Consider the following 47,490-nt stretch of genomic DNA (forward strand, 5'->3'; position numbering starts at 1 on the left):
GACTACCTCGGGCAGCACAACACAAAACCAAAGCCGTTTACTTGGACCAAAACAGCCGAAGACATCCTCACCCGTGAACGACGCGCGCTGAACAAACTCGATGAAGTCAGAGGAAACAGGTAGCAAGCGTCAGACTCAGAACACTAGCATTCTCAAAGGGTTGCTAGGCTTCTTCTTCTTTCAAATTCCCCTTCTTTCCCCCTTGCGCAACGGTCGGAAGACGGCGCCGAGAGGCGCACCGTCACGGTCGCCGCAGTCTGCCTAGCGGCGCAGGCCCGCGCCGATGCGGCGGCGGATGTCTTCCGGCTCGGCGGCCAGCGCGCGGGTCAGCGCGGCAAGGTCGGCCTCGGCGCGGTGCAGGCGGTCGACCAGCGTCAGGACCAGCGCCAGCGCGTCGGCGGCCAGCTCGAATTCGTCGGCCAGTTCACAGGCCAGCGCGAGCCGCGCCACGTCAAGCTGGCGGAACGTCGGGCCGCGCGGGGTCGGCACCGGCAGCACCACCTCGGCCGCGATCCAGGCGGTCAGCCGGGTGCGCGTCAGGGGCGGCACGGCGGCGAGGGTTTCGTCTTCGCTCAGATGCTCGGTCATGCCTTCATCCCCTTGCGCGGGTCATGGGTCTGCGTCTTGCGCCACCCCTCCAGGAACTCGGTCAGCGCCGCATCGGGGTGCGGTGGCGAAACGATGCTGAGCGTCACCAACTGGTCGCCGCGCTCGGGGCTGCCGGGTCGGGCGGTTCCCCGCCCGCGCAGGCGCAAAACGCGGCCGCTGCTGGCCCCCTTCGGCACCGTCAGGCTGACCGGCCCGTCGATCGTCAGCGCCTCGACCTTGGCGCCCAGCACCGCCTCGTCGATGCTGATCGGCAGGGTGATCAGGATGTCGGCGCCTTCGCGCCGGAAGATCGGATGGGGCCGGACCACCAGCGTGATCAGGGCATCACCGGGGCCGCCGCCGCCCAGACCCGCGCCGCCCTTGCCGCGCAGCCGCAGCGTCTGCCCGTCGCTGGCGCCAGGGGGAACCTGCACCTCGAGGTGGCTGCCGTCGGGCAGGGTGATCGGCATCCGCCCGCCCCGCGCGGCATCGAGGAACGGCACGGTCAGGCTGAAATGTGCATCCAGTCCCGGCGCGCTGAAGCCCTGCCCGCCGCCGCCCATGTTGCCGCCGCCCATGTTGCCCCCGTGGTGGCGCAGGAATTCCGCGAAGATGTCGGCCGGATCGACCTCGCCCGAGAAGCCGCGGCCCTGCTGGTAGGCGTTGCCCTCGGCCCCGGCGAAGTCGCGGTAATACTGCCGCTGCGGGCGTTCCTGCCCGGTCGAGTCGATCTCGCCCGCGTCAAAGCGCGCCCGCGTCGCGGGGTCTTTCAGCAGGTCATTGGCCGCCGTCGCCGCCTTGAACCGCGCTTCGGCCTTGGCATCGCCGGGGTTCAGGTCGGGGTGGCTTTCACGCACGATCTTCTTGTAGGCGCGCTTGATCTCGGCCTCGGTCGCGGTCTTTTTCACGCCCAAGGCGGCATAGGGATCGCTGCTCATCGGCGTCTCCTTGTTCACGTCATCATCATCCGCGCTTGGCGCACTGAACGCCAGCCCCGGCGCCGCCGCGTTGATCTGGAGCAAGACCGGGGGCCGGGTTCCCGATCCTCAGACGGTATAAAGGTAAAGGTCGTAATCCACATCGGCGATGGTGCGGGCGACACGGGCGTATTCGGCGGATTTGATCGCGGTGAAGGTGCGGTGCAGGTCGGGGCCAAGCGCATCCCGAAGGAAGGCCGACGCTTTTGCCGCCTCGATCGCCGAGCGCCAGTCGACCGGCATCGGCGGGGCCTCGTCTGCGGCGGCATAGCCGTTGCCGGTGGTCTGGGGGCCGGGGTCGAGGTGGTGTTTCAGGCCGTGGCGAATCCCAGCCAGCACGGTCGTGGCGACAAGGTAGGGGTTGGCGTCCACACCGGCGGGGCGATGCTCGATCCGGCGGGCGGCCACCGACCCGGCCGGGATGCGCAAGGCGACCGAGCGGTTGTTGACGCCCCAGGTCGGCGACACGGGCGCATAGCTCTGGTTGGCGAAGCGGCGCCAGGAATTGGCGTGCGGGGCGAAGACCAGCATCGCCTCGCCCATCGTGGCGCGCAGGCCACCCAGCGCGTGGCGGATGGTCTCGGTCCACTGGCCCTCGACGGCCTCGGCAAAGACGTTCTTTCCTGCCGCATCGCGCAGCGAGACGTGGAAGTGCATCCCGGAACCGGCGGCGTTTTCCATCGGTTTTGCCATGAAGCAGGCGGTGACGCCGTGCCGGCGCGCCTGCAACCGCACGATCCGTTTCAGCCGCATCAGGTCGTCGGCGGCTTGCATCACGGTGTCGCGGTAATGCAGCGTCAGCTCATACTGGCCGGGCGCGTATTCCGAGATCAGGGTTTCCGCCCTGATGCCGGCCTGTTCCGCCGCCGCGTAGACATCGGCGAACAGCGGCACCATGCCGTGCAGGGCGTCAACGGAATAGACCTCGGTGCGGGTGACGGGGCGGCCGTCGAGCACGGCACGGGCGGGTTGAACCTTGCCGTCCGGGCCGCGGTCGTTGGCGAGCAGGAAGAATTCCAGCTCGAAGGCGGCAGAGGCGAAAAGCCCCTCGGCGGCCAGCGCATCGGCCTGGGCCTGCAACGCATGGCGGGGGTCGGAGGCCATCTTTTCGCCGTCGAGGTGATAGAGCGACATGAATACCTCGCCGCGCGGCGGCACGGTGCCATGCAGCGGCTTCAGCGTGCCGGGGATCGGCCAGGCGCGCAGGTCGCCATCGCCCTGATCCCAGATCAGGCCGGTCGCCTCGACATCCTCGCCGCAGATGTCGAGCCCGAGGATCGAGATCGGCAGGTGCCGCCCGCCGGTGTAGAACGGCAGCAGTTCATGGCGCCGGATGATCTTGCCGCGGCCGATGCCGTTGGCATCATGCAGCACGATGTCGAAGGCCTCGATCGCGGGATGGGCGGCGAGGAAGGCTTCGGCCTCGGCGGGGGTCGAACCGGAGGGGCTGGGGCGGGTCATGGCGATCTCAGGCGAAAAGTTCGGTCAGGATCTCGTCGAAGGCGAGGATCAGGCGGTCGATCTGCAGCGTCCTGGTGGCCGGGCTGACCAGCATCATGTTGTGGAACGGCGCGATCAGGCTGCCGCGGTTGACCAGCGCCATGTGGATCGCGGCCTCCAGCGCCGGGTGATGCGCGGCGGCGGCCTCGGTGCCGTTCTTCAGCGGCGCCGGGGCGCAGATGAATTCCACCCGCGCGCCGACCCGCACGATATGCCAGGGCGCGCCGTGGTCGCGGATCACGCGGTCAAGGCCACGGGCCAGACGCTCGGCGCCCTTGTCCATGTGGGCATAGGCCCTGGCGGTCATCACCTCGGCCAGTGTGGCGCGCAGGCAGACGAACTGCATCGGGTTGGCGGAAAGCGTGGTGCCCATGCCGGAATGGCCGGGGGGCCGCATCGCGTCATAGGCGGCGAGCCGGTCGGCGACCTCGGGGCGCAGGCCCCAGACCGCGGTGGGCATCCCCCCCGCCACGCATTTGCCGACCACGAAAATGTCGGGGTCGAGGCCGTGCACCGCCGTGTAGCCGCCGAGGCCGGAGGAAATCGTGTGGGTCTCGTCGATGATCAGCAGCGCGCCGTGGGCGCGGGTCAGGGCGCGCAGCCCGGCGAGGAAATCGCCGCGCGGCAGCACCATGCAGGAGTTGGTCATCACCGGCTCGGTCAGCACGGCGGCGACCTCGCCGGTCTTCAGCGCGGCCTCGACGGCGGCCAGATCGTTGAACTCCACCGCCACGGCGGTTTGCGTCAGGTCGGCGACCTGGCCGACGAGACCGGGGCGGGCGACGGTGCGGCCATCCACCAGCGCCACCATCGTGTCATCGACAGTGCCGTGGTAGCAGCCGTTGAACACCAGCACCTTCGGGCGCCCCGTCACGGCACGCGCGACGCGCAGGGCAAAGCGGTTGGCGTCGGTCGCGGTGGTGGCGATCTGCCAGCGAAAGCTGCCGAAGCGTTCGGTCAGCAGGCGACCTGCGTCCAGCGCGGCCTCGGTCGGCAGCATGTAGGTCAGGCCGTGGCGCGCCTGCTGACGGATCGCGCGGGCAACCGGCACCGGCGAGTGGCCGAACATCGAGCCGGTGTCGCCCAGACAGAAGTCGTCCAGCGCGAAGCCGTCGATGTCGGTGATCGTGGCGCCCTTCGCGTTGGCCACCAGCATCGGGAAGGGCATCGGCCAGTCCTTCATCCAGTGCATCGGCACGCCGTCGAGGAAGGCGCCCGCACCCGCCGCCAGCGCGGCGGCGGTGCGAGGCCGCGCGGTGCGGAACCGTTGCGCCTCGCGCCGGGCAAGTGCTGCGATGCGGTCGGCGGGCACGCCGGCAATCAGATCGGGGCCGTCATCCATATGTCACCGGGATGTGAAGGCAGGTTGCCGTCTTCTTAGGCGCGTGGCGGCAGAGCGTCCATCGGGATCGCGAGGCAGAGGCCGCCGGGGGCTTTCCGCCCCCGGACCCCCGGAGGATACTTGGGCCAATGTGAATGGGGAAGATCAGGGGACTTTGACCTCGATCATCCTCGGCCCGTGGCGCGGGGCGCGCAGGGCGGCGGCGAGCGCCTCGGGGGTGGAAGCGACGCTTTCGAACGGCATCCGGACGGCGGCGGCGAGCGGGGCGAAGAGCGGCGGCGTCGGGTCGCAGCCGATCACGTCGGTACCCGCCGCCATCATCGCCTCGGCAATCTCGCGGTAGCCGGCGTTGTTCCAGACCAGGAAGGTGACGTCGACGCCTTCATCCATCGCGGTCAGGAGTTCGGCGAGGCTGAACTGCAACCCGCCGTCGCCGGTGAGGCAGACCACCGGCGTGTCGGGCGCGGCGATCGCGGCGCCGATCGCGGCGGGGGCGCCGAAGCCGAGCGCGCCATAGCCGGTGGCGGCGTTGAACCAGCCGCCGGGGCGGTCGTGGTCGTAGTAGAGGTTGCCGGCGTAGACCGGCTGGGTGCTGTCGCCCGCGATGATGCTGCCCGGCAGGGCGGCGCGGATCGCCTCCAGCATCGACAACTGGTGCTGCATCTCGGGCGGCAGTTCGGCGCGCGCGGCGGTGCGGGCGGCTGCGGCGCGGGCGGCGCCATCGCCGGTGCGCGGCAGCAGGAGGGGCGCAAGGGCGGCGAGCGCCGCGCCCGCATCGGCGACGAACGTCAGGGCGGCGGGATGGCGCAGAAGCTGGGCCGGGTCGATGTCGATGCGGATCATGGCGGAGAGGTCGGGGAAGCCGCCGCGCTTGTACATGTCGTAGTCGGTCGGCCCGATCTCGGTGCCGATGGCGAAGATCGCGTCGGCGGCCGCGATCAGATCGCGCGTGGCCATCAGGCTGGGGCTGGCGGGCACGGTCAGGGCATGGGCGTGCATCAGGCCGCGGGCGTTCGAGGTCTGGATCACCGGTGCATCCAGCGCCTCGGCCACGGCGCGCAGCGCGGCATCGGCCCGTTTGGCGCCGCCGCCGACCAGGATCACCGGGCGGCGGGCGCGGTTCAGCCGTTCGGCTGCCGCCGCGAGGGCGGCTGGGTCGGGCCTTGGCGCGGTTGGCGCCGGGCCCGGCGCGGGCAGCACGGGGCAGGGGCGCGGCATCACATCGGTGGGCACCTGCAGCAGCACCGGGCCGCCGCGGCCCGCCGTCAGCGCGACGAAGGCGGCATCAAGCGCGGGGCCAAGGTCGGCGGCGGTGCCGATCTCCTCGGCCAGCAGCGCGACGGTGCTGGCCAGCGCCAACTGGTCGGGCAGTTCGTGCAGCAGCCCGAGGCCCCGCCCCTGCGTGGCGGCCTCGTTGACGCCCGAGATCACCAGAACGGGGACCGAATCGGCGCGCGACTGCGCCATCGGGGTCAGCGCGTTGGTGACGCCCGGCCCGGTGATGACGAAGGCCACGCCCGGTTTGCTTGAAATTCGGGCATAGCCGTCTGCCATGAAGGCAGCGGCGCCTTCGTGACGTGGCGTCACATGGCGCAGGCCGGAGTTCGGCAGGCCCCGGTAAAGCTCGATCGTGTGGACGCCGGGGATGCCGAAGATGACCTCGACCCCGCGCGCCTTCAGCCCCTGCACCAAAGCCTCGCCAATGCTGGTCATCCGTTCCCCTCCACTTGATCCATAAGCGGCAACCCGAGCAGGGCGCCGATCTTTTCCAACCCCAGCCGGGGCAATTCACCGGCTGCAAAATCCTCGGGCAGCACGGAGCCCTCCAGCCACAGCCCGTCGATCAGCGCGTTGCAGGCGATCGCCTCGGCGCGCAACTGCGTGGGCCCGGCCGGGCGGCCCGCCGCCGCCAGCGCATCGGCGATCAGCACCTGCAATTCGTCGCGGAAGGCATGGTAGCCGCGTTGATGGATCGCGCGCATGTGCGAATCGCGCTGCACCATATGGATGAACCCGGCCCAGATGCCGACCGTGCGCGCATCCGTCAGCGGCGGCGTCAGCGCATGGGACACGAACCGGGCCAGCCGGGCCATCGGGTCGGGGGCGGCGCCGTCCAGCGTGGCGCGGTGGTCGGCGGTCATGCGCTCGACAAAGCTGGCGTAGGCGGCGGCGATCAGGTCTTCCTTGGTGCGGAAATAATGGCGGATCAGCCCCGGCGTCACCCCGGCGCGTTCGGCGATGGCGCGCACCGTTGCCGCCTGCGGCCCGCCCGCGGCGATCAGGTCGAGCGCCGCGGCGATCAGGTCGCCCTGCCGCTGCGCCTCGCCCTCGCGCTTGAACCTGCGGCGTGTGCCCGACATCGCTTTCGCGCCCCTAGTTATACACCCGAAGAATTTCTCGGCGGCCATAATTATACGCTTGCAGAATTACCGGGACCGGGTGTTAATACAACCGAATTGTGACGGAGACGATGCCGGAATGCCAGCCGCCGTGACGCAGGGTGTCGCGCCCTCTCAACGCCCCGATGCCATCCGCATCGAGAACCTGCACAAGTCCTTTGGCCCGCTTGAAGTGCTCAAGGGCGTGTCGCTGACGGCGCGCGAAGGCGATGTGGTGGCGATCATCGGCGGCTCGGGGTCGGGCAAGTCGACGATGCTGCGCTGCATCAACTTTCTGGAGACCCCGACCAGCGGCAAGATCGTGATCGGCACCGAAGAGATCGCGCTGCGCCCCGATGGCACGCCCGCCAGCCGCAAGCAGATCGAACACGCCCGCCGCCGTCTGGGCATGGTGTTCCAGTCGTTCAACCTGTGGAGCCACCGCACCGTGATGGAGAACCTGATCGAGGTTCCCGTCCATGTTCTTGGCGTGCCCAGGGCCGAGGCGATCGAGCGGGCTGAAAAGCTGCTGGCGCGCGTCGGCCTGTCGGAAAAGGCCGGTGTCTACCCCGCCTTCATGTCCGGCGGCCAGCAGCAGCGCGCCGCCATTGCCCGCGCGCTGGCGATCGAGCCGCGCGCGATGCTGTTCGACGAACCGACCTCGGCGCTTGACCCCGAACTGGTGGGCGAGGTGCTGAACGTGATCCGCGGCCTGGCCGACGAGGGCCGCACCATGATCCTTGTGACGCACGAGATGAAGTTCGCGCGCGAGGTGTCGAGCCATGTGATCTACCTCCACAACGGCGTGATCGAGGAAGAGGGTCCGCCCGAGGCCATTTTCGGCGATCCGAAGTCGGAACGACTTAAACAGTTCATCAAATCCGTGGGCTAACCCGGAAAATCCAGCAGAGAGGACTACCTATGAACATGAAGCTTCTGGCACTGGCGGCTGTCGCCGCAATGGGCCTTGGCGCCGCCGCAATGGCCGCCCCCGTCAAGGTCGGCGTCGCCGCAGAGCCCTATCCGCCATTCTCGTCGCCGGACGCCGCCGGCAAGTGGTCGGGCTGGGAAATCGACATCATCGACGCGATCTGCAAGGACGCCAAGCTGGATTGCGTGATCACCCCGGTGGCGTGGGATGGCATCATCCCGTCGCTGACCTCGGGCCAGATCGACGTCATCATGTCATCGATGTCGATCACCGCCGATCGGTCGAAGACGATCGACTTCTCGGACAAGTACTACAACACGCCGACCTCGATCGTCGGCCCGAAAGACATCAAGGAAGATGCCACGCCCGAAGGTCTGGCCGGCAAGACCATCGGGGTGCAGGTCTCGACGATCCACCAGGACTACGCGCAGAAATACTTCACCAAGTCGACGATCAAGACCTACCAGACCCAGGACGAGGTCAACCAGGATCTGGTCGCGGGCCGGATCGACGCGACCCAGGCCGACAGCCTGACGCTCGACGCGTTCCTGACCTCCGACGCGGGCAAGTGCTGCGAACTGAAAGGCAACGTGAAGGACGATCCGGCGATCCTCGGGGCCGGCGTTGGCGCAGGCATCCGCAAGGGCGACACCGCCCTGAAGGACGCGATCAACAAGGCGATCAAGGACATCCGTGCCAACGGCACCTATGACGCGATCACCGCCAAATACTTCAAGTCGTCGATCTACGGCAACTAAGGCCCGACCCGTGCTCGAGTCCCTCACCGACCTCTTCGCGCCGGGGCAGGCGCTCGGGCTATTGGCGCTTTCCCCCCCCGGCTGGGGGGGGAACCTTCTTTACGGGCTGTCGCATTCGATCGAGGTTGCGGTCGGCGCCTATGCCGTCGGGCTGTCGATCGGCATCGTCGGCGCCTATGGCAAGCTGTACGGCGGCCCGATCACCCGTGACCTGTTCGCGATCTACACGACCATCGTGCGCGCGGTGCCGGAACTCGTGCTGATCCTGATCCTGTATTATGCGGTTCCCCAGATCATCAATGACGCGCTGATCGAGGCCGGATACGAGCGCATCAACATGCCGCCCTTGCTGGTCGGCACGCTGGTTCTGGGCGTCGTGATGGGCGCCTACATGACGGAAGTGCTGCGGGGCGCCATCCTGGCCGTGCCGCAGGGCCAGATCGAGGCGGCCCGCGCCTATGGCATGTCGCCCCTGCTGCTCGCGCGGCGCATCACCTTTCCGCAGATGATGTCGAACGCCATCCCCGGCATGGCCAACCTCTGGCTGAACGCCACCAAGGATACCGCGCTGCTGGCCGTCATCGGCTTCAACGAACTGACGCTGATCACCAAACAGGCGGCGGGCTCGACCAAGGCCTATTTCACCTTCTTTCTGGCCGCCGGTGCGCTTTACATGCTGATTTCCATCTTCTCGGGTCGGCTCTTCGCCCGGATCGAGCGTTGGGCGCGCAAGGGTCAGCCCGCCATCCGGGGGGGCGGGCTATGATCGCGATGCTGCGCCCGATGATGAAGCCGCACCGGCTGGTGATGCTCGCGGTTGCGCTGGCGCTGGTGGCCTGGTGCGTGATCTCGCTGCGCTGGGACTGGTTGCCAAAATACTGGAACCTTGGCCTGATCCAGCAGGGCATCTGGACCACGATCTGGATCCTCGCCGTCAGTTGGGGCGTGGGTCTGTTCTTGGCGGTCTGGCTTGGCCTCGCGCAGGCCTCGGGGCCGTGGTATGTGGCGCTGCCGGCCAAGGGGTTCTGCTCGGTGATCCGCGGCACGCCGCTTCTGCTGCAGCTCTGGATGTTCTACTACGGCTTCGGCTCGCTTTTCCCGCAGTTCCCCTGGATCCGGCAGACCGTGCTCTGGCCCTATCTGCGCGAGGCCTGGCCCTTTGCCGTGCTTTCGCTCACGCTCAGCTTCGCGGGCTACGAGGGCGAGGTGATGCGGGGTGCCTTCCTCGGCGTGCCCAAGGGCCAGCTCGAATCCGCCCGCGCCTTCGGCATGTCGCGCTTTACCATCCTGCGCCGGATCTGGCTACCGCAGGCGATCCAGCGCGCGCTGCCGACGCTGGGCGGCGAGACCGTGCTGCAACTCAAGGCCACGCCGCTGGTGGCGACGATCACCGTGATCGACACCTATTCGGTTGCCGACCGGGTGCGGCAGGACACCTTCATCGTCTATGAGCCGCTGCTGGCGCTGGCGGTGGTCTACATGGTGATCACCGGCATCATCGTGCTGATCTTCCGCTGGCTGGAACACCGCGTGCCGTCGAAGGTGGCCTGAGGCGGACGGCGCGGTGGGGGGTCGTCTGCCCCCCACACCCCCCGAGGATATTTTTGAACGGAAGATAAGGCTCAGGTCGTGCGCCGCAAACTCGAGGCGCTGACGCCGAACCGGTGTCGGAACGCCCGGCTGAAGGCGCCCTGCGAGGCGAAACCGCTGCGCAGCGCGACCTCGTTCAACGGGTGCCTGGTGTCGGTGACCATGCGGCGGGCGGCTTGCAGGCGCAGGTCGCGGCCGTAGGCGCCGGGGCCCATGCCAAGCTCGGCGCTGAACAGGGTTTCAAGGCGGCGGGCCGTCAGGCCAACGGCTTGGGCGGTGGCGGCGGTCGGTTCGGGCGCGTCGAGGCGCGCCTCCATCCGGGCGATGGCGGCGGCGACGCGCGGGTCGCGCCCGAGGGCCGGATCGCGCGCGGGGGCGGCGATCTGCGGCTCGGCGCCGTCGCGGGCGGCGGTGATGAAGCTGCCCGCCACCTGCAAGGCGGGCGCCGCGCCGTGGCGCGCCCGGATCAGGTGCAGCATCAGATCGAGCGCCGGGGCGGCGCCGCCCGCCGTGATGCGGGGCCCCGAGATCACGAAGCGGTCGGGCACGACCTCGACCGCCGGATGCGCGGCGGCAAAATCCTCCAGGTCTTCCCAGTGGACGGTGGCGCGGTGGCCATCCAGCAGCCCCGCGCGGGCCAGCACCCAGGCGCCGGCGTCGATGCCGCCCACCGTGCGGAACCGCGGGGCGAGCCGCCGCAGGTCGCGGATCAGCGCCCGCGTCGCCACCTCGGCCTGCCGGAACCCCGCGATCACGATCAGCGCGTCGGCCCCCTCGGCCTCGGCCAGGGTGCCCGCCGAAGGCAATTCCAGCCCGCAGGTCAGCGGCACCGCGCGCCCCTCGGGCGACACCACGCGCCAGCGGAACGCCTCGCGCCCCAGATGCCGGTTGGCGCTGCGCAAGGGATCGAGGGTGGAGGCGACCTCCAGGATTGACGCCTGCGGCAGCACCAGCAGCGCGATGGTCAGGGGCGCCCGCGCCAAGGCGAAAATTGTTTCGCTTTGAGCCATATCCCCTTCGTAAAGTGTGAAATGCTCCGGCGCAAGGCGGCTATAGTCACCGCCAAAGAGGAGAACACCATGCCGCTGTCCATGAATCGCGAGGTCTTCATCACCTGTGCCGTCACCGGGTCGGGCAGCACGCAGGACCGCAGCCCGCATGTGCCGCGCAGCCCCGCGCAGATCGCGGACAGCGCCATCGCCGCTGCCCGCGCCGGTGCCGCCGTGGTGCACTGCCATGTGCGCGACCCCGAAACCGGCAAGCCGTCGCGCGATCCGAAGCTCTACCGCGAAGTGACCGACCGCATCCGCGAGTCGGAGGTGGACGTGGTGCTGAACCTGACCGCCGGGATGGGCGGCGACATCGTGTTCGGCCCGACCGAACGCCCGTTGCCGGTGAACCCGGTCGGCACCGACATGGTCGGCGCGTCGGAGCGGATGGTGCATGTGGCCGAATGCCTGCCCGAGATCTGCACGCTCGACTGCGGCACGATGAACTTCAATGAAGCCGATTATGTGATGACCAACACGCCCGGCATGCTGCGCGCGATGGGCGCCATGATGACCGAACTTGGCGTGAAGCCGGAGATTGAGGCTTTCGACACCGGGCATCTGTGGTTTGCCAAGGAACTGGTGAAGGAAGGCGTGCTGAAGGGGCCGGCGCTGGTGCAGCTTTGCATGGGCGTGCCCTGGGGGGCGCCGGACGATCTGAACACCTATCTGGCGATGGTCAACAACGTGCCGGAAGACTGGTCCTGGTCGGCCTTCTCGATCGGGCGCAACGAAATGGCCTATGTCGCCGCCGCCGTGCTGGCGGGCGGCAACGTGCGCGTCGGCCTGGAGGATAACCTCTGGCTCGACAAGGGTGTGCTGGCGACCAACGCGCAATTGGTGGAGCGTGCGGTGGGTATCATCGAGCGCATGGGCGCGCGGGTGATCGGGCCCGCCGAAGTGCGCGCCAAGCTGGGGCTGGTGAAGCGCGCGCCGCGCGCCGCCTGAGCCGACCAGTGGTTTAATCGGCGGGCACAACGCCTTGCCACGCAAGGGATAATGACGGATGACCAAGACAGCGGCGATCATCGGCGGCGGCGTCATCGGCGGCGGCTGGGCCGCGCGCTTCCTGTTGAACGGGTGGAACGTGCGGGTCTTCGATCCCGACCCCGAGGCGCCCCGCAAGGTCGGCGAGGTGCTGGCCAATGCCCGCGCCGCGTTGCCCGCGCTGTCCGACGTGCCGCTGCCGCCGGAAGGCGCACTCAGCTTTGTCGACACGATCACCGAGGCCGTTCAGGGCGCCGACTACATTCAGGAATCCGTCTCGGAACGGCTTGAGTTGAAGCACCGCGTCTTTGCACAAATCCAACAATCGGCGCCGCATACACCGATCGGTTCCTCGACCTCGGGCTTCAAGCCGTCCCAGTTGCAGGAAGGGGCCGCCAACGCCAGCACGATCTTCGTCGCGCACCCGTTCAACCCGGTCTACCTGCTGCCGCTGGTCGAGGTTGTGCCCTCGCCCAAGTCCGACCCGGCGGTGATCGAGGGCGTCAAGGAAACCCTGCGCTCGATCGGGATGTTCCCGCTGCACGTCCGCAAGGAGATCGACGCCCACATCGCCGACCGTTTCCTCGAGGCGGTGTGGCGCGAGGCTTTGTGGCTGGTGAAGGACGGCGTCGCCACCACCGAGGAGATCGACGAGGCGATCCGCATGGGCTTCGGCCTGCGCTGGGGCCAGATGGGGCTGTTCGAGACCTACCGCGTTGCCGGCGGTGAAGCGGGGATGAAGCACTTCATGGCGCAGTTCGGGCCCTGCCTGACCTGGCCCTGGACCAAGCTGATGGATGTGCCGGAATTCAATGACGAACTTGTCGATCTGATCGCCGGTCAGTCGGACGCGCAATCCGGCCACCACACGATCCGCGAGCTGGAACGCATCCGCGACAGCAACCTGATCGGCTTCCTGCGGGTGCTGAAGGACCGCGACTGGGGCGCCGGCAAGGTACTGAAAGACCACGACGCCCGCCTGCGTCAGGCGATGCCGGACCCCACACCGGAAACCACGGCGCCGATGCCGATGGCGCAGATGCGCGTGCTGCCGGGCTGGATCGACTACAACGGCCACATGACCGAAAGCCGCTACCTATTCGCGGCCTCGGAAACCTCCGACGCCTTCCTGCGGCTGATCGGCGCCGACCTCGCCTATGTCGCGGGCGGCCACAGCTACTACACGGCCGAAAGCCACATCGTGCACCTCGGCGAGGCCAGGCTGGGTGATGCGCTGACCGGCACGGTGCAGGTGCTGGCGGCCGACGAGAAGCGTCTCCGCATCTTCATCCGGATCCTGAAGGGCGAGGCGCCGGTAGCAACAATCGAACAAATGCTGCTGCACGTCGACATGGGCGAGGGCAAGACCTGCCCCGCCGCGCCCGAGGTGCTGGCCCGCCTGCTGCCGATCGCCACGGCGCACAAGGCGCTGCCCCTGCCCGAGGCCGCCGGACGCGCCGTCGGGCAGCGGAAGTGACGCCCCGCGTCCTGATCACGGCGGGCGCCAGCGGCATCGGCCTGGCGATGGCGCAGGCCTTCGTCGCCACCGGCGCCCGCGTCCGGGTGACGGACGTCGACTCTGCTGCCCTTGCCGCGCTGCCCGCGGGCATCCGCGGAACCCTTGCCGACGCCAGCCAAGAGCCGGACATGGCGGCGCTTTTCGCCGACCTCGCCGCCGACTGGGGCGGGCTCGACGTGCTCTGCGCCAATGCGGGCATCAAGGGCCCCACCGCCGCGATCGAGGACGTGGCCCTGGACGAATGGCGCCAGTGCCTTGCCGTCAACCTCGATGGCGCGATGCTGGCGGCCAAATACGCCGCCCCGATGATGAAGGCGCAGCACGCGGGCGTGATGCTGTTCACCTCGTCCACGTCCGGCCTCTACGGCACTCCGCTCCGCGCGCCCTATGCGGCGGCGAAATGGGCGGTGATCGGCCTGATGAAAACGGTGGCAATGGAGCTTGGGCCCCACGGCATCCGCGCCAACGCGATCTGCCCCGGCTCGGTCAACGGCCCCCGCATCGACCGGGTGATTGCGGCCGAAGCCGCGGCCAAGCGCACCACGCCGGAGGCGATCCGCGCGGGCTATGCCGCAGGCACCGCGCTCGGCCGCCTGTCCGACCCCGAGGACGTGGCCGCGATGGCGGTCTTCCTGGCCTCCGACGGCGCGCGCATGGTCTCGGGCCAGGCGTTGACGGTCGACGGCTTCACCATCAACCCAGACCCCTGAGGGACCACCCATGCATTTCGGCCTGACCGAGGAACAGACCCTCATCATCGAGACCACCCGCGCCTTCGTTGAGGCCGAGCTTCTTCCTTATGAAGCCGAGGTGGAACGCACCGGCCACCTGCGCCCCGAACTGATCCGCGAGATTCAGAAAAAGGCCATCGCAGCGGGGCTTTACGCGGCGAACATGCCGGAAGAGGTCGGCGGCGCCGGGCTCGACACGCTGACCTGGCTGCTCTACGAAAAGGAGCTTGGCAAGGCCAACTACGCGCTGCACTGGACCTGCGTCGCGCGGCCATCGAACATCCTGCTGGCGGGCACGCCGGAGCAGCGCGAGCGCTACCTCTACCCCTGCATCCGCGGCGAGAAATGGGATTGCCTTGCGATGACGGAACCGGGCGCCGGGTCCGACCTGCGCGGCATGAAGGCGACCGCGCGGCCCGACGGCGATGACTGGATCCTGAACGGCACCAAGCACTTCATCAGCCACGCCGACCTCGCCGACTTCGCCATCGTCTTCGTGGCGACCGGCGAAGAACAAACGGCGCGCGGCCCCAAGAAGCGCATCACCGCCTTCTTCGTCGACAAGGGCACGCCCGGCTTCACCGTGCGCGACGGCTACCGCAATGTCTCCCACCGCGGCTACACCAACGCGATCCTCGAATTCGACGATTGCCGCCTGCCTGCCTCGGCGATCCTCGGCGAGGTGCACAAGGGGTTCGAGGTCGCCAACACCTGGCTTGGCGCCACCCGCCTGCAGGTGGCCGCCACCTGCCTCGGGCGCGCCGAACGCGCGCTGGGCCACGCGGTCTCTTACGCGGCCGAACGGCGCCAGTTCGGCCAGCAGATCGGCAAGTTCCAGGGCGTCAGCTTCAAGCTCGCCGACATGGCGATGGAACTGAAGGCGGCGAACCTGCTGACCTGGGAGGCGGCATGGAAGTTCGATCAGGGCACGGTGACCGAGGCCGACATGTCGATGGCGAAGTTGAAGGCCACCGAGGTGCTGGCGATGGTGGCCGACGAGGCGATCCAGATTCACGGCGGCATGGGGCTGATGGACGAGTTGCCGCTGGAGCGGATTTGGCGCGACGCCCGTGTGGAGCGGATCTGGGAGGGCACGTCGGAGATTCAACGGCACATCATCAGCCGCGAGCTTCTGCGGCCGCTCGGCGCGTAGCGTCCGGCGCCGGGGGGCCGTCTGCCCCCCGGACCCCCCGAGGATACTTTTGAACGAAAGATGCAATGAAGTGTTAACCTTTCTCCGCAATCCTGAGCGCACGGTACAGGCGGGGACGCCGATGACCGTAACGGGAGATGGCACCCTGTCCTTTCGGGGGCGGGGTGTTCTGTCTCCGATCTTTCGTTCCCAAATATCCCCGGGGGTCCGGGGGCAGGCAGCCCCCGGCCTTGCCGCTTGTGCGCGGGTGTGGGCATGACGCGCGACCTGTCCCGCCTGCTTCGGCCGCGTTCGATTGCCGTTCTTGGATCGGCCTGGGCCGAGAATGTGATCGCCCAATGTCGCAAGATGGGTTTCGACGGGCCGGTCTGGCCGGTGCATCCGACCAGGGCGAGCATCGGCGGGCTCGTTGCCTATCCGTCGCTCGCCGATCTGCCATCGGCGCCGGATGCGACCTTCATCGGTGTGAACCGCCATGCCACCATCGGGGTGGTGCGCGACCTGGCCGCGATGGGGGCGGGAGGGGCGATCTGTTTTGCCTCGGGTTGGACCGAGGCGGGCGAGCCGGAGTTGCAGGCGCAACTGGTGGCCGCGGCGGGCGAGATGCCGATCCTGGGGCCCAACTGCTACGGGGTGATCAACTACCTCGACGGCGCGCTGCTGTGGCCAGACCAGCACGGCGGGCGACGGGTGGAGCGCGGGGTTGCCCTGCTCAGCCAGTCCTCCAACATCGTCATCAACCTGACGATGCAGGCGCGCGGGTTGCCGGTTGCCTATGTCGCCTGTCTGGGCAATGCCGCGCAGGTCGGGCTGGCCGAACTGGCGGGGGCGCTGCTGGCGGATGACCGGGTGACGGCGCTCGGGCTTTATGTCGAGGGGATCGACGATGCCCCGGCTTTCGCCGCGCTGGCCGAGGCGGCGCGGGCTGCGGGCAAGGGGGTCGTCGCGGTCAAGGCGGGCAAGACCGAGGCCGGGCGATCGGCCGCGGCCTCACACACGGCCGCGCTGGCGGGGGGCGGGGCGGCGTCCTCGGCTTTCCTGCGGCAGGCGGGCGTGGCCGAGGTGTCGACGCTGTCGGAACTGGTCGAAACCTTGAAGGTCTTTCACGTCAACGGGCCGCTGCAGGGGCGGCGGTTCTGCTCGCTGTCCTGTTCGGGGGGCGAGGCGGGGCTGGTCGCGGACCTGTCCTCGCGGGTGGATCTGACCTTTCCGGCCCCCACCGCGGCGCAGCGGCAGCGGCTGGGCGAGATCCTGGGGCCCATCGTCGCCATCGCCAACCCATTGGATTATCACACCTTCATCTGGGGCGACGGGCCGCGCACGACCGATGTGTTCACCACGATGCTGGCGGGATACGACGCGGGCCTTTTCGTGATCGACCCGCCGCGGCCGGACCGCTGTGATCCGTCGAGCTTCAGGCCCGCGCTGGAGGCGATCGAGGCGGCGGCACGGGCGACGGGGAAGCCCGCCTTCCCGGTGGCCTCGCTGCCCGAGAACTTCGACGAGGCGCTGGCGGTGCAGATGATCGAGCGCGGGTTCGCGCCGCTGATGGGGCTGGAGACGGCACTGGGCGCGCTGGCGGCGGCGGCCACCGGGGCCGGGCGCGCCGGGTGGCGGCCGCTGGCGGCCGGGGTGCCGCGCAAGCTGCGGATGCTGCCCGAGGGCGCGGCCAAGGCGCGGCTGGCGACGCTGGGCGTGGCGGTGCCGAAGGGGGGCAGCGCGCCGAACCTGTCGGAACTTGGACCGCTGGCGGCGCGGCTGGTGCCGCCGCTGGCGCTGAAGGGGCTGGGCTTCGCGCACAAGACCGAGGCCGGGGCGGTGCGGCTGGGGTTGGCCTCGCTGGCGGGGCAGGCCGCGATGCCGGGCGCCACGGGCTATCTGGTCGAGGAGATGGTGACGGGCGCGGTGGCCGAACTGCTGATGGGCCTGCGCCGCGATCCGGTCTATGGCGCGACGCTGACGCTCGGGATCGGCGGGGTGACCGCGGAACTGCTGGCGGATACCGTCACGCTGGTGCTGCCGGTGACGGCGGACGAGGTCGAGGTGGCGCTGCACCGGCTGCGGCTCTGGCCGCTGCTGGATGGCTATCGCGGGCGGCCGAAGGCCGATGTGGCGGCGGCCGTGGCGGCGGTGATGGTGCTGCAGGCGGGGTTCGTGGCCGACCCGGCATTGGAAGAGATAGAGATCAACCCGCTGATCTTGCGTGAAAATGGCGCGGTGGCGGTGGATGCCGTGATCTGGGAGGAGATGCCATGAGCTGGGACCGCACCGAAGGCCCGATCAAGACCCGGCGCGAGGGCGCCATTCTTGAGGTGACGCTGGACCGGCCGAAGGCCAATGCCATCGATCTGGTCACCAGCCGGATCATGGGGTTGACCTTTCGCGACTTTCGCGATGACGACAGCCTGCGGGTCTGCATCCTGCGCGCGGCGGGCGAGAAATTCTTCTGCCCCGGCTGGGACTTGAAGGCCGCGGCTGCGGGGGATGCGGTGGACGGCGACTATGGCGTGGGCGGGTTCGGGGGCTTGCAGGAACTGCCGAACCTGAACAAGCCGGTGATCGCCGCGGTGAACGGCATCTGCTGCGGCGGCGGGCTGGAACTGGCGCTGAGCTGCGATCTGATCCTGGCCTCGGCAAATGCCACCTTCGCGCTGCCGGAGATCCGGTCGGGCACGGTGGCCGATGCCGCCTCGATCAAGCTGCCCAAGCGCATTCCCTACCATATGGCGATGGACCTGCTGCTGACCGGGCGCTGGTTCGACGCCGAGGAGGCGTTGCGCTGGGGCCTGCTGCGCGAGATCACCACGCCGGGCGACCTGCTGCCCAAGGCCTGGGCGCTGGCGCGGCTGCTTGAAAGCGGGCCGCCGCTGGTCTACGCCGCGATCAAGGAGGTGGTGCGCGAGGCCGAGGCGATGCGGTTTCAGGACGCGCTGAACCGGGTGACCAAGCGGCTGATGCCGACGGTGGACCGGCTTTATGCCAGCGAGGACAATCTGGAGGGCGCCCGCGCCTTTGCCGAGAAACGTGATCCGGTTTGGAAAGGGCGCTGACAAAAGCGACCTCTTTCTGTCGCCCGGTGGCAGGCTGAACCGATCCGTCCCGCTAGGGTGGCGCCCCAAGAGGTGGGGCATGAACGAGACGGATTACATCATCGTGGGCGCCGGGTCAGCCGGTTGCGTGCTGGCGAACCGGCTGACCGAAAGCGGCAAGCATCGGGTGACGCTGCTGGAGGCGGGCGGAACCGATCTGCGGTTCTTCGTTCAACTGCCGCTGGGGTATGGCAAGCTGTTCTATGACCCGGCGGTGAACTGGGGCTACCGCAGCGAACCCGATCCGGGCCTCGCCGGCCAGCGCGATTACTGGCCGCGCGGCAAGCTGCTGGGCGGCTCGTCCTCGATCAACGCGATGGTCTACATCCGCGGCCACCGTGCCGATTACGAGGAATGGGCGGCCGCCGGAAACACCGGCTGGGGCTGGCAGGACGTGCTCGCGGCCTACCGCGCGATGGAGCACAACGAGGCCGGGGGCGACGCATTCCGCGGCGCGGACGGGCCGCTGTTCATTTCGGCCAACCGCAAGGGCCTGCACCCACTGGTGAAGGATTATGTCGCCGCCTGCGAGGCGGCCGGGTTGGCCTTCAATCCCGATTTCAACGGGGCCGAGCAGGACGGCACCGGACCCTACCAGATGACGATCCGTGGTGCCCGGCGCAATTCGGCGGCGCGGGCCTTCCTGCGCCCGGCGATGAAGCGGGCGAACCTGCGGGTGATCACCGGGGCGCAGGCGACGCGGGTGCTGATCGAGAACGGCCGCGCCGTCGGCGTCGAATACCGGCGCGGAAAAGAGACGGTGACGCTGCGGGCGCGGGCCGAGGTGATCCTCGCCGGGGGAGCCGTCAACTCGCCGCAATTGCTGCAACTTTCCGGGATCGGGCCGGGCGCGCTGCTGCGCGGGCTGGGGCTTCCGGTGGTGGTCGACAACGCCAATGTCGGCGATCACCTGAACGACCATCAGGGCATCAACTACACCTTCCGGATGCGGGTGCCGACCTACAATCAGGAACTTCGCCCGTGGTGGGGCAAGCTGCGCGCCGGGATGCAGTATTTCCTTGGCGGCAACGGCCCGCTGTCGAAGTCGATCAACCACGGCGGCGGCTTCTTCCGCACCTCGCCCGACCTCGACCGGCCGAACATGCAGCTTTACATGCAGGCGTTCTCGACCCTGATGCCGCGCGAGGGCGAGCGCCCGATCCTGACGCCGGACCCGTTTCCGGGCATGTCGCTGGGCCTCTCGAACTGTCGCCCGACCAGCCGCGGGCAGATCCGCCTCGCCTCGCCTGATCCGTTCGCCGCGCCGAAGATCGTCGCGAACGCCTTTTCCACCGATCACGACGTTCGGGAAATGCTGTTGGCGGTCAAGTACTTGCGCTATCTGGCCGCACAGCCGCCGCTGGCGCGCCTGATCATCGAGGAGTTGCGGCCGGGGCCGCAGGTCGCGAGCGACGAGGCCCTGATCGACGATTTCCGCCGCCGGTCCGGCACCGTCTACCACCCGTCCTGCACCTGCCGGATGGGGCCGGAGGCCGCGCAATCGGTGGTCGATCCGCGGCTCAGGGTGCATGGCGTGGGCGGGCTGCGGGTCTGCGACGCTTCGGTGTTTCCCAACCTGATCGCCGGCAACACCAATGCGCCCGCGATGATGACGGGCTGGAAGGGCGCCGACCTGATCCTGGCGGATGCGGTGCACTAAGTCGTTGAAATGGCATAGAAAAAGGGGCGGAAAACCGCCCCTTCACGTCGTCTGGTGATCCGGAAGGATCAGGCCAGCGCGAGGTTCGTCGCCGACTGGCGACCATCACGGCTGGTTTCCAGATCGAAGGTCACTTTCTGACCGTCGTTCAGGCCACGCAGACCGGCGCGCTCCAGAGCGGTGATGTGGACGAACACGTCCTTGGAACCGCCATCGGGCTGGATGAAGCCGAAGCCCTTGGTGGCGTTGAACCATTTCACGGTGCCATTGGCCATCGTGATAACTCCTATCAGTCGCCGCCCGCGGAGTGCGGCGGCCCGGCTCAGTCAGTATCAGCATCGAAGACTGTGGCCAGTGACGGAGAACAGAGTCGATCAGAGAATAACGTCGCAAGGGGCTATATGCGCCCGTTGCCCCGAAAAAGCAAGGGGATTCGCGGTGCGCGCACCCTACATGCCCGGATCGAGCGCGCGTTCGACGGCGCCACCGGCCTCGGCCCAGTCCTTGAAGGCGCCAAGATTGCAGACCGTGGCATAGCCCATGTCTTTCAGAACCTTGCCCGCCAGGGCCGAGCGCCCGCCCGAGGCGCAGTAGACGATGACCGGACGATCCATACGGAATTGCTTGTCGTGGTAAGGGGTTGCGGGGTCTGCCCGAAACTCCAGCATGCCGCGCGAGACGTGCAGGGCGCCTGCGATCTTGCCGGATTTCTCAACCTCGGGCCCGTCGCGCACGTCCACCACCAGTGCCCCGGCGGCGATCAGATCGCGCGCTTCGGCGGCAGTGATGCGGGGCACGGCGGCATTGGCGGCGGCGATCATGTCCTTCACGGTGGTGGGCATTTGGGTCTCCCTGTTCGCTTTCGGAACGGTATATTCCGAAACGCGCATGTGACAAGGGGTGGCGAAAACCGGGCACCGAAAAGGCACCGAAACCACACCGAAAACACACCGACGTGGCGCGCGCCCGGTTCATCGCCCGTTAGGGGCCTGCGGGCAGTCTTGGCGCGGGTGTGCAGGAGGCAAGCATGCAGGAACCGCCGAAGATGAGCCCGCGTCGGCTCGAACATTTCTACTTCATGCAGGTCGCGCAGAAGCGGATCGAGTGGGAGATTGCCAACACGCTGTGGAAGGGCTGGGGCCTGCCCGCCGCCTGGCACGAGATCGCGCTGGGGCCGAAGGAGGGCAAGCGCGAGAAGGTGACGCTGTATCTGGACTCCAACGTGATGAAGTTCTTCCGGGCGATGGGCGCGGGCCACCACCGGCGGATCGACGAGGTGCTGAAGGTCTGGATGTACGGTCGGCTGACGCACCTGATCCGCGGCCCGGACCGCAACGAACTGTTCGGGCCTGACGGGCTGTTCGCGACCGAGAAGCCGCAGTGGGACGAGGCTTATGATGCCGAGGAGAAGGTGCTGGAGCTGGTGCGGAGTTTCGGAAGGGGAGGCGGGTATTGAGGTGGGTGAGGCGCGGCCCCGGCGAACGCCGGGGGAAATCGCTCCAGTGGAGTGATTTCAGCGCCGAACGCCCGGAGCGCAAGCGAAGGGCAGGGGGCTGTCATCCCCGCGCAAGCGGGGATCTTTGGTCGGCTGGGAGCGAACGGTGGGAGATCCCCGCTTGCGCGGGGATGACAGGGGGGTGAGGCGCTTCGGTCGGAGGTGGTATGCCGGAATTGTGCCCGTCGTGCGATGTAGTGTTGAATTATGGCAAAAAAGGCGGACACTTGCGCTGTCAAGGGGCGGCAGGACTCAGCCATGTTTCGAGCGATCAAAGATACCTACGCGAAAAGCGAGGCTGCCGTCGTAGTTCAAAATCTGTTGGAAATTCAAGTGAAAAAGGGGTTCTTCGATCAAGAGCCGAAACGATCCGCCAACGATCTCGTCGAGATTGTATGGTACAAATCGCCTGATTTATTCGATGGGAGATTTGGGCAACGTCCAAACAAGGTTTCATTAGCCGCGGCGGCGTTTGAAAACGCTATGAGAGTGCTGGGTATTGAAAATGCGAATGCCCAAGTGTTTGCGATTTGTTTGGGTAACATAATCCAAGAGATTTCGGTGAATGGTTACAGGTATCCACTTAATAGCTTGGATGAAAAGATACTGTCAGATGCAGCAAGGACACTCGCGAACTTTGGACAAGACTATTCCTCTTCGCCGATGGGCGAACAAATTGCTCGCGAGTTGGACGAAGTGGAGGATGGCGACGATGACGAATAAGCAATACCTTCCCGCCCCTCACCCCTGCAGCGTCCGCACGCCGATCTCGCCCTCCAGCCGGGCCTTCATCGCGCTGACCGAGGCGATGCTGGCGGCGGCGGTGGTGAAGTAGGGGATCTTGTCGTAGAGCGCGACGGCGCGGATTTCGCGGCTGTCGTTCACGGCTTGCGCGCCTTCGGTGGTGTTGAAGACCAGCGCGATGTCGCCGTCTTTCAGGCGGTCGACGATGTTGGGGCGGCCTTCGTAGACCTTGTTGACCAGCGCGCAGGGGGCGCCGTTGGCGTCGAGGAAGGCGGCGGTGCCGCGGGTGGCCACCAGTTCGAACCCCATCGCGACCAGATCGCGGGCGGCGGCGGCGAGGGCTTCGGTCTTGTCGCTATCCTGGATCGAGACGAAGACGCGGCCTTCGGTCGGCAGGTGGGTTCCGGCGCCCATCTGCGCCTTGAGGAAGGCGAGCGGGAAGGTGCGGTCCCAGCCCATGACCTCGCCCGTCGAGCGCATTTCGGGGCCAAGGAGGGTGTCGACGCCGGGGAAGCGGGCGAAGGGCATCACCGCCTCTTTCACCGAGAACCACGGGGTTTTCGGGTCGGCGAGGGTCAGCGGGTCGGCCAGCGGCAGCGCGGTGTCGGGGCCGACGCCGACCGGGTAGGGCGCGCGCATCGGGAAGTTCGACAAGGGTTCGCCCGCCATGATGCGCGCGGCGATCGAGGCGATGGCGCTGTCGGTGGCCTTGGCGACGAACGGCACGGTGCGGCTGGCGCGGGGGTTCACCTCCAGCACATAGATGGTGCCGTCCTTGATCGCGAATTGCACGTTCATCAGGCCGACAACGTTGAGGCCAAGCGCCATGAGCACGGTCTGGCGCTTCAGTTCCGCCACGGTTTCGTCGGACAGCGAATGGGGCGGCAGGCAGCAGGCAGAGTCGCCTGAATGGACGCCCGCTTCCTCGATATGTTCCATGATGCCCGCAACGTGGACGGCGGTACCGTCGCAGAGCGCATCGACATCGACCTCGATCGCGTTGGTCAGGTAGCTGTCGAGCAGAACGGGGCTGCCGTCGGAGACGTGGACGGCCTCGCGGATGTAGCGTTCCAGTTGGGCGTCGTCGCGCACGATCTCCATCGCGCGGCCGCCCAGCACATAAGAGGGGCGGATCACCAGCGGGTAGCCGACGCGGGCGGCGATGGCGAAGGCCTCATCGCGCGAGCGGGCCATGCCGTTGACGGGCTGGTTCAGGCCGAGCTCGTGCAGGAACTGCTGGAACCGCTCGCGGTCCTCGGCCAGGTCGATGGCGTCGGGCGTGGTGCCGAGGATCGGGATGCCTTCGGCGTAAAGCGCGTCGGCGAGTTTCAGCGGGGTCTGGCCGCCGAACTGCACGATGACGCCGTGCAGGGTGCCGTTTTCCTGCTCCACCCGCAGGATTTCAAGGACATGTTCCAGCGTCAGCGGCTCGAAATAAAGCCGGTCCGAGGTGTCGTAGTCGGTGCTGACGGTCTCGGGGTTGCAGTTGATCATGATGGTTTCGTAGCCCGCGGCGGTCAGCGCGTAGCAGGCGTGGCAGCAGCAGTAATCGAACTCGATGCCCTGGCCGATGCGGTTCGGGCCGCCGCCGAGGATGACCACCTTCTTGCGGTCCGAGGGGCGCGCCTCGCATTCGACGTCGCCCATCGCGGGGCTTTCATAGGTCGAATACATGTAGGGCGTCTGCGCCTCGAATTCTGCGCCGCAGGTGTCGATGCGCTTGAAGACGGCGTGGACGCCCAGCCGCAGGCGGGCGCGGCGGACCTGGCCTTCGTCACGGCCGGTGAGGATCGCAAGGCGGGCGTCGGTGAAGCCCATCATCTTCAGCTTGCGCAGACCCTCGGTGGTCACGGGCAGGCCGTCGCTGCGGATCTGCTCTTCGGTCTCGATGATCTCGCGGATGCGGGCGAGGAACCAGGGGTCGAAGGCGGTGACGGCGTTGATCTCGTCATCGCTGAGGCCGTGGCGCATCGCCTGGGCGATCACCCGGATGCGGTCGGGGGTGGCGGCGGACAGCGCCTTGACGATAGCCGCCTTGTCGGGCGCGGTGATGCCCGTCCTGGCGTCTGCGACGCCGGGGATGGCGATCTCGTCAAACCCGGTCAGGCCGGTTTCAAGGCTGGCGAGCGCCTTCTGCATCGACTCGTGGATGGTGCGGCCGATCGCCATCGCCTCGCCGACCGATTTCATCGCGGTGGTGAGGTCGGGTTTTGATCCGGGAAACTTCTCGAAGGCGAAGCGCGGGATCTTGGTCACGACATAGTCGATGGTCGGCTCGAACGAGGCGGGCGTGACCTTGGTGATGTCGTTGTCGAGCTCGTCCAGCGTGTAGCCCACGGCGAGTTTCGCGGCGATCTTGGCGATCGGAAACCCGGTCGCCTTGGACGCCAGCGCCGAGGAGCGCGAGACGCGGGGGTTCATCTCGATCACGACCATGCGGCCGTCTTTCGGGTTGATCGCCCACTGGACGTTGGAGCCGCCGGTTTCCACCCCGATCTCGCGCAGCACGGCGATGGAGCCGTTGCGCATGATCTGGTATTCCTTGTCGGTCAGCGTCAGCGCCGGGGCGACAGTGATGGAATCGCCGGTGTGCACGCCCATCGGGTCGACGTTTTCGATCGCGCAAACGATGATGGCGTTATCGGCGCGGTCGCGCACCACCTCCATCTCGAATTCCTTCCAGCCCAGAAGGGATTCGTCGATCAGCACCTGCGCCACCGGCGAGGCATCAAGGCCGCCGCGCACGATGCGTTCGAAATCGTCGCGGTTGTAGGCGACGCCGCCGCCGGTGCCGCCCAGCGTGAAGGCGGGGCGGATGATGGCGGGCAGGCCGACATACTCGATGGCGTCGATCGCCTGCTGCACGCCGGCCTTGATGTCATACTTGCCATTGGGCAGTTTCGGCGCGGCGATGATCGTGGCCTTGGGGTTTTCCAGCCCGATGCGGTCCATCGCCTCGCGGAACAGTTTGCGATCCTCGGCCATCTCGATCGCTTGCCGGTTGGCGCCGATCAGTTGCACGTTGAACTTGTCCAGCACGCCCATGTCGGCCAGCGCCAGCGAGGTATTCAGCCCGGTCTGGCCGCCCATTGTGGGCAGAAGGGCGTCGGGGCGCTCGATCGCGATGATGCGGGCGACGACTTCGGGGGTGATCGGCTCGATGTAGGTCGCATCGGCCAGACCGGGGTCGGTCATGATGGTGGCGGGGTTCGAGTTGACCAGGATGACCCGGTAACCTTCCTCGCGCAGCGCCTTGCAGGCCTGGGCGCCGGAGTAGTCGAACTCGCAGGCCTGACCGATGACGATGGGCCCGGCGCCGATGATCATGATGGATTTGATATCGGTTCGTTTCGGCATCGTCGGCCCCCATCGCGCAAACTGCCGGGGTTATAGCCACGCGCGGCTTGGGCGCAAGCCCCGACCGGGTGTTCCCCCATTTCCCCTGCGCCGCGATCTGATAAGGGTGCGCCGGGACGGCAGACGGAGAGACGGCGGTGATCCTGTGCGACCATGGACCGGGGGGGGCGGCGGCGCTGTTTCGGGACGCCGAAACGGTGGTGACGGCCGACACGGCCGAGGCGCTGCCCGGTGCCTTCGCGGCGCTCGATGCCGCCCGCGCCGCCGGGCGCTGGGTGGCGGGATATGTCGCCTACGAGGCGGGGCTGGCGCTGGAGCCAAGGCTGGCCGGGCTGATGCCCGCGGTTCGGCCCGGTCCGCTGCTGGCGATGGGGGTGTTCGGGGCGCCGCAGGCGGCGGATGCGGCACTGGCGCAAGCCTCGGCCGAGGCGGCGGCGGCGCGGATGACATCGCCCGCGCCGGTGATCACGCGCGCCGACTATGACGCGGCGATCGCGCGGGTGCTGGCCTATATCGCGGCGGGCGACTGCTATCAGGTGAACCTGACGTTCCCGATGGCGGCGTGGCTGACGGCGGGCACGGCGCTGGGCCTTTACGGCGCGCTGCGGCGGGGCGGGGCGGTCGGGCACGGCGCGTTCTGCGATCTGGGCGTGGGGCCGGTGGTGGTGTCCTGCTCGCCCGAGCTCTTTTTTCGCGTCGACGACGGCGGGCGGATCGTGACGCGGCCGATGAAGGGCACCGCGCCGCGCGACGCCGACCCCGCGCGCGACGCGGCGCTGGCGGACGAGCTGGCGGCGAGCGAGAAGGCGCAGGCCGAGAACCTGATGATCGTCGACCTGTTGCGCAACGACATTTCGCGCCTCTGCGCGCCGGGGTCGGTCAAGGTGCCCGACCTGTTCCGGATCGAGCATTTCCCGACGGTGCATCAGATGACCTCGACGGTCGAAGGGCGGCTGACCGGCGCGCCTGGCCTTGGCGACCTGATGCGGGCGCTGTTTCCCTGCGGCTCGGTCACGGGGGCGCCGAAGATCCGGGCGATGCAGATCATCCGCGAACTGGAGGGGCATCCGCGCGGGGTTTACTGTGGCGCGATCGGCTGGATGGCGCCGGACGGGCGGGCCGATTTCAGCGTGGCGATCCGCACGCTGTCGCTGTGGGGCGACGGGCGGGTGACGATGAACGTCGGCGGCGGCGTGGTGATGGACTCGACCGCCGAAGGCGAATGGGAGGAGGCGCTGTGGAAAGCCCGTTTCGCGACGCTGCCCCCGGCCTGAGGCTGATCGAGACGCTGCGCTGGGATGGCGCGGCGCTGGTGCGCGGCGAGCGGCATCTGGCGCGGCTGGCGCGGTCGGCGGCGCGGCTGGGCTGGGCCTGCGACATCGACGCCGCGCGGGCCGCGCTGCGGACGGGGCGCGGGGCGCCTGCGCGGCTGCGTCTGACGCTCGACGCGGGCGGCGTGCTGGCGGTGACGGCGGGCGCGCTGGCGCCGGTGACGGCGCCGTGGCGGCTGGGGCTGGCCTCGGCGCGGCTGGACGCGGGCGATCCCTGGCTGACGGTGAAGACCACGCGCCGCGCGGCCTATGACAGCGCGCGGGCGGCGCTGCCCGCCGGGCTGGACGAGGTGGTGTTCCTGAACGGGGCGGCCGAGGTCTGCGACGGCACCATCACCACGGTGTTCTTCGACGCAGGCGCGGGGTTGCGCACCCCGCCGCTGGCCTGCGGCCTGCTGCCGGGCGTGCTGCGCGAGGAGATGCTGGACACCGGGCAGGCGCGCGAGGCGGTGCTGCGCGGCGAGGATCTGGGGCGGGTGCGGCTCTGGGTCGGCAATTCGCTGCGCGGGCTGATCCCGGCGGTCTGGCAGGGCACCGGGTCGGGGTGAGACCTGGCAATGGAAACGGCGGCCGGGTCGCCCCGGCCGCCGTCATTTCGGTCAGGCCATGATCAGCCCGTTTCGCCCACCGCACGCTCGGCGGCAGCGATGGCTACCTTGCGCTTGGCAATCGCGGCCTCGCCGATCGGCGGGCCCATGAAGCGGCGGTTCTCGAACAGCACCCAGACGATCAGGGCGAGGATCACGAAGCCCACCACGATGTAAAGCACCTTGTCGTTCGGCGGCTGGATCGCGATGTAGAAGATGATGACCATGCCGATGATCGACAGGAAGGACATCAGCTTGTAGAGGCCTGCCCCCATGCTCCACGGGCCGGGGTTCGGCCACTTCGGCCCGCCATAGGCGATCATGCCCGCGGTCAGCGGGATCGCGAACGACATGAACAGGAAGATCAGCGTCGAGTTCACCACGATGGTGTAGATGTTCGTCCCGCCGATCGAGATGAACTGGGCGGCGAAGACGTAGATGATCTCGAAGATCGCCGCCGTCCAGATCGCGGTGACGGGCGTGCGGAAGGACGGCGAGACCCTGGCGAGCGCCGCGGAGCCGACCGGGAGGCCGCCATCGCGCGAGAAGGCGAAGAGCATCCGGCTGGCCGAGGTGACGGTGGCAAGGCCGCAAAGCAGTTGCGACACCAGAATGGCGGCGTAGAGCGCCAGTTTCAGGCCCGCGGGCATGATCGCATCCATCGTCAGGAAGAACATGTTCCAGCCCTGACCGGCGGCCTTGTCGAGGTCCGGGATCGCCAGCGTGATGGCGCAGACCATCACCCAGCCGATCAGCGAGGCCCAGAGGGTTGCCGAAACGATGGATCGCGGCACGGAGTGGGCGGCCTTCACCGTCTCTTCCGAGGTATGGGCCGAGGCGTCATAGCCGGTGATCGTGTAGATCGGCAGCAACAGGCACAGCAGGAACAGGTAGCCCATGTTGTTCGACTGCGGGAACACGCCGCCGCCGGCGTCGCCCGAGTAGTTGTGGAACGTCCAGAGTCGGCTCACATCAAGGTGCGGGGCGAAGTAGAGGCAGCCCAGCACCAGAACGGCGGTCGCCGCGAAGATGATGTAGCCCGAAATGTCGGTCAGGAAGGCCGTGACCTTGATGCCGAGGTGGTTGAACAGCGCCTGCACGACCGTGACGATGGCCACGAAGGCCACGATCTGCAGCGGGGTCGAGCCATCGAAACCGACCATCGGCCCGAAGGTGCCGGCAAAGTAGAACGCCGTGCCGATGTTGATGGCGCCCAGCACGGTGATCAGGCCGAGCAGGTTCATCCAGGCGGTGATCCAGCCGACGAAGCGGTTGCCGAGGATCGAGCCCCAGTGGTAAAGCCCGCCCGCCGTCGGAAAGGCCGAGGCGATCTGCGCCATCGACAGCGCGAACACGCCCGACACAATGCAGCCGGCGATCCAGCCGATGCCAAGTCCGGCGCCGCCGACCGACGAGATGCCCTGCGCGAACGAGTTGATGCCGCCCGACAGGATGCAGATGATCGAGAAGGAGATCGCGAAGTTCGAGAACTTGCTCATGCTGCGAGAAAGTTCCTGGGCATAGCCCATGCCGTGGAGGATCTTGAGGTCCTCCTTGCGGTGATGTTCCGTGTAGTCGTCCGCCATGTTGGTTTCTCCGAACCGTTGGGTGTCCCAGTTCCCTGTTGCAAGGGGGGTGCCCCTCACTGTGCAGATTTGGGCACGATTTTTTCAGTGTGGCAAGCACTGTAATGATTGTTTCATAGGCCTGCCCATGCCGATGCTCAGGAAACAGGCATCGCAGGCACGCAGGGCGCGTGATCCGGCATTGCGGATGGGTGGCCGACTGCTATTCGGCGGCCCGCGCCGTGATCCGGCGCTCGGCGCGATAAAGGTAGTCGCGCGTCAGCGGCACCGCGTCCTGGCGGTGCGCCAGTTGCACCTGAAACACCACCTGGCCGAAGTGGCGGAACGTCATCTCCGAGGCGATCAGGTAGTAGCGCCACATCCGGCAGAACCGGTCATCGTAAAGCGCACGGGCCTTGTCGCGGTTCGCCATGAAGCGGTCGTGCCAGTGGCGCAGCGTTTCGGCGTAGTGCAGGCGCCAGACCTCGACATCGGTCGACCAGAACCCCTCCTTCTCGACCGCGGCCATCATCTCGGACAGCGAGGGGCAATAGCCGCCGGGGAAGATGTACTTGGTGATCCAGGGGCTGGTGGCGCCGGGCGGGGTGACGCGGCCGATGGTGTGGATCAGCGCCACGCCGTCGGGGGCGAGGCGGGCGTGCACGTTGCGGAAATACTCGCGGTAGTGCGGCGCGCCGACGTGCTCGAACATGCCGACCGAGACGACGCGGTCGAAGGTTTCCGTCACGGTGCGGTAGTCGGCCAGCCGGAATTCGACCCGGTCGGCCAGTCCGGCCTCGACGGCGCGGCGGGTGGCGATCTTGTGCTGTTCCTCGCTGAGCGTGACGCCGACCACGCGCGCGCCGAAGTCGCGCGCCAGCGTCAGCGCCATGCCGCCCCAGCCGCAACCGATATCCAGCACCGTCATGCCCGGTTCCAGCAGCAGTTTCCCCGCGATATGCGCCTTCTTGGCACGCTGCGCCTGTTCCAGGGTCATGCCGGGGTGGGCGAAATAGGCGCAGGAGTATTGCTTGTCCTCATCCAGGAACAGATCGTAGAGCGCGCCCGACAGGTCGTAATGATGCGCCACGTTCTTGCGGGCGCGGCTCATCGGGTTGAACTGATCCAGCCGCCGCAGGAACAGGGCGCGCAGGTGCAGCAGTTGATCGCGCCAGTTGGCGGGCTGATCATTCAGGTTCTGCATGACCAGTGCGAGAAACCCGCGCAGATCGTCGCCCGCGATGGTCAGCGTCCCGTCCATGTAGGCCTCGCCTACGGCAAGATCCGGGTGCAGCAGCAGTTTGCGCGGCAGATCGGGATCGTCAAAGCGCACCGCCAGTTCGGCCCCGGTTCCGTCGCCATAGCGATGCAGGCTGCCATCGGGAAAGGTGATGGCCATTTGCCCGTGCCGCAGAAGGCGCCGCAGCATTCCGTCCAGCAATCCGATCCACATCACCGGCCTCCTTGTCTGAACGCCCCGCGCCGGGCACAGTTCAACAGAGTCGTAACGTAGCTTATGAAATTCGCACGAAAAGGGAAAGGGGCGGCAGTTTTGGCTCGAGAACGTCACAAAACCGCATTTATCCGCTCGATCGACGGCGTCCGCGCATCTCTGGGCGCAAGCCCCGCCGGGCCGGTGCTTGACTTCCCCGGCCCGGCGGGGTGTATCGGCGCGAACCATTCCGCCTCGCGTTCAAGGGGACGACCATGCACGCCTACCGCAGCCATACCTGCGCCGACCTCAACACCTCCCACGTCGGGCAGACGGTGCGGCTTTCGGGCTGGGTCCACCGCGTCCGCGACCACGGCGGCATCCTGTTCATCGACCTGCGCGACCATTACGGCATCACGCAGGTGCTCTGCGACCCGGACTCGCCCGCGTTCAAGGACGTGGAGGCCGTGCGCGCCGAATGGGTGGTGCGGATCGAGGGCACGGTGAAGGCGCGCGATGCGGCGCTGGTGAACCCCAGGCTGCCGACCGGCGAGGTCGAGGTCTACATCCGCGCGCTCGACGTGCTGGGCCCGGCCGACGAGTTGCCGCTGCCGGTGTTCGGCGAGACCGAATACCCCGAGGAAACCCGGCTGGCCTACCGCTTTCTCGACCTGCGCCGCGAGGGGCTGCACCGCAACATGATGCTGCGCTCGAACGTCGTGCGGTCCTTGCGCAACCGGATGTGGGCGCAGGGCTTCAACGAGTTTCAGACGCCGATCATCACCGCCTCCAGCCCCGAGGGCGCGCGCGACTTTCTGGTGCCGTCGCGGCTGCACCCGGGCAAGTTCTACGCGCTGCCGCAGGCGCCGCAGCAGTTCAAGCAACTGATCATGGTGGCGGGGTTCGACCGCTATTTCCAGATCGCGCCCTGTTTCCGCGACGAAGACCCGAGGGCCGACCGCTCGCCGACCGACTTTTACCAGTTGGATGTCGAGATGTCGTTTGTCGAGCAGGAGGATGTGTTTGCCGCCGTGCAGCCCGTCATTCAGGGCCTGTTCGAGGACTTCGCGCCGGGCAAGACGGTTTACGCCGACTGGCAGCGGATCGCCTACCGGGATTCGCTGCTGTGGTATGGCTCGGACAAGCCCGACCTGCGCAACCCGATCAAGATGCAGATTGTCAGCGAGCATTTCGCCGGGTCGGGCTTTGCGATCTTCGCCAAGCTGCTGGAGAACGAGGGCACCGAGGTGCGCGCTATTCCGGCGCCGGGCGGCGGGTCGCGCAAGTTCTGCGACCGGATGAACGCATTTGCGCAAGCGCAGGGGCTGCCGGGGATGGGGTATATCTTCTGGCGGGAGGAGCAGAACGCTCTCTACAACGAAAGTCTGTTAGCCATCCTGAAAGGATGGACCGAGGATAAACACGTTGATGAAGTCAAGTTTGAGTACTTGATGAACAACACCTCCCAAGAACAAGCGGAGCGCATTCGCGAGATTGCCACGCTGATACGCTCGGGCGACGGCTTGGACCGTAGCCGAGCTTCGAAGTTGCTCAATCTATACTTTTCGTCCCAGAGTATCATCGCGGGCGCTGGCCCCCTCGCCAAGAACATTGGCCCCGAACGCACCGATGATATCCGCAAGGACCTTGGCCTCAAGGCCGGCGACGCCGCCTTCTTCCTTGGCGGCAAGCCGGAGCAGTTCGAGGCGGTTGCGGGGCGGGCGCGCAACGAGATCGGGCGCGAGTTGAAGGTGACCGAGGAAAACTGCTTCAAATTCGCCTGGATCGTCGATTTCCCGATGTACGAGAAGACCGACGAGGGCAAGATCGACTTCAGCCACAACCCGTTCTCGATGCCGCAGGGGGGCCTTGAGGCGCTGATGGGCGACCCGCTGAAGGTCTATGCCTACCAGTACGATCTGGCCTGCAACGGCTACGAACTGATCTCGGGCGGCATCCGCAACCACAAGCCGGAGATCATGTTCAAGGCGTTTGAACTGGCGGGCTACCCGCATGACGAGGTGGAAAAGCGCTTCGGTGGCATGGTCAAGGCGTTCCGCTATGGCGCCCCGCCGCACGGCGGCTGTGCGGCGGGCATCGACCGCATCGTGATGCTGCTGGCCGACGAGGCGAACATCCGCGAGGTCATCATGTTCCCGATGAACCAGCGCGCCGAAGACCTGCTGATGGGCGCGCCGAGCGAGCCCACCAACGCGCAACTGCGCGACCTTGGGCTGCGGGTGGTGCCGAAGGAGTAGGCGCTGCAAATTTTCGCGAGATGCCTGTGAGGCCACAATTAGGCAAACCGTCTCTGCTAGGTTAGCGCCGGGCCGGGGCGTGGACCGGCGGCAGAATGATGGGGCAAGGGCATGGCGAGTGGTCCGACGATCGCGGCGATCCGCTTCGGCACCGGTCTGATGCCTGCGCCCCCGGCGGCGGATGCGGCGGCGCTGATGGCCGAGCTCGCGGCGCCGGATGCGCAGGCGGCGGCCTATCCGGTGATGCCCTCGTCCGAGGTCTGGTCGCAGGCGCTGGCGGTCATCGCGCTGCGCCGCGCGCGCAAGCAGAACGTGCCGGGCGCCGTGCCACGGGTGAAGGCGGCCCGTGCCGCGGTGGCTGATCGCGAGGTCGCGGGGCTCGTCAGCCTCGTGCAGCGCGGGATTGCGGCGCCGATCGGCTTTCGCGAGCGGTTGCAGGCGTTCTGGGCCAACCATTTCACCGTGGTGAACAAGACCGGCACCTTCCCTTCAGGCCCCGCCGCCTTCGCCGACGAGGCGATCCGCCCGCATCTGACGGCGACCTTCGCCACCATGCTGCGCGCCGCCGTCACCCATCCGATGATGCTGATCTACCTTGATCAGGTCAACTCGATCGGGCCGCATTCGCCGTTCGGGGCGCGCACCGGCAAGGGGCTGAACGAAAACCTCGGCCGCGAACTGCTGGAACTGCACACGATGGGGGTCGGCGCGCCCTATACGCAGACCGACGTGCACCAACTGGCCGCGCTGCTGACCGGGCTCGGCTTCGACCCGCGCAAGGGCTTCCTCTTTCGCGAGGCCTGGGTCGAGCCCGGAGCCAAGACGGTGCTGGGGCGCACCTATGACGGCCCGCCCCGGCTGGAAACGATCTTCGCCGCACTCGATGACATCGCGGCCCGGCCCGAGACGGCGCGCCGCATCTGCCTGAAGCTGGCCACCCACTTCATCGCCGATACGCCCGATCCGGGCCTCGTCGATCACATGACGGCGGCCTATCAGGCGAACGGCGGCGATCTGGGCAGGGTCTATGCCGCGCTGCTGGAACATCCGGCGGCCTGGGCGCCGACCCTGCAGAAGGTGCGCCAGCCGTTCGACTATCTGGTCGCAAGCCTGCGCGCGCTGGGCATCACGCCGCAGACCCTCGCCGACCTGCCGCCGCATGATCAGCGCAACCGGATCTACGGGCCGCTGCAACTGATGGGGCAGCCGTTCGAGAAGCAGCCCGGCCCGAACGGCTGGCCCGAGGCGGCCGAGGCCTGGGTGCAGCCGCAGATGCTGGCCGCGCGCATCCAATGGGCGATGGCGGTGCCCGCGTCGCTGCTGCCGGACCTTCCCGACCCGCGTGATTTCGTCAAGACGGCGCTGGCCGATGCCGCCGGGCCGGCAATCTCCGCCGCCGCCGGGCAAGCCGAAACCCGGCGCGAGGGGGTGGGGATCGTCCTCGCCTCGTCCGACTTCAACCGCCGCTAGGAGAATTGAATGCGTATCATCGAGGACATCGGCTTGCACGGCCCGGCCACCGCGACCGCCTGGGGGCTGATGGTCGGCGTGGGAACCGACGCATGCGAGGCAACCCGATGACCTTTTCGCCGAGCATCGCGGCAATCCGTTTTGGCACGGGCCTTTCCCCGTCGTTCCGCCCACCCTCGGGCCCGGAGGCGCTTCTTGCCGAACTGTCGGATGCCGACCGACTTGCGCAGGACTACCCCGTCCTCTCGTCTCGCACGGTCTGGGACATGCATCTTCGGTACAGCAATTCCGCCATTGCGAAGTCGGGCGGCGATCTCGGGGCGAGGGATGACTTTCGGGCCGCACAGGCGGCCCGGGCACAGGCGCAGCTTGCGGGCTTCATCAGCCTTCTTCAGCGCGGGGTCGCGGCCCCGATCGGATTCCGCGAACGTCTTCAGGCGTTCTGGGCGAACCACTTCACCGTGGTGGACAAGGCCGCGATCTTTCCAAGTGGCCCCACGGCACTGCAGGAGGATGCGATCCGGCCGAATCTGACCGGGCGGTTTGGCGACATGCTGAAGGCCGTCGACACCCATCCGGTGATGCTTGTCTATCTCGACCAGCGGGACTCGACAGGGCCGAATTCAGAGGTCGGGCGGAAGTCCGGGAAGGGGCTGAACGAGAATCTGGCGCGCGAGTTGATGGAGCTTCACAGCCTCGGCGCGGGCGCGCCCTACACGCAGACCGACGTGCGCCAGCTTGCACTGCTGATGACCGGTCTGGGCTACCAGCTTGGCAAGGGCTTCGTCTTCGAGCCGACGCGCGCCGAGCAGGAGCCGCAGACGATCCTCGGCAAACGCTATGGCGGGATCGGGTTGGAACGGATCGATTCCATCCATGCGGCGATGGACGATATTGCGGTCCGGCCCGAGACGGCGCGGCATATCAGCGAGAAACTGGCCACCCATTTTGTTGCCGACGTGCCGGACAAAGACCTCGTGGACCATATGACGTCCGCGTATTCCGGATCGGGAGGCGAACTGGCGCGGGTCTATGCCGCGATGCTGGAGCATCCGGCGGCCTGGGAACCCGAGCGGCAAAAGGTGCGTCAGCCCTTCGATTACATCATTGCAGGGCTGCGGGCACTCGGCGTTGCGCCCGACGCTCTTGCCGACCTTCCGTCGCCTCAGCAGCGCAGCACGCTCCTGTCCCCGTTGAGCCTGATGGGCCAGCCATTCCAGAATGCGTCCGGGCCAAACGGTTGGCCCGAAGCTGCGGCCGCCTGGACGCAGCCCGCGACGTTGGCGGCACGCATCCAATGGGCGATGACCGCCCCTTCGTCGCTGCTGCCGACATTGCCGGACCCGCGCGTTCTCGTTCAGACCGCGCTGGGCGACACCGCGAACCCGGATGTCGCCACGGCCGCCGCACAGGCCGAGACCCGTCGCGTGGGTGTTGGCCTCGTGCTCGCCTCTGCCGAATTCAACCGTCGTTAGGAGATTGCGATGAAGAATGATCTGGTTCACGGACCTGTCTCGCGGCGGATGTTCCTGAAGGGCAGCGCGCTGATCGGTTGTTCGCTGGCGGCGACGCCGTTTCTGACCACGGTGACGCTGGCCGCCGCGCCCTGGGATCAGCGGCTGGTCGTCATCATCCTGCGCGGGGCGATGGACGGGCTCGACGTGGTGCGGCCGGTGGGCGATCCGGCCTTCGCGGGCTACCGCACCGCCACGCTGGCGGGCGATCCGTCGATTCCGCTGACCGGCATTTTCGCGCTGCACCCCGATCTGGGCGACCTGATGCCGCTGTGGAATGCGGGCGAGCTGGGCTTTGCCCATGCCGTTTCCACCCCCTACCGCGACAAGCGCAGCCATTTCGACGGCCAGGACATCCTGGAGGCCGGGACCGGGCTTGACGTGCCGGAGCCGTCGGTGCGCGACGGCTGGTTGAACCGGATGCTGCAGGGCGTGCCGGGGATGACGTCCGAAACCGCCTTTGCAGTGGGCCGGGACGAGATGAAGGTGCTGATGGGCCCGGCGCCGCACGCGGCCTGGGCGCCGGACGCCAGGCTCACGCTCTCGCCGCAAAGCCGTCGGCTGCTCGGACGGGTCTATGAGGCCGATCCGCTGTTCCATGCCGCCTCGCTGGAGGCGATGGACCTGAGCGAGCAGATGGCCGACGGGGCACAGGGGATGGCACCGGGCATGGCGGGGGGGATGGCTGGCGGCATGGCGGGGGGCATGGCCGACATGGCGGCGCCCGCGGCGGCCAATGGGGGCAAGCAGCAACCCGACAAGATCGCGCTGTTCGCCGCCGACCAGTTGAAGCAGGCGACGCGCATCGCCGCCTTCTCGATCACCGGCTGGGATACCCACAACGGCCAGCGCGCGGCGTTGAAACGGGCGCTGGCCACGTTGTCGAACACGATCCTGACGCTGAAATCCGAGCTGGGGCCGGTCTGGAAAAAGACGACCGTGCTGGCGATGACCGAGTTCGGCCGCACCGCGCGCGAGAATGGCACCGGCGGCACCGACCACGGCACCGGCGGCGTCATGCTGATGGCGGGGGGCGCGGTGCGCGGCGGGCGGATCTACGGGCGCTGGCCGGGGCTGGACGATGCCTCGCTGTTCGAGCAGCGCGACCTGATGCCCACGGCCGACGTGCGCAGCTATGCCGCCTGGGCGATGCGCGGGCTTTACGGGCTCGATTCCGGGGTGCTGGAACGGACGGTGTTTCCGGGGCTCGACATGGGCGCCGATCCCGGCCTGCTGCTTTAGGCGGCTGGGTCAACTGCCAAGGCCGACCGGCGCGGGCAGGCTGACGGCGGCGTCGGGCGGGGCGGGCATGGCGTGGACGGTGGCAAAACTGCCGGTGGCGGTGCCGATGGCCACGACCAGCAGGGTGGCGAGGCTGGCGCCGAGAAGAACCCAATCAAACAGGGCCGCGCCGTCTTCGGCGATCAGGAACCGGGTGATGAGGACTCTCATGGCAAACCTCGTGACGATTACATGGGACGGGGGGCCTCCGGGGCCAGACGCTAGGGTGCACCTTCTTAGTAAAGAAATACGGCGTGGACTTGCCGATCACAAAGCCAAATCAAGATGCGGTTCCGGCTTTGTCTCCGCCTGCGCAATACTCGATTGTCCTGCCCGACATTGCCGCGCATAACGGCGACAATGCGAGGTGGAGGCGGAGCGCGGACAATGACCGAAGAACGCAAACGAGGCTGGCCGGTGAAAGATTGGGCACCGCCGAGGCGACCCGATTCGCCGGTGCTGGAGGGGCGGCATGCCCGGCTGGAGCGGTTTGACCCCGACCAGCACGCCGCCGACATCCACCGCGCCAACACGGCCAGCGATGCGATCTGGGATTATCTGCCCTACGGCCCGTTCCTGTCGGCGTCCGCCTACCACCGCTGGGCGCGCGACATGGCGGGGCTGGCCGATCCGGTCTTCTACGCGATCCGCGACCTGTCCACCGGGCACTGGTGCGGGGTCGCAAGTTACCTGCGCATCACGCCCGAGGCGGGCACGATCGAGGTGGGCCACATCAACTACGCGCCCGAGTTGCAGCACACCCGCGCCGCCACCGAGGCGATGTATCTGATGATGCGCTGGGCCTTCGAGGCGGGCTACCGCCGCTATGAATGGAAGTGCGACGCGCTCAACCTGCCGTCGCGCCGCGCGGCGCAGCGGCTGGGGTTCAGCTACGAGGGCATCTTCCGCCAGGCCACGATCGTGAAAGGGCGCAACCGCGACACCGCCTGGTTCGCCGCGATCGACAAGGAGTGGCCCGCGCTGAAGGTCGCCTACGAGGCCTGGCTGGCGGATGCGAACTTCGACGCGGCGGGCCGCCAGATCGAGCGGTTGTCGGACCTGACCCGCCTGGTGCGGGCGGCCGAGGATCCGGCGCTGCGCGCCTGACGGCGTCTACCGCAGCGGCACCACGCAGCCGCCGCGGGGCGGGGCGGTCCAGAGCGGTGCGCCCGCCGCGAGCCGCTCGCGCACCAGCGTGGTGACGCGGCCCACCGCCGCCTCGCGCCCCGGCCCGGCACCAGTCAGCCCCGCCGCCGCGTCGGCCAGTTGCGGGTCGCGCGCGCTGCGGGCGATTCCGGCCAGAAACCGCGACAGGTAGGCGCGCGTCACGGCGTCGGGGTGATCGGCCAGCATCCCTTCGGCATGGGCAAGGTCGTCGCGCAGCGCGATCGGGTCCGGGTGCAGCACGGCCTCGAGGCCCGCGGCGCGCGGCGCCGGGGTCTGCGCCGGGCCGTTGAGGCGGTCGAGAACCGCGCGCTGGAACCGACCGAGGCTGGCCAGCGGCTTGTCGAGGAACCCGTCCGCCCCGGCCGCCAGCGCGGCGGAGGCCAGCGTCGGATCGCCGCTGGTGGCCAGCATCACCGTGGGCCGCTGCGGGCGCGGCGCAAGATCGGCGATCAGTTCCTCGCCCGGCCCGTCGGGCAGGCCGAGATCGACGATCAGCACGTCCGGCCGGTAGACCCGCAGGTGGCGGCGGGCGGCGGCCAGGCAATCGGCCCGGCGCAGCCGCGCCCCCGAGTGCTGGCACATCAGCCGCAGCGCCTCGCAGGCATAGCGGCTGTCTTCGACCACCAGCACGGTCAGCCCGGCCAGCGGGCGATCCGGCGTCGGCAGGCGGGTCAACAGGAAATCGGCGGGGGTGTCGGGCATCGCAGGTTCCTTTTCGGGTGCGGCTGGGCAGGGGGCGCGAGTCGCATTCAAGCGCGGAACTGGTGAACGCGTGGTAAACCCGCCGAGCCGTGCGCTGTGGCACAGCCGGGCCTTGCACCCTTGGCGCGCGCGCCCCATAACGCCCGCGTGACCGGAGGAGAGCCTTGCATGATCGGCCGCCTGAACCACGTTGCCATCGCCGTTCCGGACCTTGAAGCCGCCGCAGCGCAATACCGCGATACGCTCGGCGCATCCGTCGGCGCGCCGCGGGACGAGCCCGCGCATGGCGTGACGGTGGTCTTCATCGAGTTGCCGAATACCAAGATCGAGCTGTTGCACCCGCTGGGCGCAGGCTCGCCCATCGCCGGGTTTCTGGAAAAGAACCCCGCGGGCGGCATCCACCACCTGTGCTACGAGGTCGACGATATCCTTGCCGCGCGCGACCGGCTGACGGCCTCGGGCGCGCGGGTGCTGGGCTCGGGCGAGCCGAAGATCGGCGCGCATGGCAAGCCGGTGCTGTTCCTGCATCCGAAGGATTTCAACGGCTGCCTGATCGAGCTGGAACAGGTGTAGCGCCGATGACCGTCCCGAATGCGATCCTGATGTTCACGATGATCTGGTTTCTGGTCTTCTTCGTCGCGCTGGCGATGCCGTTCCGCACCCAGGGCGAGGCGGGCGACGTGGTGCCGGGCACGCCGTCCTCGGCCCCCGCCAAGGTCAACCTCGGCCGCCGCGCGCGCTTTACCACGGCGGTGGCGGTGGTGCTGTTTGCCTGCACCTGGGCGGTGATCGAGCTTGGCCTTATCCACGGCCCGTCGCTGGACGATGTGCCGATGGGGCCGGCGCCGACAACCGCGCCATCAGGTGGGTGAAGGCCGCCGCCGCCAGGATCGGCACGGCAAGGTTCACCACCGGGATCGTCAGCGGCACCGCCAGCAGCGTGCCCATGGCCCAGATCGGCCCGAGGTTGCGCCGACACAGCGCGCGCGCCTCGGCCGGGGCCATCCGCCGGGACGCGGCGCCCTGCGCGTATTCGCGCCCCAGCAGGTAACCGTTCACCGCCCAGAACATCAGCGGCGCCAAGGGGCCTGCGAGCAGGTAGGCGACCAGCGCAAGAAGGTTCACCGCGAGGCTGAGCAGCGCCAGCCGCAGCCCGCCGCCGATCAGCTCGCCCCAGCCTTGCGGCCGCGCGGGCGGCAGGCCGGGATAGTGCTGCGCCTCCACCGCCGTGGCAACCTCGTCGAGGAAAACCCCGGTGAAGGCGGCGGCGACCGGCACCATCAGGAAGGCCGACAGCAGCAGCATCGCCAGCACGGCCGCGCCGCCCGCCAGCAGGTGCAGCCCGCCCACCGCGCCGATCCAGGGCAGGGTCAGATGCGCCGGGATCAGGTGATTGACGCCCCAGACCGTCGCCCCCGTGGCAAGCGCGAGCAGCAGCACCGTCAGCCCGAGCCCGCGCCAGAGCACGGACTGAAAGCGCGGATCGCCGAACTGGCCCGCCGCGCGCAGGAGGTCGGTCAGGATCACGCGCCGGCCCAGATGACACGGGCCGCGAGGTCGGGGCGCGGTCGTTCAGGGGGGAGGGCGCCTTCGCTGCCGATGTGGACAAAGCCGATCAGGCTTTCCTGCGGCCCGAGGCCGAGGCCAGTTTCGAGGAAGCCCCGGTCATAGGCGGGCCAGCCGGTCAGCCAGGCCGCGCCCCAGCCCGCCGCGAGCGCCGCGTTGAGCAGCGAGAGGGCGACACAGGCGGCCGACAGGGTCTGCTCGATGCCGGGCACCTTGTCGGACACGACGGGGCTGGCGATGACGGCCACCGCCAGCGGCGACTCGGCGAACTGCGAGATGCCCTTGGCCGCGCGGTCAGCGTCGAGGCCGAGCGCCTCGGCGCGGGTCCGGGCAAGTTCCGCCAGCCGGTCGAGCGCCGCCCGTTCCAGCACGATCAGCCGCCAGGGCTCCAGCTTGCCATGATCGGGCACGCGCAGCGCGGCGGTGAGCAGTGGCAGCAGCGCGGCGCGGTCGGGCGGGGGCGAACGCAGCGTCTTGGCGGGGCGGGAGCGGCGGGTTTGCAGGAAGGCGAGCGCGGGCAGGTTCGGGGCGGGCATCGGCGGCCTTTCGGGACAGGTGTTTGGGGGATGTCGGAGGTCCGGGGGCCAAGGTCAAGGGCGGGGGCCTTTGCCCCGCACCCCCAGGATATTTGACGACCGAAAGGGAGGGGCGCGGGCGCTGCGGTTCAGCCGGGGAAAAAGAACGCCTCCATCTCGCCGATGAGGGTGGAGAGGAAGGCATCGAAGCGCGGGCCGGGCTGGCGCAGGGCAAGGGTTTCGGCCATCGGGTCGGGCGCGATGAGGCGACTGCCGGACAACTCCTCCAGCACGGCGTGGCCGCAGAACGGCACGTAGGCCTCCGAATAGCCGCCCTCGTGCACGAGGGTCAGGCGGCCCTCGCAGAGGTCGCGGGCGGCCTCCATCACCATGCGGGTGAACTGGCGGAAGGTGTCGGCGGTGGCCATCATGCGCGACAGCGGATCGACGGCGGCGGCGTCGTAGCCGCAGGCGACGATGATGGCGTCGGGCTGGAAGGCGTAGAGCGCGGGCAGCACCAGCCGCTCCATCGCCTCCAGATAGCCCGCGTGTCCGGTGCCGGGGGGCAGGGGGATGTTCATGTTGGCACCAAGCCCGGCACCCGCGCCGCGATCGGTGGCATCGCCGGTATCCATCGGGTAGTTGCGGTCCTGATGCAGCGAGATCGTCAGCACCTCGGGGCGGTCGTAGAAGATCGCCTCGGTGCCGTTGCCGTGGTGGACGTCCCAGTCCACCACCGCGATGCGCTCGGTCAGGCCCTCGGCCAGCGCCGCCTCGATGGCGATGGCGATGTTGGCCAGCAGGCAAAAGCCGTTCGGGAACTCGGGCAGGCAATGGTGGCCGGGTGGGCGCGACAGGGCGTAGGCGTTGGCGGCGCGGCCGGTGAGCACCTCGTAAAGCGCGCCCTTGGCCAGCCCGGCGGAGAGGGCGGCGGTCTCGAAGCCGCCGCGGCCGAAGGGGGTGCGCAGGCCCAACTCGCCCCCGCCCGCATCGGAGAGCGCCTTGAAGCGGCGCAGGAAACTTTCCGGGTGGACGCGGGCGAGGTCGGCCCAGGTGGCGGGCGGGGCGGAGCCGGTGCGCAGTTCCGCGAACAGGCCGGTGACCTGCATCAGGTTCAGCAGGCGGCGCTTGGTTTCGGGGTTTTCCGGCAGGCCCGCGGGCATCGGCTGCACCAGCCCGCCCGCCGGCATCGTCAGGGCATAGTGGCCGCCGTGATGCCAGAAGCAGCGCTCATCCCAGAAGAAGGCGGTCATCGTCGTCGTCTCCGCTTGCGTCGGCGCCGAGCCTAGGGGCAGGATCGCGGCCGGACCAGCCCAAAAACCACAGGCCCCGCGTGCCCGATCCCGATCTGAGCCACCTTGCCGTGACCGGCGCCGAGATCGCGGTGCGGGTGACGCCCAAGGCCGCGCGCAACGCGGTGGTGGCCGAGAGCGGCACGATCCGGGTTTACGTCACCACGGTGCCGGAGGATGGCAAGGCGACGGCGGCGGTGGTGAAGCTGCTGGCGAAGGCGCTGGGGCTGCCGAAATCGCGGCTGGAACTCGTGCGGGGGGCCACATCGCGCGACAAGGTGTTCCGGGTGCGGTGAGCGGTCAGGGCTTCGGCGTCAGCCGGTAAATCCCCTCGGGCAGGTTCAGCGCGGCGCCGAGGTCGCGCATCTGGGCCATCGACAGGGTGATCTTCATCACCGCGTCCAGGCGCGCATCATATTGCTCGACCGTCACGCAATCCTCGAAGGCCTGCACCGTCACATCCTCCTGCAGATGGGGGGCGCCCTCGTCCACGAGGGTGATGACGGTCGCGTCGAAGTCGTGTTCGATGGTAAACATGGCCGCAGGATAGCGCGCGGCGCGCGGTCAGGGAAGCGGGCGCAGCGTTCCGGACCGCGCGCGCGGTTCCCGGTTCGCAGAACTCCGCTGGCCGCAGCAGTCCCGCGCGGGGAATTTGATCTGCGTCATTGCCGGGGCGTCGGCGCTTTGCGAGCCTGTGTTGATGGACGGCAGCATCGCGGCGTTGGGGTCAGGTGCGGCCGAGAAAGTGGAGAAGGGGCATGCACGATCCCAATATGGCCACGACCCAGCATTACTGGCTGACCCAGGGTATGGCCCGTGCGCTGGGGGTGAACCTGAGCGCCGCCATCCACACCGGCGGCCTGAGCCGGTCGGCGCTGGACGGCCTTGTGGCCCGCTGTCAGGCCTGCGGGCATGCCGCCGACTGCCTGCCTTGGCTCGGGCGCAATGCGGGGCGCGCGGCGGCGCTGCCGACCTATTGCGAGAATCGCGTGCCGCTGGACGCGCTGCGGCGCCGGATGGCCCCGCAGCGCTGAGCGGTCAGAGCGACTTGTGGGAGCCGTCGCAGAACGGCGCGTTCGCCGAATGCTTGCAGCCGCACAGGTAGGCGGTCTTGGTTTCGGTCGCGTCGAACTTCTTCGGCGTGAAGGCAGAGCCCTTGTGGCTGCCGTCGCAAAACGGCTGGGTCTTGCTTTGCCCGCAAGCGCACCAGAAGTAGGACTTTCCGGCTTCGAGGTCGACGGCGAAGGGGGCTTTCTGGGCGATGTGCGGGGCAGGGGTCTCGGTCATGGCGGTCTCTCCAATTGGCTTCTGGCGTTGCTAAATTCCCTGATCGCGGGAACCGGTCAACCTTGGCTGCGGGGTCCGATCCGCAGAGCCCCTGTGCGCGGATGCAGCAAAGCCGGGCCCTTCCTTCACATCGCCGTGAAAGCGGCACAAAACCGGCGTGCGCGCGGGCGGTCTGCCCTGCGCCGGTTGCGCGGCGGGGCCGAATGGGCTAAATTGCGTCAAAACAACAAAACCTTGAGGCATGAGCAATGATCACCACCATATACGCCAAGGCGCGGCCCGTTCTGGTGGCCGCCGTCGCTACCGCGTCGATGCTGACGGCCGGGGCCGCATCGGCCGTTGTCGCCGAAACCAACAACAAGGGCATCCTCGGGATCGAGATGACCTTCGGCACCAAGCTTTCGCCCGAGATATTCGCCGGCTTCGTGCATGCCTCCAAGAGCTCGTCGGACCATTATTCCGGGGCCAAGGCGCTGGTCTACTGGGACTTCGTGCAGGGTCTGATGCCCAGCAAGTTCAAGGTCCTGGCGCTTGACGGCGGGGCCCATCTGCAGGGCGAACTGGGTGGCGGCTACAGCTTCAGCCAGCACAGCGGGTTCTTCACCGCGGGTGCCAGCGGCAACAACCTGACCGCCGGGATCGACTTCAGCCCGAACACCGGGCTTGCGCCCTATGTCGGCATCCAGTCGCCGAAGCGGCCCTGAGGCCGGTGCGGGGCCGGGTGACCGGCCCCCGACGCCCCGCGACGCGGATCAGTCCTTGGCGCGCTCGACGTAGGAATTGTCGTCCGTGTTGATCACGATGCGGGTGCCCGCGCCGATGTGCGGCGGCACCATCACGCGCAGCCCGTTGGTGCAGTTCGCGGGCTTGTAGGACGACGACGCGGTCTGCCCCTTCACCACCGGTTCGGTGTCGATGATTTCCACCGTCACCTTCTGCGGGAACTCGATGGCGATCGCGACGCCCTCGTAGGTCTTCAGGAACACCCGCATCCCTTCGCCCAGGTAGACCTTGCCGTCGCCCACCACATCGGCCGACACGGTGACCTGGTCGTAGCTGACCGGCTCCATGAAGTGGAAGCCTTCGCCATCCTCATAGAGGAAGTCATATTCCCGCTCGTCCACGGTGGCCTTCTCGACCTGTTCGGTCGTGCGCCAGCGTTCCGAGACCTTCACCCCGTCCGAGATGCGGCGCATGTCGATCTGCGTCGTCGGCGTGCCCTTGCCGGGGTGGAAGTTGGAGGCGGTGAGGACGACGTAAAGCCGGCCCTCCAGCTCGACGACGTTGCCCTTGCGGAGGCTCGATGCGATGACTTTCACGGGTGGTCTTCCTTGTGACTGCGGGGCGCCTGACGTATCAGGCGCGGGAATTGACGCCAGCCCCTAGCGCATCTTTTGCCATTTCGCCAGATGAAAGCCGCAATGAGCCCGACCGAGCCCGCCCAGACCGACACGCCGTGGTGGTCGCCCCACCGCCATGCCGACCGCCGCCCGCTGCTGCTGGCGCGCAACCGCATTCAGGCGGCGCTGCGGCTCTGGCTGGCCGGGGAGGGCTTCACCGAGGTTGACCCGGCCGCCTTGCAGGTCAGCCCGGGGAACGAGGCGCATCTGCACGGCTTTGCCACCGAGGCGATCGGCAATGACGGGCTGGCGCGGCGGATGTATCTGCACACCAGCCCCGAGTTCGCGATGAAGAAGCTGCTGGCGGCGGGCGAAACCCGCATCGCCGCCTTCGCGCATGTCTGGCGCAACCGCGAACGCGGCGCGCTGCACAGCCCCGAATTCACGATGCTGGAATGGTATCGCGTGGGCGCGGATTACACGGTGCTGATGGGCGATTGCGCGGCGATGCTGCGGCTGGCGGCACGCGAGGCGGGGGCCACGGCGCTGCGCTATCGCGGCATCAGTTGCGACCCCTTCGCGGACCCCGAGCGGCTGTCGGTCGCCGACGCCTTCACCCGCCATGCGGGGGTGGACCTGCTGGCGACGGTGGATGCGGCGGGCGAGCCCGATGCGGGCAAGCTGCGCGCGCAGGTCGCCGCGATCGGCATCCGGGCGACGGCGGAGGACACCTGGTCCGACCTGCTCAGCCGGGTGCTGGTGGCGAAGGTGGAACCGCATCTGGGCCACGGCCGCATGACCATCCTTGACCGTTATCCGATCGCCGAGGCCGCCTTGGCCCGCCCCGCCGCCGATGACCCGCGCGTGGCGGAGCGGTTCGAGCTTTACGCCTGCGGGGTGGAACTGGCGAACGGCTTTGGCGAGTTGACCAACCCCGCCGAACAGCGCCGCCGCTTCGGGCTGGAGATGGACGAGAAGCACCGCGTCTATGGTGAACGCTACCCGCTCGACGAGGATTTCCTGTCGGCACTGGCGCAGATGCCCGCCGCCAGCGGCATCGCGCTGGGCTTCGACCGGCTGGTGATGCTGGCCACCGGCGCGCCGCGCATCGACGACGTGATCTGGGCGCCCGCCGGATAACGGCACCCGGAGGCCCCCAAGAAGATATCCGGCGTGGCCGTTGCTTTGTCGGGGTGGAAGGGCCACCTTCATGATAGGTGCACATTCGTGCTGCCACGAAAGGTGATGACCCATGTCCGACAAGAAGACTCAGGCCGACAAGACGGATTTCTCGGTGTCCGTGATGGACGATTGCTACATCCGTTCCGGTGTGCCGCCGGTCGTGGCACCGCAGAAGGCCAAGGCCAGGCCGAAAACCGTTCCCGGCAAGTAAGGCGCTGGCGGCCGCTGTGCCGCTTCATGTCCGTGCCGGATCGCACGAGGGTGGCGCGGGTTTGCCGCGCCGCCCCCGTTTGGATGTCATTTCCCGCGCTGAAGCAGGTTCCAGGCGAAGCACAGGATGCCGACCAGCACCGTCGCCTCGGCCAGCGGGGCCACCGGCACCATGCCCGCCTCGGTGATCCGGCGCGACAACAGCAGGAACAGCATCACCGCAACCCCCAGCGACCCGACGCTGTGCAGCCAGAAATGGATGCGCGCCAGCGATGAGGCCGCCATCGCGGGAAAGCTGCGGTAGATCAGGCCGAACACCATCATCAGCACGAAGCCCAGCAGGTTGATGTGGGCATGCAGCGGCGCCAGCGCCATGTCGCCCGAGGCCCCCATGTACATGCCAATCGGAATCCCCGCGATCAGGAACAAAGTTCCCACCAGCATGAAGCTGCGTGAAACGTTCATCGTGCGCCTCCCCTCCGTTGCGCGACCTGCGGCACTTTGTCCGCTTGGACGGAAGTTTAGCACATAATGGCGAGTCGGGGGCATACCTTCTGATCTGCAGATCTGGCGACCCGCGCCTTCGGGCGGCCGGGGCGCCAAGGGTGGAGAAGGTGATATAAGTGTCGGCGAGACGAACTGAACAGTAAGCCGTTTCTAATTGGTATTCCCGAAGTGAGTTGAGATGCTCCACTTAATTGGTGGATCACTTTTGGCTACACCAAGAGAGTAAAACCCAAACGCAAGAAGAAATATCCCTATCGCCATCAGCGCAAGGCAGGGAACTAGTGTTCTGAGTCTGACGCTTGCTACCTGTTTCCTCTGACTTCATCGAGTTTGTTCAGCGCGCGTCGTTCACGGGTGAGGATGTCTTCGGCTGTTTTGGTCCAAGTGAACGGCTTTGGTTTTGTGTTGTGCTGCCCGAGGTAGTCGTAGATGGCGG

The 47,490-nt window shown here is 68.0% G+C and carries 48 protein-coding genes; 27 read left to right on the forward strand and 21 right to left on the reverse strand.

The genetic code is table 11. From position 1 onward, the window contains the following. Positions 1 to 261: 261 nt before the first annotated feature. The 6 genes from AC11WY_RS12710 to AC11WY_RS12735 form a co-directional block, all read right to left on the reverse strand. Complete coding sequence (locus tag AC11WY_RS12710) at positions 262 to 588, reverse strand: hypothetical protein (RefSeq protein WP_482926025.1); 327 nt, start codon at positions 586 to 588, stop codon at positions 262 to 264. Further along, positions 585 to 1,526 (reverse strand): DnaJ C-terminal domain-containing protein, encoded by a 942-nt coding sequence (locus AC11WY_RS12715; RefSeq protein ID WP_482926027.1) that lies wholly within the window; start codon positions 1,524 to 1,526, stop codon positions 585 to 587. Before AC11WY_RS12715 ends, AC11WY_RS12710 begins: the two co-directional genes overlap by 4 nt. Before the next feature lie 108 nt (positions 1,527 to 1,634). Further along, positions 1,635 to 3,026: a glutamine synthetase family protein gene (locus AC11WY_RS12720; protein ID WP_482926029.1), complete on the reverse strand. Its 1,392-nt coding sequence runs from the start codon at positions 3,024 to 3,026 to the stop codon at positions 1,635 to 1,637. Between the two features lie 7 nt (positions 3,027 to 3,033). Next, complete coding sequence (locus AC11WY_RS12725) at positions 3,034 to 4,407, reverse strand: aspartate aminotransferase family protein (protein ID WP_482926031.1); 1,374 nt, start codon at positions 4,405 to 4,407, stop codon at positions 3,034 to 3,036. Positions 4,408 to 4,551: 144 nt separating this feature from the next. Then, positions 4,552 to 6,120 carry a 5-guanidino-2-oxopentanoate decarboxylase gene (locus AC11WY_RS12730; RefSeq protein WP_482926033.1) on the reverse strand — a complete coding sequence of 523 codons (1,569 nt, stop codon included), beginning with the start codon at positions 6,118 to 6,120 and terminating at the stop codon, positions 4,552 to 4,554. After that, complete coding sequence (locus AC11WY_RS12735) at positions 6,117 to 6,815, reverse strand: TetR/AcrR family transcriptional regulator (protein WP_482926035.1); 699 nt, start codon at positions 6,813 to 6,815, stop codon at positions 6,117 to 6,119. The genes AC11WY_RS12730 and AC11WY_RS12735 overlap by 4 nt, the downstream gene beginning before the upstream one ends. A gap of 70 nt (positions 6,816 to 6,885) precedes the next feature. On the opposite strand from AC11WY_RS12735, the gene AC11WY_RS12740 reads away from it, so the two are divergent. Genes AC11WY_RS12740 through AC11WY_RS12755 form a run of 4 tightly spaced genes read left to right on the forward strand, consistent with a single transcriptional unit; the run spans position 6,886 to position 10,025 of the window. Continuing rightward, positions 6,886 to 7,677: an ABC transporter ATP-binding protein gene (locus tag AC11WY_RS12740; protein WP_482926037.1), complete on the forward strand. Its 792-nt coding sequence runs from the start codon at positions 6,886 to 6,888 to the stop codon at positions 7,675 to 7,677. A gap of 29 nt (positions 7,678 to 7,706) precedes the next feature. Next, positions 7,707 to 8,474 carry a transporter substrate-binding domain-containing protein gene (locus AC11WY_RS12745; RefSeq protein ID WP_482926039.1) on the forward strand — a complete coding sequence of 256 codons (768 nt, stop codon included), beginning with the start codon at positions 7,707 to 7,709 and terminating at the stop codon, positions 8,472 to 8,474. Between the two features lie 10 nt (positions 8,475 to 8,484). After that, the gene (locus tag AC11WY_RS12750) at positions 8,485 to 9,240 is read left to right on the forward strand and encodes an ABC transporter permease (RefSeq protein ID WP_482926041.1); all 756 of its coding nucleotides are present in this window, start codon (positions 8,485 to 8,487) and stop codon (positions 9,238 to 9,240) included. Continuing rightward, positions 9,237 to 10,025, forward strand: a complete 789-nt coding sequence (locus AC11WY_RS12755; RefSeq protein WP_482926043.1) for an ABC transporter permease — start codon at positions 9,237 to 9,239, stop codon at positions 10,023 to 10,025. The genes AC11WY_RS12750 and AC11WY_RS12755 overlap by 4 nt, the downstream gene beginning before the upstream one ends. Positions 10,026 to 10,096: 71 nt before the next feature. Here the strand turns inward: AC11WY_RS12755 and AC11WY_RS12760 are convergent, their stop codons facing one another. Further along, positions 10,097 to 11,074, reverse strand: a complete 978-nt coding sequence (locus AC11WY_RS12760) for a GlxA family transcriptional regulator (protein ID WP_482926045.1) — start codon at positions 11,072 to 11,074, stop codon at positions 10,097 to 10,099. A 69-nt stretch (positions 11,075 to 11,143) separates the two neighbouring features. Here AC11WY_RS12760 and bcoG point away from each other — a divergent pair, with 69 nt between their 5' ends. The 7 genes from bcoG (at position 11,144) to AC11WY_RS12795 (ending at position 20,252) form a co-directional block, all read left to right on the forward strand. Further along, on the forward strand, positions 11,144 to 12,061 hold the full coding sequence (bcoG, locus tag AC11WY_RS12765) for a 3-dehydrocarnitine:acetyl-CoA trimethylamine transferase BcoG (protein WP_482926047.1): 918 nt from the start codon (positions 11,144 to 11,146) through the stop codon (positions 12,059 to 12,061). Between the two features lie 58 nt (positions 12,062 to 12,119). Beyond that, positions 12,120 to 13,577, forward strand: a complete 1,458-nt coding sequence (locus AC11WY_RS12770; protein WP_482926049.1) for a carnitine 3-dehydrogenase — start codon at positions 12,120 to 12,122, stop codon at positions 13,575 to 13,577. Then, positions 13,574 to 14,329: an SDR family oxidoreductase gene (locus AC11WY_RS12775; RefSeq protein ID WP_482926051.1), complete on the forward strand. Its 756-nt coding sequence runs from the start codon at positions 13,574 to 13,576 to the stop codon at positions 14,327 to 14,329. The genes AC11WY_RS12770 and AC11WY_RS12775 overlap by 4 nt, the downstream gene beginning before the upstream one ends. Positions 14,330 to 14,339: 10 nt before the next feature. Beyond that, the gene (locus tag AC11WY_RS12780; RefSeq protein ID WP_482926053.1) at positions 14,340 to 15,503 is read left to right on the forward strand and encodes an acyl-CoA dehydrogenase family protein; all 1,164 of its coding nucleotides are present in this window, start codon (positions 14,340 to 14,342) and stop codon (positions 15,501 to 15,503) included. A 255-nt stretch (positions 15,504 to 15,758) separates the two neighbouring features. Beyond that, a complete protein-coding gene (locus AC11WY_RS12785; RefSeq protein WP_482926055.1) occupies positions 15,759 to 17,759 on the forward strand; it encodes an acetate--CoA ligase family protein in 2,001 nt (666 codons plus the stop codon). After that, complete coding sequence (locus AC11WY_RS12790; protein WP_482926057.1) at positions 17,756 to 18,553, forward strand: carnitinyl-CoA dehydratase; 798 nt, start codon at positions 17,756 to 17,758, stop codon at positions 18,551 to 18,553. Before AC11WY_RS12785 ends, AC11WY_RS12790 begins: the two co-directional genes overlap by 4 nt. 79 nt (positions 18,554 to 18,632) lie before the next feature. Next, positions 18,633 to 20,252, forward strand: a complete 1,620-nt coding sequence (locus AC11WY_RS12795; RefSeq protein ID WP_482926059.1) for a GMC family oxidoreductase — start codon at positions 18,633 to 18,635, stop codon at positions 20,250 to 20,252. A gap of 68 nt (positions 20,253 to 20,320) precedes the next feature. Here AC11WY_RS12795 and AC11WY_RS12800 read toward each other — a convergent pair whose 3' ends face one another. Then, the gene (locus AC11WY_RS12800; protein ID WP_482926061.1) at positions 20,321 to 20,527 is read right to left on the reverse strand and encodes a cold-shock protein; all 207 of its coding nucleotides are present in this window, start codon (positions 20,525 to 20,527) and stop codon (positions 20,321 to 20,323) included. A gap of 174 nt (positions 20,528 to 20,701) precedes the next feature. Next, positions 20,702 to 21,094 (reverse strand): rhodanese-like domain-containing protein, encoded by a 393-nt coding sequence (locus AC11WY_RS12805; RefSeq protein ID WP_482926063.1) that lies wholly within the window; start codon positions 21,092 to 21,094, stop codon positions 20,702 to 20,704. Positions 21,095 to 21,279: 185 nt separating this feature from the next. Between AC11WY_RS12805 and AC11WY_RS12810 the strand changes: the two genes are divergently transcribed. Both AC11WY_RS12810 and AC11WY_RS12815 read left to right on the forward strand, forming a co-directional pair. Beyond that, positions 21,280 to 21,708 (forward strand): BrnA antitoxin family protein, encoded by a 429-nt coding sequence (locus AC11WY_RS12810; RefSeq protein ID WP_482926065.1) that lies wholly within the window; start codon positions 21,280 to 21,282, stop codon positions 21,706 to 21,708. Between the two features lie 297 nt (positions 21,709 to 22,005). After that, complete coding sequence (locus AC11WY_RS12815; protein ID WP_482926067.1) at positions 22,006 to 22,470, forward strand: hypothetical protein; 465 nt, start codon at positions 22,006 to 22,008, stop codon at positions 22,468 to 22,470. A gap of 18 nt (positions 22,471 to 22,488) precedes the next feature. Here the strand turns inward: AC11WY_RS12815 and carB are convergent, their stop codons facing one another. Then, a complete protein-coding gene (gene carB / locus AC11WY_RS12820; RefSeq protein ID WP_482926069.1) occupies positions 22,489 to 25,848 on the reverse strand; it encodes a carbamoyl-phosphate synthase large subunit in 3,360 nt (1,119 codons plus the stop codon). Between the two features lie 137 nt (positions 25,849 to 25,985). Here carB and AC11WY_RS12825 point away from each other — a divergent pair, with 137 nt between their 5' ends. Then, positions 25,986 to 27,122, forward strand: a complete 1,137-nt coding sequence (locus AC11WY_RS12825; protein WP_482926071.1) for an aminodeoxychorismate synthase component I — start codon at positions 25,986 to 25,988, stop codon at positions 27,120 to 27,122. After that, positions 27,086 to 27,727 (forward strand): aminotransferase class IV family protein, encoded by a 642-nt coding sequence (locus tag AC11WY_RS12830; RefSeq protein WP_482926073.1) that lies wholly within the window; start codon positions 27,086 to 27,088, stop codon positions 27,725 to 27,727. Before AC11WY_RS12825 ends, AC11WY_RS12830 begins: the two co-directional genes overlap by 37 nt. 62 nt (positions 27,728 to 27,789) lie before the next feature. Here the strand turns inward: AC11WY_RS12830 and AC11WY_RS12835 are convergent, their stop codons facing one another. Together AC11WY_RS12835 and AC11WY_RS12840 are read right to left on the reverse strand one after the other, a co-directional pair. Further along, the gene (locus tag AC11WY_RS12835) at positions 27,790 to 29,352 is read right to left on the reverse strand and encodes an amino acid permease (RefSeq protein ID WP_482926075.1); all 1,563 of its coding nucleotides are present in this window, start codon (positions 29,350 to 29,352) and stop codon (positions 27,790 to 27,792) included. A gap of 202 nt (positions 29,353 to 29,554) precedes the next feature. Then, entirely contained in the window at positions 29,555 to 30,784 is a 1,230-nt protein-coding gene (locus tag AC11WY_RS12840) for a class I SAM-dependent methyltransferase (protein WP_482926077.1), read from the reverse strand. 254 nt (positions 30,785 to 31,038) lie between these two features. On the opposite strand from AC11WY_RS12840, the gene aspS reads away from it, so the two are divergent. From aspS to AC11WY_RS12860, 4 genes are all read left to right on the forward strand, one after another. Continuing rightward, entirely contained in the window at positions 31,039 to 33,021 is a 1,983-nt protein-coding gene (gene aspS / locus AC11WY_RS12845) for an aspartate--tRNA ligase (protein ID WP_482926079.1), read from the forward strand. 111 nt (positions 33,022 to 33,132) lie between these two features. Next, a complete protein-coding gene (locus AC11WY_RS12850; protein ID WP_482926081.1) occupies positions 33,133 to 34,491 on the forward strand; it encodes a DUF1800 domain-containing protein in 1,359 nt (452 codons plus the stop codon). 107 nt (positions 34,492 to 34,598) lie between these two features. Next, positions 34,599 to 35,966: a DUF1800 domain-containing protein gene (locus AC11WY_RS12855; RefSeq protein WP_482926083.1), complete on the forward strand. Its 1,368-nt coding sequence runs from the start codon at positions 34,599 to 34,601 to the stop codon at positions 35,964 to 35,966. 9 nt (positions 35,967 to 35,975) lie between these two features. Next, on the forward strand, positions 35,976 to 37,247 hold the full coding sequence (locus AC11WY_RS12860) for a DUF1501 domain-containing protein (RefSeq protein WP_482926085.1): 1,272 nt from the start codon (positions 35,976 to 35,978) through the stop codon (positions 37,245 to 37,247). A gap of 9 nt (positions 37,248 to 37,256) precedes the next feature. On the opposite strand, the gene AC11WY_RS12865 is transcribed toward AC11WY_RS12860, so the two are convergent. Beyond that, the gene (locus tag AC11WY_RS12865; RefSeq protein WP_482926087.1) at positions 37,257 to 37,457 is read right to left on the reverse strand and encodes a hypothetical protein; all 201 of its coding nucleotides are present in this window, start codon (positions 37,455 to 37,457) and stop codon (positions 37,257 to 37,259) included. 216 nt (positions 37,458 to 37,673) lie between these two features. Here AC11WY_RS12865 and AC11WY_RS12870 point away from each other — a divergent pair, with 216 nt between their 5' ends. Then, entirely contained in the window at positions 37,674 to 38,393 is a 720-nt protein-coding gene (locus AC11WY_RS12870; protein WP_482926089.1) for a GNAT family N-acetyltransferase, read from the forward strand. 6 nt (positions 38,394 to 38,399) lie between these two features. Here the strand turns inward: AC11WY_RS12870 and AC11WY_RS12875 are convergent, their stop codons facing one another. Further along, positions 38,400 to 39,155, reverse strand: coding sequence for a response regulator (locus AC11WY_RS12875; protein ID WP_482926091.1), 756 nt, complete (start codon positions 39,153 to 39,155; stop codon positions 38,400 to 38,402). Positions 39,156 to 39,323: 168 nt separating this feature from the next. Here AC11WY_RS12875 and mce point away from each other — a divergent pair, with 168 nt between their 5' ends. After that, a complete protein-coding gene (gene mce, locus AC11WY_RS12880) occupies positions 39,324 to 39,728 on the forward strand; it encodes a methylmalonyl-CoA epimerase (protein WP_482926093.1) in 405 nt (134 codons plus the stop codon). A gap of 5 nt (positions 39,729 to 39,733) precedes the next feature. After that, a complete protein-coding gene (locus tag AC11WY_RS12885; protein ID WP_482926095.1) occupies positions 39,734 to 40,027 on the forward strand; it encodes a DUF1467 family protein in 294 nt (97 codons plus the stop codon). Here the strand turns inward: AC11WY_RS12885 and AC11WY_RS12890 are convergent. The 3 genes from AC11WY_RS12890 to AC11WY_RS12900 all read right to left on the reverse strand — a co-directional run bounded on the left by AC11WY_RS12890 (position 39,957) and on the right by AC11WY_RS12900 (position 42,489). Beyond that, the gene (locus tag AC11WY_RS12890) at positions 39,957 to 40,682 is read right to left on the reverse strand and encodes an EI24 domain-containing protein (protein ID WP_482926097.1); all 726 of its coding nucleotides are present in this window, start codon (positions 40,680 to 40,682) and stop codon (positions 39,957 to 39,959) included. The two genes, AC11WY_RS12885 and AC11WY_RS12890, sit on opposite strands and share 71 nt — an antisense overlap. Beyond that, a complete protein-coding gene (locus AC11WY_RS12895) occupies positions 40,679 to 41,257 on the reverse strand; it encodes a nitroreductase family protein (RefSeq protein ID WP_482926099.1) in 579 nt (192 codons plus the stop codon). The genes AC11WY_RS12890 and AC11WY_RS12895 overlap by 4 nt, the downstream gene beginning before the upstream one ends. 128 nt (positions 41,258 to 41,385) lie before the next feature. Beyond that, entirely contained in the window at positions 41,386 to 42,489 is a 1,104-nt protein-coding gene (locus AC11WY_RS12900) for a class II histone deacetylase (protein WP_482926101.1), read from the reverse strand. A gap of 80 nt (positions 42,490 to 42,569) precedes the next feature. Here AC11WY_RS12900 and AC11WY_RS12905 point away from each other — a divergent pair, with 80 nt between their 5' ends. Beyond that, the gene (locus AC11WY_RS12905; RefSeq protein WP_482926103.1) at positions 42,570 to 42,824 is read left to right on the forward strand and encodes a DUF167 domain-containing protein; all 255 of its coding nucleotides are present in this window, start codon (positions 42,570 to 42,572) and stop codon (positions 42,822 to 42,824) included. A gap of 4 nt (positions 42,825 to 42,828) precedes the next feature. On the opposite strand, the gene AC11WY_RS12910 is transcribed toward AC11WY_RS12905, so the two are convergent. Then, a complete protein-coding gene (locus tag AC11WY_RS12910; RefSeq protein WP_482926105.1) occupies positions 42,829 to 43,065 on the reverse strand; it encodes a hypothetical protein in 237 nt (78 codons plus the stop codon). A gap of 221 nt (positions 43,066 to 43,286) precedes the next feature. Here AC11WY_RS12910 and AC11WY_RS12915 point away from each other — a divergent pair, with 221 nt between their 5' ends. Next, entirely contained in the window at positions 43,287 to 43,562 is a 276-nt protein-coding gene (locus tag AC11WY_RS12915; protein WP_482926107.1) for a DUF6455 family protein, read from the forward strand. Between the two features lie 4 nt (positions 43,563 to 43,566). On the opposite strand, the gene AC11WY_RS12920 is transcribed toward AC11WY_RS12915, so the two are convergent. Beyond that, on the reverse strand, positions 43,567 to 43,815 hold the full coding sequence (locus tag AC11WY_RS12920) for a CDGSH iron-sulfur domain-containing protein (RefSeq protein ID WP_482926109.1): 249 nt from the start codon (positions 43,813 to 43,815) through the stop codon (positions 43,567 to 43,569). A gap of 248 nt (positions 43,816 to 44,063) precedes the next feature. Here AC11WY_RS12920 and AC11WY_RS12925 point away from each other — a divergent pair, with 248 nt between their 5' ends. Further along, positions 44,064 to 44,519 carry a hypothetical protein gene (locus AC11WY_RS12925; RefSeq protein WP_482926111.1) on the forward strand — a complete coding sequence of 152 codons (456 nt, stop codon included), beginning with the start codon at positions 44,064 to 44,066 and terminating at the stop codon, positions 44,517 to 44,519. A gap of 48 nt (positions 44,520 to 44,567) precedes the next feature. Here AC11WY_RS12925 and efp read toward each other — a convergent pair whose 3' ends face one another. After that, positions 44,568 to 45,134, reverse strand: coding sequence for an elongation factor P (efp, locus tag AC11WY_RS12930; RefSeq protein WP_482926113.1), 567 nt, complete (start codon positions 45,132 to 45,134; stop codon positions 44,568 to 44,570). A gap of 102 nt (positions 45,135 to 45,236) precedes the next feature. Here efp and epmA point away from each other — a divergent pair, with 102 nt between their 5' ends. Both epmA and AC11WY_RS12940 read left to right on the forward strand, forming a co-directional pair. Then, the gene (gene epmA, locus AC11WY_RS12935) at positions 45,237 to 46,295 is read left to right on the forward strand and encodes an EF-P lysine aminoacylase EpmA (RefSeq protein WP_482926115.1); all 1,059 of its coding nucleotides are present in this window, start codon (positions 45,237 to 45,239) and stop codon (positions 46,293 to 46,295) included. 112 nt (positions 46,296 to 46,407) lie between these two features. Beyond that, a complete protein-coding gene (locus AC11WY_RS12940; RefSeq protein WP_482926117.1) occupies positions 46,408 to 46,548 on the forward strand; it encodes a hypothetical protein in 141 nt (46 codons plus the stop codon). Between the two features lie 86 nt (positions 46,549 to 46,634). Here AC11WY_RS12940 and AC11WY_RS12945 read toward each other — a convergent pair whose 3' ends face one another. Beyond that, positions 46,635 to 47,012, reverse strand: a complete 378-nt coding sequence (locus AC11WY_RS12945; RefSeq protein WP_482926119.1) for a hypothetical protein — start codon at positions 47,010 to 47,012, stop codon at positions 46,635 to 46,637. Between the last annotated feature and the right edge of the window lie 478 nt (positions 47,013 to 47,490).

This window comes from Solirhodobacter sp., assembly GCF_964715405.1.

Bases quoted from the DNA above. Each gene is read 5' to 3' on its own strand.
- AC11WY_RS12710 (WP_482926025.1), bottom strand. From the start codon at position 588: ATGACCGAGCATCTGAGCGAAGACGAAACCCTCGCCGCCGTGCCGCCC.
- AC11WY_RS12715 (WP_482926027.1), bottom strand. From the start codon at position 1,526: ATGAGCAGCGATCCCTATGCCGCCTTGGGCGTGAAAAAGACCGCGACC.
- AC11WY_RS12720 (WP_482926029.1), bottom strand. From the start codon at position 3,026: ATGACCCGCCCCAGCCCCTCCGGTTCGACCCCCGCCGAGGCCGAAGCC.
- AC11WY_RS12725 (WP_482926031.1), bottom strand. From the start codon at position 4,407: ATGGATGACGGCCCCGATCTGATTGCCGGCGTGCCCGCCGACCGCATC.
- AC11WY_RS12730 (WP_482926033.1), bottom strand. From the start codon at position 6,120: ATGACCAGCATTGGCGAGGCTTTGGTGCAGGGGCTGAAGGCGCGCGGG.
- AC11WY_RS12735 (WP_482926035.1), bottom strand. From the start codon at position 6,815: ATGGCCGCCGAGAAATTCTTCGGGTGTATAACTAGGGGCGCGAAAGCG.
- AC11WY_RS12740 (WP_482926037.1), top strand. From the start codon at position 6,886: ATGCCAGCCGCCGTGACGCAGGGTGTCGCGCCCTCTCAACGCCCCGAT.
- AC11WY_RS12745 (WP_482926039.1), top strand. From the start codon at position 7,707: ATGAACATGAAGCTTCTGGCACTGGCGGCTGTCGCCGCAATGGGCCTT.
- AC11WY_RS12755 (WP_482926043.1), top strand. From the start codon at position 9,237: ATGATCGCGATGCTGCGCCCGATGATGAAGCCGCACCGGCTGGTGATG.
- AC11WY_RS12760 (WP_482926045.1), bottom strand. From the start codon at position 11,074: ATGGCTCAAAGCGAAACAATTTTCGCCTTGGCGCGGGCGCCCCTGACC.
- bcoG (WP_482926047.1), top strand. From the start codon at position 11,144: ATGCCGCTGTCCATGAATCGCGAGGTCTTCATCACCTGTGCCGTCACC.
- AC11WY_RS12770 (WP_482926049.1), top strand. From the start codon at position 12,120: ATGACCAAGACAGCGGCGATCATCGGCGGCGGCGTCATCGGCGGCGGC.
- AC11WY_RS12780 (WP_482926053.1), top strand. From the start codon at position 14,340: ATGCATTTCGGCCTGACCGAGGAACAGACCCTCATCATCGAGACCACC.
- AC11WY_RS12785 (WP_482926055.1), top strand. From the start codon at position 15,759: ATGACGCGCGACCTGTCCCGCCTGCTTCGGCCGCGTTCGATTGCCGTT.
- AC11WY_RS12790 (WP_482926057.1), top strand. From the start codon at position 17,756: ATGAGCTGGGACCGCACCGAAGGCCCGATCAAGACCCGGCGCGAGGGC.
- AC11WY_RS12795 (WP_482926059.1), top strand. From the start codon at position 18,633: ATGAACGAGACGGATTACATCATCGTGGGCGCCGGGTCAGCCGGTTGC.
- AC11WY_RS12800 (WP_482926061.1), bottom strand. From the start codon at position 20,527: ATGGCCAATGGCACCGTGAAATGGTTCAACGCCACCAAGGGCTTCGGC.
- AC11WY_RS12805 (WP_482926063.1), bottom strand. From the start codon at position 21,094: ATGCCCACCACCGTGAAGGACATGATCGCCGCCGCCAATGCCGCCGTG.
- AC11WY_RS12810 (WP_482926065.1), top strand. From the start codon at position 21,280: ATGCAGGAACCGCCGAAGATGAGCCCGCGTCGGCTCGAACATTTCTAC.
- AC11WY_RS12815 (WP_482926067.1), top strand. From the start codon at position 22,006: ATGTTTCGAGCGATCAAAGATACCTACGCGAAAAGCGAGGCTGCCGTC.
- carB (WP_482926069.1), bottom strand. From the start codon at position 25,848: ATGCCGAAACGAACCGATATCAAATCCATCATGATCATCGGCGCCGGG.
- AC11WY_RS12835 (WP_482926075.1), bottom strand. From the start codon at position 29,352: ATGGCGGACGACTACACGGAACATCACCGCAAGGAGGACCTCAAGATC.
- AC11WY_RS12840 (WP_482926077.1), bottom strand. From the start codon at position 30,784: ATGTGGATCGGATTGCTGGACGGAATGCTGCGGCGCCTTCTGCGGCAC.
- aspS (WP_482926079.1), top strand. From the start codon at position 31,039: ATGCACGCCTACCGCAGCCATACCTGCGCCGACCTCAACACCTCCCAC.
- AC11WY_RS12850 (WP_482926081.1), top strand. From the start codon at position 33,133: ATGGCGAGTGGTCCGACGATCGCGGCGATCCGCTTCGGCACCGGTCTG.
- AC11WY_RS12855 (WP_482926083.1), top strand. From the start codon at position 34,599: ATGACCTTTTCGCCGAGCATCGCGGCAATCCGTTTTGGCACGGGCCTT.
- AC11WY_RS12860 (WP_482926085.1), top strand. From the start codon at position 35,976: ATGAAGAATGATCTGGTTCACGGACCTGTCTCGCGGCGGATGTTCCTG.
- AC11WY_RS12865 (WP_482926087.1), bottom strand. From the start codon at position 37,457: ATGAGAGTCCTCATCACCCGGTTCCTGATCGCCGAAGACGGCGCGGCC.
- AC11WY_RS12870 (WP_482926089.1), top strand. From the start codon at position 37,674: ATGACCGAAGAACGCAAACGAGGCTGGCCGGTGAAAGATTGGGCACCG.
- AC11WY_RS12875 (WP_482926091.1), bottom strand. From the start codon at position 39,155: ATGCCCGACACCCCCGCCGATTTCCTGTTGACCCGCCTGCCGACGCCG.
- mce (WP_482926093.1), top strand. From the start codon at position 39,324: ATGATCGGCCGCCTGAACCACGTTGCCATCGCCGTTCCGGACCTTGAA.
- AC11WY_RS12885 (WP_482926095.1), top strand. From the start codon at position 39,734: ATGACCGTCCCGAATGCGATCCTGATGTTCACGATGATCTGGTTTCTG.
- AC11WY_RS12895 (WP_482926099.1), bottom strand. From the start codon at position 41,257: ATGCCCGCCCCGAACCTGCCCGCGCTCGCCTTCCTGCAAACCCGCCGC.
- AC11WY_RS12900 (WP_482926101.1), bottom strand. From the start codon at position 42,489: ATGACCGCCTTCTTCTGGGATGAGCGCTGCTTCTGGCATCACGGCGGC.
- AC11WY_RS12910 (WP_482926105.1), bottom strand. From the start codon at position 43,065: ATGTTTACCATCGAACACGACTTCGACGCGACCGTCATCACCCTCGTG.
- AC11WY_RS12915 (WP_482926107.1), top strand. From the start codon at position 43,287: ATGCACGATCCCAATATGGCCACGACCCAGCATTACTGGCTGACCCAG.
- AC11WY_RS12920 (WP_482926109.1), bottom strand. From the start codon at position 43,815: ATGACCGAGACCCCTGCCCCGCACATCGCCCAGAAAGCCCCCTTCGCC.
- AC11WY_RS12925 (WP_482926111.1), top strand. From the start codon at position 44,064: ATGATCACCACCATATACGCCAAGGCGCGGCCCGTTCTGGTGGCCGCC.
- epmA (WP_482926115.1), top strand. From the start codon at position 45,237: ATGAGCCCGACCGAGCCCGCCCAGACCGACACGCCGTGGTGGTCGCCC.
- AC11WY_RS12940 (WP_482926117.1), top strand. From the start codon at position 46,408: ATGTCCGACAAGAAGACTCAGGCCGACAAGACGGATTTCTCGGTGTCC.
- AC11WY_RS12945 (WP_482926119.1), bottom strand. From the start codon at position 47,012: ATGAACGTTTCACGCAGCTTCATGCTGGTGGGAACTTTGTTCCTGATC.